The organism is Commensalibacter sp. B14384M2, assembly GCF_016101865.1.
GTDB classification, from domain to species: Bacteria; Pseudomonadota; Alphaproteobacteria; order Acetobacterales; family Acetobacteraceae; genus Commensalibacter; species Commensalibacter melissae.
The window spans coordinates 288,358-346,028 of record NZ_JACFPS010000001.1 but is presented as its reverse complement, the minus strand read 5'-3'; the positions used below and the strand labels follow the sequence as shown (position 1 = coordinate 346,028).

The 57,671-nt window shown below is 37.6% G+C and carries 53 protein-coding genes and 1 pseudogene; 29 read left to right on the top strand and 25 right to left on the bottom strand.

Annotated elements, in window-relative coordinates:
- Positions 1-176: 176 nt before the first annotated feature.
- Positions 177-1,082, bottom strand: a complete 906-nt coding sequence (locus H3R33_RS01580; RefSeq protein ID WP_198184606.1) for an N-acetylmuramoyl-L-alanine amidase — start codon at positions 1,080-1,082, stop codon at positions 177-179.
- A 507-nt stretch (positions 1,083-1,589) separates the two neighbouring features.
- Here H3R33_RS01580 and H3R33_RS01575 point away from each other — a divergent pair.
- From H3R33_RS01575 to H3R33_RS01535, 9 genes are all read left to right on the top strand, one after another.
- Positions 1,590-4,100, top strand: coding sequence for a ribonuclease E/G (locus H3R33_RS01575; protein WP_198184605.1), 2,511 nt, complete (start codon positions 1,590-1,592; stop codon positions 4,098-4,100).
- Positions 4,101-4,236: 136 nt separating this feature from the next.
- Complete coding sequence (locus H3R33_RS01570) at positions 4,237-4,665, top strand: Rrf2 family transcriptional regulator (protein ID WP_110438610.1); 429 nt, start codon at positions 4,237-4,239, stop codon at positions 4,663-4,665.
- Between the two features lie 151 nt (positions 4,666-4,816).
- The gene (gene aspS / locus H3R33_RS01565) at positions 4,817-6,634 is read left to right on the top strand and encodes an aspartate--tRNA ligase (protein WP_198184604.1); all 1,818 of its coding nucleotides are present in this window, start codon (positions 4,817-4,819) and stop codon (positions 6,632-6,634) included.
- A gap of 331 nt (positions 6,635-6,965) precedes the next feature.
- Entirely contained in the window at positions 6,966-8,387 is a 1,422-nt protein-coding gene (locus H3R33_RS01560; RefSeq protein ID WP_198184603.1) for an amino acid permease, read from the top strand.
- 67 nt (positions 8,388-8,454) lie between these two features.
- A complete protein-coding gene (locus tag H3R33_RS01555) occupies positions 8,455-8,700 on the top strand; it encodes a sulfurtransferase TusA family protein (protein ID WP_198184602.1) in 246 nt (81 codons plus the stop codon).
- 79 nt (positions 8,701-8,779) lie between these two features.
- Positions 8,780-9,010: an exodeoxyribonuclease VII small subunit gene (locus tag H3R33_RS01550; protein WP_110438302.1), complete on the top strand. Its 231-nt coding sequence runs from the start codon at positions 8,780-8,782 to the stop codon at positions 9,008-9,010.
- Positions 9,011-9,027: 17 nt separating this feature from the next.
- Positions 9,028-9,936 carry a polyprenyl synthetase family protein gene (locus tag H3R33_RS01545; RefSeq protein ID WP_198184601.1) on the top strand — a complete coding sequence of 303 codons (909 nt, stop codon included), beginning with the start codon at positions 9,028-9,030 and terminating at the stop codon, positions 9,934-9,936.
- A gap of 28 nt (positions 9,937-9,964) precedes the next feature.
- Entirely contained in the window at positions 9,965-10,714 is a 750-nt protein-coding gene (locus H3R33_RS01540; RefSeq protein WP_198184600.1) for a TlyA family RNA methyltransferase, read from the top strand.
- Between the two features lie 63 nt (positions 10,715-10,777).
- On the top strand, positions 10,778-11,785 hold the full coding sequence (locus H3R33_RS01535) for a bifunctional GNAT family N-acetyltransferase/(deoxy)nucleoside triphosphate pyrophosphohydrolase (protein ID WP_198184599.1): 1,008 nt from the start codon (positions 10,778-10,780) through the stop codon (positions 11,783-11,785).
- On the opposite strand, the gene H3R33_RS01530 is transcribed toward H3R33_RS01535, so the two are convergent.
- A complete protein-coding gene (locus tag H3R33_RS01530) occupies positions 11,774-12,685 on the bottom strand; it encodes an SMP-30/gluconolactonase/LRE family protein (protein WP_198184598.1) in 912 nt (303 codons plus the stop codon). The two genes, H3R33_RS01535 and H3R33_RS01530, sit on opposite strands and share 12 nt — an antisense overlap.
- Before the next feature lie 202 nt (positions 12,686-12,887).
- Here H3R33_RS01530 and H3R33_RS01525 point away from each other — a divergent pair, with 202 nt between their 5' ends.
- Positions 12,888-13,646 (top strand): molybdopterin-binding protein, encoded by a 759-nt coding sequence (locus H3R33_RS01525; RefSeq protein ID WP_155565711.1) that lies wholly within the window; start codon positions 12,888-12,890, stop codon positions 13,644-13,646.
- A gap of 13 nt (positions 13,647-13,659) precedes the next feature.
- On the opposite strand, the gene H3R33_RS01520 is transcribed toward H3R33_RS01525, so the two are convergent.
- The 3 genes from H3R33_RS01520 to H3R33_RS01510 all read right to left on the bottom strand — a co-directional run bounded on the left by H3R33_RS01520 (position 13,660) and on the right by H3R33_RS01510 (position 15,939).
- Positions 13,660-14,616, bottom strand: a complete 957-nt coding sequence (locus tag H3R33_RS01520) for an acetyl-CoA carboxylase carboxyltransferase subunit alpha (protein WP_198184597.1) — start codon at positions 14,614-14,616, stop codon at positions 13,660-13,662.
- 106 nt (positions 14,617-14,722) lie between these two features.
- Complete coding sequence (locus H3R33_RS01515; RefSeq protein WP_110438309.1) at positions 14,723-15,616, bottom strand: tyrosine recombinase; 894 nt, start codon at positions 15,614-15,616, stop codon at positions 14,723-14,725.
- 14 nt (positions 15,617-15,630) lie between these two features.
- Positions 15,631-15,939, bottom strand: a complete 309-nt coding sequence (locus H3R33_RS01510) for a hypothetical protein (protein ID WP_198184596.1) — start codon at positions 15,937-15,939, stop codon at positions 15,631-15,633.
- Between the two features lie 163 nt (positions 15,940-16,102).
- Between H3R33_RS01510 and aroB the strand changes: the two genes are divergently transcribed.
- The 3 genes from aroB (at position 16,103) to H3R33_RS01495 (ending at position 19,739) form a co-directional block, all read left to right on the top strand.
- Positions 16,103-17,755, top strand: coding sequence for a 3-dehydroquinate synthase (gene aroB / locus H3R33_RS01505; protein WP_198184595.1), 1,653 nt, complete (start codon positions 16,103-16,105; stop codon positions 17,753-17,755).
- Between the two features lie 301 nt (positions 17,756-18,056).
- A complete protein-coding gene (locus tag H3R33_RS01500) occupies positions 18,057-19,214 on the top strand; it encodes an OmpA family protein (RefSeq protein WP_110438312.1) in 1,158 nt (385 codons plus the stop codon).
- A gap of 102 nt (positions 19,215-19,316) precedes the next feature.
- Positions 19,317-19,739 (top strand): GtrA family protein, encoded by a 423-nt coding sequence (locus H3R33_RS01495; protein ID WP_198184594.1) that lies wholly within the window; start codon positions 19,317-19,319, stop codon positions 19,737-19,739.
- Between the two features lies 1 nt (position 19,740).
- Here H3R33_RS01495 and tenA read toward each other — a convergent pair whose 3' ends face one another.
- Positions 19,741-20,436, bottom strand: coding sequence for a thiaminase II (gene tenA, locus H3R33_RS01490; RefSeq protein WP_198184593.1), 696 nt, complete (start codon positions 20,434-20,436; stop codon positions 19,741-19,743).
- 162 nt (positions 20,437-20,598) lie between these two features.
- Here tenA and alaS point away from each other — a divergent pair, with 162 nt between their 5' ends.
- The 3 genes from alaS (at position 20,599) to H3R33_RS01475 (ending at position 24,949) form a co-directional block, all read left to right on the top strand.
- Entirely contained in the window at positions 20,599-23,250 is a 2,652-nt protein-coding gene (alaS, locus tag H3R33_RS01485) for an alanine--tRNA ligase (RefSeq protein WP_198184707.1), read from the top strand.
- Between the two features lie 147 nt (positions 23,251-23,397).
- The gene (locus H3R33_RS01480) at positions 23,398-24,087 is read left to right on the top strand and encodes a carbonic anhydrase (protein ID WP_122123839.1); all 690 of its coding nucleotides are present in this window, start codon (positions 23,398-23,400) and stop codon (positions 24,085-24,087) included.
- The gene (locus H3R33_RS01475) at positions 24,035-24,949 is read left to right on the top strand and encodes an endonuclease/exonuclease/phosphatase family protein (RefSeq protein ID WP_198184592.1); all 915 of its coding nucleotides are present in this window, start codon (positions 24,035-24,037) and stop codon (positions 24,947-24,949) included. The genes H3R33_RS01480 and H3R33_RS01475 overlap by 53 nt, the downstream gene beginning before the upstream one ends.
- Before the next feature lie 143 nt (positions 24,950-25,092).
- On the opposite strand, the gene H3R33_RS01470 is transcribed toward H3R33_RS01475, so the two are convergent.
- Positions 25,093-26,001, bottom strand: coding sequence for a DUF2076 domain-containing protein (locus tag H3R33_RS01470; RefSeq protein ID WP_198184591.1), 909 nt, complete (start codon positions 25,999-26,001; stop codon positions 25,093-25,095).
- 201 nt (positions 26,002-26,202) lie between these two features.
- On the opposite strand from H3R33_RS01470, the gene H3R33_RS01465 reads away from it, so the two are divergent.
- Together H3R33_RS01465 and glyS are read left to right on the top strand one after the other, a co-directional pair.
- The gene (locus tag H3R33_RS01465) at positions 26,203-27,093 is read left to right on the top strand and encodes a glycine--tRNA ligase subunit alpha (protein ID WP_110438318.1); all 891 of its coding nucleotides are present in this window, start codon (positions 26,203-26,205) and stop codon (positions 27,091-27,093) included.
- A 1-nt stretch (position 27,094) separates the two neighbouring features.
- A complete protein-coding gene (gene glyS / locus H3R33_RS01460; protein WP_198184590.1) occupies positions 27,095-29,155 on the top strand; it encodes a glycine--tRNA ligase subunit beta in 2,061 nt (686 codons plus the stop codon).
- 5 nt (positions 29,156-29,160) lie between these two features.
- Here glyS and H3R33_RS01455 read toward each other — a convergent pair whose 3' ends face one another.
- The 6 genes from H3R33_RS01455 to H3R33_RS01430 form a co-directional block, all read right to left on the bottom strand.
- Positions 29,161-31,677, bottom strand: coding sequence for a glycosyltransferase family 2 protein (locus H3R33_RS01455; protein ID WP_198184589.1), 2,517 nt, complete (start codon positions 31,675-31,677; stop codon positions 29,161-29,163).
- 137 nt (positions 31,678-31,814) lie between these two features.
- Positions 31,815-32,336 (bottom strand): translation initiation factor IF-3, encoded by a 522-nt coding sequence (infC, locus tag H3R33_RS01450; RefSeq protein ID WP_110438321.1) that lies wholly within the window; start codon positions 32,334-32,336, stop codon positions 31,815-31,817.
- A gap of 174 nt (positions 32,337-32,510) precedes the next feature.
- Positions 32,511-34,478, bottom strand: a complete 1,968-nt coding sequence (gene thrS, locus H3R33_RS01445) for a threonine--tRNA ligase (protein ID WP_198184588.1) — start codon at positions 34,476-34,478, stop codon at positions 32,511-32,513.
- Positions 34,479-34,520: 42 nt separating this feature from the next.
- Positions 34,521-35,435, bottom strand: coding sequence for a glycosyltransferase family 9 protein (locus H3R33_RS01440; RefSeq protein WP_232342102.1), 915 nt, complete (start codon positions 35,433-35,435; stop codon positions 34,521-34,523).
- Positions 35,425-36,597 carry a glycosyltransferase family 4 protein gene (locus H3R33_RS01435; protein WP_198184586.1) on the bottom strand — a complete coding sequence of 391 codons (1,173 nt, stop codon included), beginning with the start codon at positions 36,595-36,597 and terminating at the stop codon, positions 35,425-35,427. Before H3R33_RS01435 ends, H3R33_RS01440 begins: the two co-directional genes overlap by 11 nt.
- A gap of 16 nt (positions 36,598-36,613) precedes the next feature.
- A complete protein-coding gene (locus H3R33_RS01430; RefSeq protein WP_110438325.1) occupies positions 36,614-37,282 on the bottom strand; it encodes a glutathione S-transferase family protein in 669 nt (222 codons plus the stop codon).
- A 263-nt stretch (positions 37,283-37,545) separates the two neighbouring features.
- Here H3R33_RS01430 and minC point away from each other — a divergent pair, with 263 nt between their 5' ends.
- The 3 genes from minC to minE all read left to right on the top strand — a co-directional run bounded on the left by minC (position 37,546) and on the right by minE (position 39,432).
- Positions 37,546-38,253, top strand: coding sequence for a septum site-determining protein MinC (gene minC, locus H3R33_RS01425; protein WP_198184585.1), 708 nt, complete (start codon positions 37,546-37,548; stop codon positions 38,251-38,253).
- A 91-nt stretch (positions 38,254-38,344) separates the two neighbouring features.
- Entirely contained in the window at positions 38,345-39,157 is an 813-nt protein-coding gene (gene minD, locus H3R33_RS01420) for a septum site-determining protein MinD (RefSeq protein WP_198184584.1), read from the top strand.
- The gene (minE, locus tag H3R33_RS01415; protein WP_122124292.1) at positions 39,157-39,432 is read left to right on the top strand and encodes a cell division topological specificity factor MinE; all 276 of its coding nucleotides are present in this window, start codon (positions 39,157-39,159) and stop codon (positions 39,430-39,432) included. Before minD ends, minE begins: the two co-directional genes overlap by 1 nt.
- An 84-nt stretch (positions 39,433-39,516) precedes the next feature.
- Here minE and H3R33_RS01410 read toward each other — a convergent pair whose 3' ends face one another.
- The 6 genes from H3R33_RS01410 to H3R33_RS01385 all read right to left on the bottom strand — a co-directional run bounded on the left by H3R33_RS01410 (position 39,517) and on the right by H3R33_RS01385 (position 45,985).
- Positions 39,517-41,214: an alpha-keto acid decarboxylase family protein gene (locus H3R33_RS01410; RefSeq protein ID WP_122123847.1), complete on the bottom strand. Its 1,698-nt coding sequence runs from the start codon at positions 41,212-41,214 to the stop codon at positions 39,517-39,519.
- A gap of 115 nt (positions 41,215-41,329) precedes the next feature.
- Positions 41,330-41,764, bottom strand: a complete 435-nt coding sequence (locus tag H3R33_RS01405) for a SufE family protein (protein WP_110438614.1) — start codon at positions 41,762-41,764, stop codon at positions 41,330-41,332.
- Between the two features lie 39 nt (positions 41,765-41,803).
- Positions 41,804-43,126: an ATP-dependent protease ATPase subunit HslU gene (gene hslU, locus H3R33_RS01400; RefSeq protein WP_122123848.1), complete on the bottom strand. Its 1,323-nt coding sequence runs from the start codon at positions 43,124-43,126 to the stop codon at positions 41,804-41,806.
- A 3-nt stretch (positions 43,127-43,129) separates the two neighbouring features.
- On the bottom strand, positions 43,130-43,711 hold the full coding sequence (hslV, locus tag H3R33_RS01395; RefSeq protein ID WP_122123849.1) for an ATP-dependent protease subunit HslV: 582 nt from the start codon (positions 43,709-43,711) through the stop codon (positions 43,130-43,132).
- Between the two features lie 51 nt (positions 43,712-43,762).
- Positions 43,763-44,158: a response regulator gene (locus tag H3R33_RS01390; RefSeq protein ID WP_122123850.1), complete on the bottom strand. Its 396-nt coding sequence runs from the start codon at positions 44,156-44,158 to the stop codon at positions 43,763-43,765.
- Between the two features lie 255 nt (positions 44,159-44,413).
- A complete protein-coding gene (locus H3R33_RS01385) occupies positions 44,414-45,985 on the bottom strand; it encodes an ATP-binding protein (protein WP_122123851.1) in 1,572 nt (523 codons plus the stop codon).
- A 259-nt stretch (positions 45,986-46,244) separates the two neighbouring features.
- On the opposite strand from H3R33_RS01385, the gene H3R33_RS01380 reads away from it, so the two are divergent.
- The 5 genes from H3R33_RS01380 to H3R33_RS01360 are packed head-to-tail and all read left to right on the top strand — an operon-like array spanning position 46,245 to position 49,636.
- Positions 46,245-46,670: a hypothetical protein gene (locus tag H3R33_RS01380; protein ID WP_122123852.1), complete on the top strand. Its 426-nt coding sequence runs from the start codon at positions 46,245-46,247 to the stop codon at positions 46,668-46,670.
- 34 nt (positions 46,671-46,704) lie between these two features.
- Positions 46,705-47,376: a cell division ATP-binding protein FtsE gene (locus H3R33_RS01375; protein WP_122123853.1), complete on the top strand. Its 672-nt coding sequence runs from the start codon at positions 46,705-46,707 to the stop codon at positions 47,374-47,376.
- Complete coding sequence (locus H3R33_RS01370) at positions 47,357-48,307, top strand: ABC transporter permease (protein WP_162988602.1); 951 nt, start codon at positions 47,357-47,359, stop codon at positions 48,305-48,307. The genes H3R33_RS01375 and H3R33_RS01370 overlap by 20 nt, the downstream gene beginning before the upstream one ends.
- Position 48,308: 1 nt before the next feature.
- On the top strand, positions 48,309-48,923 hold the full coding sequence (locus tag H3R33_RS01365; RefSeq protein ID WP_198184583.1) for a YdcF family protein: 615 nt from the start codon (positions 48,309-48,311) through the stop codon (positions 48,921-48,923).
- An 8-nt stretch (positions 48,924-48,931) separates the two neighbouring features.
- Entirely contained in the window at positions 48,932-49,636 is a 705-nt protein-coding gene (locus H3R33_RS01360; protein WP_232351037.1) for a 1-acyl-sn-glycerol-3-phosphate acyltransferase, read from the top strand.
- A gap of 275 nt (positions 49,637-49,911) precedes the next feature.
- Here H3R33_RS01360 and gloB read toward each other — a convergent pair whose 3' ends face one another.
- Positions 49,912-50,637 carry a hydroxyacylglutathione hydrolase gene (gloB, locus tag H3R33_RS01355; RefSeq protein WP_198184582.1) on the bottom strand — a complete coding sequence of 242 codons (726 nt, stop codon included), beginning with the start codon at positions 50,635-50,637 and terminating at the stop codon, positions 49,912-49,914.
- 62 nt (positions 50,638-50,699) lie between these two features.
- On the opposite strand from gloB, the gene H3R33_RS01350 reads away from it, so the two are divergent.
- The 3 genes from H3R33_RS01350 to pssA are packed head-to-tail and all read left to right on the top strand — an operon-like array spanning position 50,700 to position 53,015.
- Complete coding sequence (locus H3R33_RS01350) at positions 50,700-51,449, top strand: hypothetical protein (RefSeq protein ID WP_198184581.1); 750 nt, start codon at positions 50,700-50,702, stop codon at positions 51,447-51,449.
- Positions 51,450-51,481: 32 nt separating this feature from the next.
- Positions 51,482-52,162 (top strand): phosphatidylserine decarboxylase, encoded by a 681-nt coding sequence (locus tag H3R33_RS01345; RefSeq protein WP_255518774.1) that lies wholly within the window; start codon positions 51,482-51,484, stop codon positions 52,160-52,162.
- Between the two features lie 28 nt (positions 52,163-52,190).
- On the top strand, positions 52,191-53,015 hold the full coding sequence (gene pssA / locus H3R33_RS01340) for a CDP-diacylglycerol--serine O-phosphatidyltransferase (RefSeq protein WP_198184705.1): 825 nt from the start codon (positions 52,191-52,193) through the stop codon (positions 53,013-53,015).
- A 28-nt stretch (positions 53,016-53,043) separates the two neighbouring features.
- Here the strand turns inward: pssA and H3R33_RS09115 are convergent.
- The 5 genes and pseudogenes from H3R33_RS09115 to H3R33_RS01315 form a co-directional block, all read right to left on the bottom strand.
- Positions 53,044-53,481: pseudogene (locus H3R33_RS09115) on the bottom strand (NADH-quinone oxidoreductase subunit B); the annotation flags it as partial.
- Between the two features lie 11 nt (positions 53,482-53,492).
- On the bottom strand, positions 53,493-55,025 hold the full coding sequence (locus tag H3R33_RS01330; RefSeq protein WP_198184579.1) for a hypothetical protein: 1,533 nt from the start codon (positions 55,023-55,025) through the stop codon (positions 53,493-53,495).
- A gap of 13 nt (positions 55,026-55,038) precedes the next feature.
- Positions 55,039-56,337 carry a hypothetical protein gene (locus H3R33_RS01325; protein ID WP_198184578.1) on the bottom strand — a complete coding sequence of 433 codons (1,299 nt, stop codon included), beginning with the start codon at positions 56,335-56,337 and terminating at the stop codon, positions 55,039-55,041.
- Positions 56,321-56,854, bottom strand: a complete 534-nt coding sequence (locus H3R33_RS01320; RefSeq protein ID WP_146206649.1) for a hypothetical protein — start codon at positions 56,852-56,854, stop codon at positions 56,321-56,323. The genes H3R33_RS01325 and H3R33_RS01320 overlap by 17 nt, the downstream gene beginning before the upstream one ends.
- 19 nt (positions 56,855-56,873) lie before the next feature.
- Positions 56,874-57,410, bottom strand: a complete 537-nt coding sequence (locus tag H3R33_RS01315; RefSeq protein ID WP_198184577.1) for a hypothetical protein — start codon at positions 57,408-57,410, stop codon at positions 56,874-56,876.
- Positions 57,411-57,671: the final 261 nt, after the last annotated feature.

Genomic DNA, 57,671 nt, shown 5'->3' with positions numbered 1-57,671 from the left:
TAACCTATTTTACAAGGTTATCTTACCTAGGGGCTGCTAAGTTGAAAGATCAAACAAAACACAGATATCCGTTCTCTATTTTTAAAATAGAAAAATTTTTTTTCCATAAGAGAGAATACCATAAATTTCATGCTGATATGACATCACTTTTCCCCAAAAAAAGCAAGTCCTATTTTTTAGCCCGTTAAATGTGTTACACTTCCGCCAATTGTAAAATACCGATCAACAGCATTTTTCATGGACATGGCTATTAACTGTCTATATGAAGACTGACGTAAAGCGGCCTCATCTTTACGATTAGACATAAACCCCATTTCAACAAGAATTGATGGAATGTTTACCGATTTCAAAACCACAAAAGCGGCATGTCTTTTGGGATTAGGCAATAAACCAACACGGGAATTAAACGATAAGACAACATTTTGCGCCATTGCTACAGATTCTTTTTTTGTTTCCATTTTAACCAGACTGGCCAATATCTTTTCCACCGCTGGAGAAGTTACATGAATATTGGGGCCACCATAACGATCAGCTTGATTTTCAACTGAAGCCAATGCAGCAGATTGTGCATCAGATGCATGATTGGATAAAGTATAGACACTTGCACCTCGCACAGATGAATTCCGCAAGGCATCCGCATGCATCGATATAAAAAGGTTCGCCCCTTTTTTCTGGGCAAACTCTACACGTCCATTCAAGGGAATAAAATGATCTGAGCTTCTTGTCAGATAAACTTGATATCGTCCGGAGCGTCTCAACTGATTGGCAAGTTCCACAGCCGTAGCGTATGCAACATGTTTTTCATAGGTTCCAGAATATCCTATGGCTCCAGGATCCTTTCCACCATGACCAGGATCCAGCACAATTAATGGTAAAGCAGGTCTGGCTTTGCCAATGATAGCTGGCGTCTTGGTTTTACCTTTGAATGTCCTCATCTTGGAAGTGGATTTAACTTGATTACAACCTTTTCCAATTGTTCCAATTCTTTTTTGCCTTTTTTGTTTCATGGCAAATGAAAAGGAAGGAAACAAAACTCCTATTGACATTAATAACGTATTTCGTCTGGAAAAATTTAAAGCCATTTCAATCTATATTACCTTATCAAAATGTATATTAATAATGTTAATTCATGTCTAAAAATCTGTATACCCGAAATAGGATTCAGTGTATAATTCGACATTATTGCAATAATTCTACATTTTTTTTGATCAAAAGCCATAAATCACGTTTTTAGCAACAAAAAACCTTTGCTTTCATAACGCGTTTTGAGATATTAAAATAATTGTAGGTCTTTATTTTTAATAACAAATCAATAACCTATAAAGTCCTATAAATTATTGTTTATTTTTGATAGCGAAAATATGTCCATTTAATATTTACAAAAATTTAATGAAAGCAATCTAGAATTTAAAATTATTTTAAATCTTATAACAATTCAGAAATAAACAAAAAATGATCGAAATTCCTAATTAAAAATGCTTCATGGTTACATTTCCCTTAAGACAATAATTAAAAACATGTTTCCAACAAAAAGCATTTCTTCAAAAAACTATGGATTGTGACTACAATCACCGGAGTATTAGTAAAACATGAATAAAAAAATGCTGATTGATGCCAGCTATAAAGAAGAAACACGCGTCGTGATCCTTGATGGCAATTACATCGAGGGATATGATATTGAAAATTCCGCAAAGAAACAAATAAAAGGTAATATCTACCTAGCCAAAGTAATCAGAATTGAACCCAGTCTACAGGCTGCTTTTGTTGATTATGGTGGAAATCGCCATGGTTTTTTAGCTTTTAATGAAATTCACCCTGATTATTATCAAATTCCCGTTGCAGACCGAAAAAAACTGCTGGAAATCCAAGAATTAAATAAAATGGAGGAAGAACCAAATCCGGATCAAGAATTGGATCCAGATCAGCCTTCCTATTATGAAGACATGGTTCATTCCCATAATAGCATAATCAAGAACTATAAAATTCAGGAAGTTATTCATAAAAGACAAATTATCCTCGTTCAAGTGGTAAAAGAAGAACGTGGAAATAAAGGCGCGGCATTAACAACCTATCTATCTTTGGCAGGACGCTATTGTGTTTTAATGCCAAATTCCTTACGGAATGGCGGAATTTCTAGAAAAATCACTTCACCATCTGAAAGAAAACGGTTGAAGGATATTATCACTGAACTGAATATCCCATCACATATGGGAATGATTATCCGTACTGCAGGAGCCCAATGCCCAAAAGCGGATACCCTAAAAGATGGGGAATATCTGCTTCACTTATGGGATGAAATACGCAATCTAACCATGAAGTCGATTGCGCCAGCTCTTATTTATGAAGATTCCAACTTATTGAAATTGACATTACGTGATAATTATACACAAGATATTAATGAGATTTTGATAGATGGCGAGGATGCTTGGTCCCAAGCGAGAGATTATATGCGTGCATTGATGCCGCAAAATGTACATAAGCTTCATCTGTGGAGAGATCAAAAACAATCTCTTTTTTCTTATTACAAGGTTGAAAATTTGATTGATCAAATGCTTTCCCCGATTGTCCAACTAAAATCAGGGGGATATTTAGTCATTAATCAAACAGAGGCTTTAGTGGCTATTGATGTAAATTCAGGCCGTTCAATCAAGGAAAAAGATCTTGAAGAAACTGCATTGAGAACCAATCAGGAAGCCGCCAATGAAATTGCACGCCAGTTAAGGTTGAGAGATCTGGCTGGATTAATCGTTATCGATTTCATTGATATGGAAAACAAGAAGCATAATCATATTGTTGAACGTCGTTTGAAATCTCTACTTCACAAAGACCGTGCACGAATTCAGATCGGTTCCATCTCCTCCTTTGGCTTACTGGAAATGACCCGTCAAAGATTACGTCCCTCTATTGCTGAATTTGCCTTCACTCCATGTTCCGCTTGTAATGGAACAGGTATTATTCGAAGTGACGCCAATATTTCTTTACAAATCATCAGACAGATTGATGAAGAAGCTCGTAAAATCAAACCAGGAATTTTAACCGTTTCCATTTCATCCGGTGAAATTGCCTTGAATATTCTCAACCAAAAACGCAGATGGCTGGCGGATATTGAAAAGAAATATAAAATCAAGATTGAATTTACAATTGATTCAACCCTGTCCTCTCATAATGTCCGTTTTTCAAGCAAAACTGATTCCTCACTTGATATAGAACCTGATGATGAAATACTTCAATCTACACCAAATGTAGTTCAGGAGAATCTTTTTGTCAGGGAAATACCAATCCAATCCTATCTTGAATATCAGACAAATTCAAAAACAGATTATAGACAAGATGAGATAGAGAATAAAGTTATTGATCTAAAACCTGAATCAAAAGTATTACGTCAAAATTCTGTCTCCATAGAGCATAAACAAGACGATACAAATCTCGATTCTTATTCGGAACAATATAAGGAAAACAAAAAAACATACAGTAACTCCAGGGATAAAAAACAACCCCATCATTCCCGTCGTAACCGTTATAAAAGAGGACAAGGTAAGGCTCAAAAAAATAATGACTTTACTCCCATTCTTGAGGCTGAACCTATACCAGAACCTGTCATCAATGAAAAACCTGAAGAAATAACTGTGACTCCAACCTTTGTTTCAATTGAAATTGATGCCGATAAAAGCCAGAATCAGCATGAAGAAACTGAATCTTTGATAAATCAAGTTATTGATAATTCTGACGCTGTAAATAAAGAGGATGAAACTTCAGATAATCTGGAAATAAAAGAGGAAAAACCTGCTCCAAAACGTCGACGGGCTACTAAAACCACCAAATCCACAGGCACCACCAAAACGACACGTAAAAGAGCATCAAGCAAAAAAGAGTCAAAAGAAAACGAAACCGAGGAAAAATCGGATAATAAAGAGGAAAAGGAAACGAAGATCAAAAAAACTACCAGAGCACGTAAAACAACTACAGCCAAAAAAACAACGCTTCGAAAACCCAAAAAAACCAAGGAAGCTGATGAAAATAACGAACAACCCTTAATTCAGCCCATTGTCATAGATGATACACCGACCAAAACGCCACGTTCCGGCTGGTGGAAACGGTAATTTTCGTTTTTTTATAAAGGCTTAAAAGAATTACTTTTAAGCCTTTATTATTATGCCAAAACAAAAAATCATTCAAACTTTTTATAAATGTATATATAATATACATATTCGAAACAATAAAAGTTATCAACATATTATGCAACTTTCCCGATATACAGATTATGCGTTAAGAACCCTGATCTATTTACATGTTCATCATGATCGGCTTTGTTCTATCCATGAAATTGCGACTTGTTATTCGATTTCACAAAACCATCTAATGAAAATTGTCCATAGATTGGGTAAACAAGGGTTTATCAAAACATTACGTGGAAGAAATGGAGGATTAACTTTAAACAAAGATGCTGGCAGTATCAAACTTGGAGACATTATTCGCAACACAGAGGAAGATGAAACCTATGTCAAATGCGATCAATGCCTTATTCAATGCACTTGCAACCTACCTGCATTTTTAATCGAGGCAATGAATAATTTTTATAAAACACTCAATCAATATTCTTTAAACGATCTTTTTAAAAATCCAAAACAGCTTGAAGCAATTTTGAAATATATTGAACTAGTCTGAAAACCTAAAGCTAAAATACTCACTTTTTTTATCATATTAATCAACAGAATTATATGATGTCCTTTTATAATTTTTTAAAAACGTGTAAAGCAATTGATTAATCGCTTTATAATCAAAAAATTAATTATTTTAATTTAAACAGGATATATCAATGCATCGCTACCGCACTCATAATTGTGCCGCTCTAAGATCCCAGGATGTTGGATCAACTGTCAAGCTTTCTGGATGGATTCATAGTAAAAGAGATCATGGGGGTTTACTTTTTATCGATTTGCGCGACCATTTTGGTATTACCCAGATTGTTATTCCCGCCAATTCACCTTTGATGAACACTGCGGAAAGATTGAGAGTGGAAAGCGTTATTTGCATTACAGGTAAGGTTGTCGCTCGTGAAGGAGAAACCGTTAATCCAAAACTGCCAACAGGACAAATTGAAATTCAGGCTGAAAATCTTGAAATTATTTCCGAAGCTGACGTATTGCCTTTTCAAGTGACTGGCAACGAAAACTATCCGGAAGATTTACGTTTAAAATATCGTTATATCGATCTGCGTCGAGAACGGGTTCATCGCAATCTGATGTTAAGGTCAAACATTATTGCAAGCCTTCGCCATAGAATGATTGAACAGGGTTTCACTGAATTACAAACTCCTATCCTGACAGCTTCTTCACCTGAAGGTGCCAGGGATTTTCTGGTTCCTGCCCGTCTACATCCTGGAAAATTTTATGCATTGCCACAGGCACCGCAACAATTCAAACAGCTTGCAATGGTGGCTGGTTTTGACCGCTATTTCCAAATAGCCCCCTGTTTCCGTGACGAGGCTGCACGTGCGGATCGTTCTCCAGGAGAATTTTATCAACTTGATTTTGAAATGTCTTTTGTCACTCAAGAAGATGTTTTTGGAACGCTGGAACCTGTTATGGAGGGCATTTTCAAGGAATTTGCACCTACACATACTGTAAGTTCAGCACCCTTTGAACGTATTCCCTATAAACAAGCCATGAAAGAATATGGCAGTGATAAACCAGATTTAAGAAACCCCTTAAAACTTGTTGATGTTTCCGAAGCGTTCAAAAATTCTAGTTTTGGTCTCTTTGCAAAAATTGTTGAGGCAGGAGGAGAAGTTCGTGCTGTTCCCGCTCCTGGTGCAGGATCATTTCCCCGCTCTTTTTTCGATAAGTTGAATAAATGGGCCAGAGAAGAAAAAGCGGGTGGTTTGGGATACATCATCTTTGAAGACAATGGGGCAAAAGGACCAATTGCCAAAAATTTGGATGAAGAACGTTGTGAAATGATCCGCCAGGCCTGTCATTTAAAAAGTGGCGATGCTGTTTTCTTTGTAGCTGGACAGGGCCCTGATATGGTTAAATTTTCCGGTTCTGTTCGAACAAAAATTGCAACAGAACTTGATCTAATTGAGAAAAACGCCTTCCGTTTCTGTTGGATTGTTGATTTCCCTATGTATGAAATCAATGAAGAAACCGGATTGATTGATTTCTCTCACAATCCCTTCTCCATGCCTCAGGGTGGACTTGAAGCACTGATAAACAAGAATCCTTTGGAAATTAATGCATATCAATATGATATCGTCTGCAATGGTATTGAACTTTCTTCAGGTGCAATTCGAAATCATCGACCTGACATCATGATCAAAGCCTTTGAAATTGCCGGATATCCAGAGGAAGAAGTCGAAAAGCGTTTTGGTGGTATGCTAAACGCATTCCGTTATGGAGCTCCGCCTCATGGAGGTGCCGCACCTGGTATTGATCGCATGGTCATGCTTCTGATGGATGAACCCAATATTCGTGAGGTTATTCTATTCCCATTAAATCAACAAGGTGAGGATTTAATGATGAAAGCGCCTGCCCCGATTTCTGCAGAACGATTAAAAGAATTGTCCTTGGCAATCAGTGTACCAAAAGTGGCAGTAAAAAAATCTAATGAAACTGTTGAAACAGATAAAAAATAAATGATAATTTCAGCCACTCCAATATATTTTATAGAGTGGCTAGAAACAATTAAATTGTTGAAAATCTCGAAATGATACTTTATTGAAAAATTTTAGGCATTCTAAATTTTGGTATCAATAATGAAATTTATCTATAACAAAATTACATAAATAACATTATCGTGATTAATTCTTTACAATACTCAACCTTTAAAAACTCAAATTGCGAAATATAATAACAATTATCTATCTTTAAAGATAATTAAAATTCCTTTATACCTCCTATTTCAGGATTAAATATTACATACATTTTATTATTACAAAATCAATCTACAAATTTTAATATGGGAAAATGGCATTGCAAGAAAAAAAACATCAAGAAAAAACAGCCCTTTCATATTCCGATGGGCAATTAGCACACACCCTCCAACGCCGCCATATTATCATGATCTCTATCGGTGGTATTATTGGGGCCGGTCTTTTTGTAGGTGCCTCTGCCTCAATTAAGCAAACGGGACCTGCTGTTCTTTTGTCCTATGTCATTACTGGATTTCTCATTTTTTTTGTTATGCGAATGCTTGGCGAATTGGTTATTGAAAAACCAGAGGCAGGTTCCTTTCTCAATCATATCCGCCGTGGACTTGGCGATCATGTTACCTTTATATTAGGATGGGGGTACTGGCTTTTCTGGATTTCTGCCATTGCTGCCGAGGCCATAGCCGGTGGTATTATTTTACTACATTACATGCATATTCCCGAACAATACACATTTCTGGCAACCATGGTTCTGGGACCTTTATTGGTTATTATCATGATGATAACCAATCTATTTTCTGTCAAGGGATATGGTGAATTTGAATTCTGGTTTGCCCTGCTTAAAATCCTAGCTATTACGGCCTTTATTATTCTTGGCGGTATAGCAATAAGCCATTTGGGTGGATATTACACAACAAAAATTAATAATATATGGCATTTCCAAAGCTTTTTTCCAAAAGGCATTCTTGCCGTTTTCACAATCATTCCAACCATTCTATTTACAGTTACTGGATCCGAAGTGGCTACCATAGCGGCAGCTGAATCCGATAAACCTGCGGAGAATGTCGCTTATGCCAGTAAAACAATTATTTTCCGAGTTATCACCTTTTACGTTATTTCAATTGGAATTATTGTCTCTATCCTGCCCTGGAATTATGTAATCCCGGGGATATCACCTTTTCTAATGGTTTTGCAAAAGCTTGAAATTCCATATGCCTCGGATATTATGGCAATGACCATCCTGATTGCTATTCTCTCTTGCTTAAACTCATCTATTTACGCAACCTCCCGTACACTCTTTGAACTGGCAGAATTTAATGATGCACCCAGATGGCTAATTCATACCAATAAAAATGGAGTTCCCAAAAGAGCAATTATTACCGCCTCCATCATCGGTATAATAATTTCGATTTTCTCGGTAATTTCGCCAAAAGTTTTTTTCACTTATATTTTAAGCTGCGCTGGATCCATTATCCTGTTTGTCTATATTGCAATCGGTTTATCTGAAATCGTAATTCGCTCAAAATTGGAACGAACCAAACAAAAACTAACATTTAAGATGTGGTTTTTCCCTTATCTATCGTGGTTTACAATCATGTCGTTTGCCATGGTGATTTTTGCCATGTTTTTTAATCATGACAGTCGAAATCAAATTACACTTAGCTGCCTTACCTTAATTTTGATAAGTATCTGTCGAATCATTATGTGTCGATACAATAAAATTAAATCTGTGGTTTAAAATTCATCAATTTGCTCATATTTATAATTCTGATAATATTTTTTAATTTATAGTTACAGGGTTTGATATGGGTGAAATTATTTTAGATCTCAAAGAGTTGCGATGCCCCTTACCTATTTTGAAGGCTAATCGGGTTTTACAAACTCTTGAACCTGGGGATTGTTTACGTGTCTTGACGACAGATCGTCATACAATCAAGGATTTTCATGAATTCTGTCGTAAAACGGGTCATTCACTGATTGCTTTTTCAGAACAGGGAAATAATTTATCTTTTCTGATAAAAAAAAGTAAAATTGCACAAAACAATTTTTAAATCTATAAATTGGTTTCTTTTTTCAAAAGAGGTATAAAGAATAATATTTATCAGATATTAAACTTGTTGGAAGTTCAACATGACAGATGATCTCTCTTCCCTTTCATTTGAGGATGCATTGAATGAATTGGAAAAAATCGTTCATAATTTGGAAACTGGACAACAAAAACTTGAAGAAGCCATCGTATCTTATGAACGCGGTGCCTTACTTCGACGTTATTGTGAAAAAAAATTGAATGAAGCCGAGGCTCGGGTAAAAATGATTGTCGAAAAAGATAACCAAAGCCTTGATACTGAAACTATTGAATAAATTTAGGGTTAATTACCATGACTTCTGTTGAAGCACAAAATCAGTCTCTTAATCAATCGCTTTCATCACGTGCCCAAAGCCTTGAAACAACACTTGATAAATTCCTTCCCAGAATGAAGGGGGGCGAGGCAAATCTGATTGAGGCAATGCGCTACGCTGTACTTGGGGGGGGGAAAAGATTAAGGGGTTATCTTGTTACAGAAGTCGCTTCTCTCTTCAATATCCCAATGAAAAGCGCGCTTTATGTGGGCGCTTCTGTTGAAATGCTTCATGCCTATTCATTAATTCATGATGATTTACCGGCAATGGATGATGATGATCTGCGTCGGGGAAAACCCTCCACCCATATTAAATTCGGTGAGGCGATTGCCATTCTTGCCGGTGATGCTTTACAAACCAAAGCCTTCGAAATTTTAACGTGGGAAGATGTCAGCGAAAACCCGGATATTCGTATTGAACTGGTTAAGTCCCTTGCTGAAGCAAGTGGAGCCAATGGGATGGTCGGTGGACAAGTTATTGATATGGAAGGTGAAAATCGTCATCTGACCCTTCCTGAGGTAATCAACTTGCATGCCATGAAAACAGGCCGCCTAATTTGTTATTCCGCTGAAGCTGGAGCCATTTTAGGCCAAGCAAATGCCGACTTGCGCAATCATATCATCAGCTATGGTCGAGATTTGGGAACAGCTTTCCAGATCGCTGATGACATTCTTGATGCCACGGCAAGTGCAGAGGAACTTGGTAAAACAGCCGGTAAGGATAATGCCTCTGGAAAATCAACATTCGTTTCTTTGCTTGGAATTGAAGATGCAAAAAAGGAAGCAAACAGACTTATCAGTAAAGCTATCCGTCATTTAGAACCTTTCGGATCCGCCGCCGATAATTTACGCGCTTTGGCAAATTATGTTATTACCAGAAGAAATTGATTTACAATAAACAAATACCCATTCAATAATGGCTAACACTAAAAAACGCGTCGATATACTTCTCTTTGAAAGAGGCATGGTTGAAAGTCGTACAAAAGCGCAGGCCTTGATTATGGCGGGGCTGGTTTTTACGAAAGATCGTCGAATTCATAAGGCAGGGGATATCGTATCTGAAACCATTGAACTTACTATTAAAAATCAAGAACATCCTTGGGTATCGCGTGGTGGTTTAAAACTGGATCATGGATTGAAATCTTTCAATTTATCCCCCAAGGGGTTAAATTGCCTTGATATCGGGGCCTCCACAGGAGGGTTTACCGATGTTTTATTAACGAATGAAGCGAATAAGGTATACGCAGTCGATGTTGGGCATGGACAATTGGCATGGAAAATACGTCAGAATACACGCGTGATCGTGAAAGAAAAATGTAATGCCCGCTATCTTACATCAGAAATAATTCCGGATCCCATTCAAGTCATCGTCTGTGATGCAAGCTTTATTAGTCTAAAAACAATTTTACCTGCCGCCTTATCCCTATGTCAAACTGGCGGATGGGCAATGGCGTTGATCAAACCCCAATTTGAAGCTGGACGCGAACATATTGGATCAAAAGGAGTTGTCCGCGATCCTGAGATTCATACAAAAATTTGCCAAGACATTAATAATTGGTGGCAAAATCTGCCCAACTGGCAAGTATTGGGAATTGAGACTAGTCCCATTACCGGCCCTGAAGGCAATAAAGAATTTCTAATAGCCGCACGTAAAGAATCCCCGTAAATCATAAAACAACTTTTCCCTTATATTATTTAAAGTTAATTTTTTGAATCAAGGTGTTTATAAATGGTTATACATCCGCATTTATCCATTCCAACCTTACAAATTGATCAATATCTTTTACGATTGATCCAAAAAAAGGATATCAAAAGCATACATAATCATATTAATGATTGGAATATTGCAAAAATGCTGAGTGACGTGCCATTTCCTTACTCACAAGAATTATTGGAAAAATGGTTTGAAGCCACCCTTCAGCAAATCAGGGCGGGACAATCCTATCACTTTTCAATTATCGATACACAAACCAATCCGGACACAGTTGTAGGTTGTATAGGTTTAACCCTGAATATGGCAGAACAATCTGCCAAAATAGGATATTGGGTTGCTCAGAGATACTGGGGCAATAATATCGCTACCCGAGCCTTGAAACGCTTAACAAATTGGGCGTTAGCCAATCTAAATATCAATTACATTCATGCCACTGCCGCTGATGACAATGTTGCCTCTATAGCGGTTTTGAAAAAATGTGATTTTCAACCCTATGGTCAGGGCAAGGAGAAATTTTTAGCTCGTGCTGTTGAACAACCCGTCTCATATTTCCTTTTACAACGGGAAGATATTTGTCCCAACAATTTCACACCCAATCAAAATATTTATACATCAAAAGAAAAAAAAATATTGTTAGTTGTAGCCGCCGCACTTATTGATATTGAAGGTAGGCTTTTACTCGCCCGTCGTCCGGAGGGAAAATCAATGGCAGGAATGTGGGAATTTCCAGGCGGAAAAGTTGAACCTGGGGAAACACCTGAAACAGCATTGATTCGAGAATTGAAAGAAGAAATAAATGTCGATATTTCTAAAAGCTGTCTCGCCCCATTCACATTCGCATCCCATGAATATCAGGATTTTCATTTATTGATGCCATTATATGTATGTCATCGTTGGAAAGGTGACCCCATACCAAGAGAAAAACAGCAACTTGCATGGGTTACCGCCAATGAACTTGACCATTATCTTGTCTTGGAGGCTGACAAACCATTTATTCCACTCTTGAAGGATTTACTCTTCTAATCTTACCTCGTCAGGAATATGAAAAATATTCTGCCTTTTTCCAGCAATATTATTGTCAAAAGTGAATAAGGCACCAGCTTTTGGATATTTTTCAAGATCTTTTTTTGATATTTTGGCACGTGCCGATGTAACAAAAGCCGTTTTTAAATCATTACCACCAAAAGCTATTTTGGTTAAATTCGGACAAGGAAAATCTATTGATTTCAATTTTTGTCCATCAGAGGAATAGACATTTATTTTATATCCTTGATAAAGACAAACCCACAGATTGTTCTCGCAATCAAGCGCCATGCCATCAGGATATCCTTCCATTTCTTTTAAAAAAAGTCGTTTGTTTGCAAGTTTTTGCCCATCTTCAATATCAAACGAAAAAATTTCATGTGCATTGGAATGACTGCAATATAGGATCTGTTTGTCTTCATCAATTACAGGCCCATTAAGTACCGCATATTCCCTATCCTGCCTTATTACATAAGGTTTAGCCTGATCCCATTTTAACAAATAGAGGGATCCTGTTAATTTTTTTTCTTTTTCATCCATTGATCCAAACCAAAGTTGACCTTTGGCATCAATATATCCATCATTAATTCGATTATTTGGAAATTTTTCCTCTAAGGGATAAAATAACGTCACACTGCCATTAAATAGGCTAAACCAATATAAACCGTCTTCCATACCGCATAAATAAACAGGTCGATTGGTTGGAAAAAAAAATGTAGGTTTCTTGTGAGTATTCCAGCTTTTCTTCTGATTGTCATTTAAGCGGTATTGATGAATTTTTTTGCCCTCAATATCAATAAAATAAACCGCTTTTTCAGAGGCATTCCACATAACCCCCTCCCCCAATTCTGATTGGGTTTCCCAAATGGCGGATGGACATGACGAATTAATTGTAATCATTATAAACCCCTTTTTGAAAGGCTTTTTAAATTAAACAAAATGAAATTCAATATTTGCAATAATAATTGTTTTAACATAAAACTGTTTATACTAAACATTTACTTAGGAATTTTCTTAAACAATTCTTAATTTTAAATATAATTCTCTGTAATTTTTCAATACTTAAATATTGTAACTGTTTTAACAATTGGACTTTTGTAAAATGACTCTAAATCCAACTGCTTCAATTATGGTTATCGGAAATGAAATTCTTTCAGGCCGTACCCAAGACGTGAATATAAATTATATTGCGAAAGGATTAACCTGTTCCGGAATTAAACTCATAGAAACCCGTATCATTCCTGATGATCAAAAAATAATCATCAAAACAGTTAATGAATTACGTGCTGCATATGATTATGTGTTTTCTACAGGGGGAATCGGTCCTACCCATGATGATATAACTTCCGAGGCTATAGCAGAGGCGTTTGGTGTACCCAATCCAATTCATCCAGAAATATCCCGATTATTGGAAGAACATATTGGCAAGGAAAAATATAATGACGCCCATAGAAAAATGGCTCGTTTCCCACTAGGGGCTACGCCCATTCCCAATCCTGTATCCGTAGCGCCGGGATATGTAATCAACAATGTATATGTTATGGCTGGCGTTCCCCAAATCATGCGTGCAATGTTTGATCAAATATTGCCCACCTTACACCATGGCAAGCCAATTGTTTCAAAAAGCTGGTACGCTTTTCATGCCTCTGAAGGCAAAATTGCGCATGATCTAGCACATATACAGGATCAGTTTCATAACCTTGATATTGGATCCTATCCATTTTACAAAAATGAAGATCAAAATGGAATAGCATTGGTTGTCAAAGGTCAGGACCAAGATGCCGTTCAGCGTGCCGCTCAACAAATCCATCAGTTGTTTATCCGGATGGGATACGACCCGCACGAAGGTGAGCCCATTTGAACCCTGGTTTTAACTAGTTTATTTCCTCACGCCCCATGGCGAGGAACTTATTTCTACGTTTAGCCTGAAGAACCTGTTCTGGAACTAAGGCGAGTTCGCCAAATGCAGCTTCAATCGCCTTTTGAACATTACTGATCGCAGTCTCTGGATCTCGTTGCGCTCCACCAACCGGTTCCTCGATAATTTGATCAATTAATTTGAATTTCAACAAATCCTGAGCCGTCAAACGTAATGCGCCTGCCGCCTGAGCCGCTTGTGATGCATCCCGCCATAATATGGAGGAACAAGCCTCAGGAGAAATAACTGAATAAATCGCATGTTCAAGCATCAGAATTTTGTCAGCCGTTGCCAGAGCGATTGCCCCTCCCGATCCACCTTCACCAATGATAACGGAAACAATGGGAGTTGTTGCCCTAAGGCATGTCTCAATTGATTTTGCAATGGCTTCAGCCTGACCATGTTGTTCCGCATCAATTCCAGGCCATGCTCCTGGCGTGTCAATCAACATGATAATCGGTAAATTAAATTGTCCTGCCAGTTTAATTAAACGTTGAGCTTTTCTATATCCTTCAGGCCTGGCCATCCCAAAATTATGCTTTAGTCTTGTATCAAGATCGGAACCTCGCTCTATCCCGATCACAACAACAGATTGCCCTTTGAATCTTCCCAATCCACCGGTAATGGCATGATCTTCTGCATAAAGACGATCCCCTGCCAATGGCATGAAGTTTTCAATCATACCTTTGATATAATCCAAAGCATGCGGACGTTGCGCGTGTCGTGACACCTGAACTTTTTGCCAGGGTGTTAGTTTATTATATATAACTCGCAGCTGTTTTTCAGCCTTTTCCGTAAGCGTTTGCAATTCTTCGGCAATATTAATTTCTGTGGCGGTTTCAACACGTTGCAATTCATAAATTTTATTTTCGAGTTCTGCAACGGATTTTTCAAAGTCCAAAAATTGACGCATGATTATAAAAGATTACCAATTAAACGTTAATAACAGATCAGTGTAATGTATATTATCAATCAAATAAATTTTTAATTGTATAAATTACAATATTTTTTTAATAAAATTATTTTTTCATACTCAGGGGATGAAAATCCTGCACTATTTTTTTTAGGTGTTCAGTCTGTAAATGGGTATAAATTTGTGTCGTCGAAATATCAGCATGCCCCAACATCATCTGCAATGAACGCAAATCTGCCCCATGTGCCAACATATGACTGGCAAATGAATGACGTAAAACATGGGGAGACAGCCTGCAAGGATCAAGATTGGCCTTTAATGCGACTTCGAACAATATTTTATCAAATCCCTGCCGCGTTAAATGATTTTGCGGGTTTCGTCCAGGAAACAGAAAGACACTCTTTAAACTCGCATCATTTTTTTTAAGCACCAATGCCGCTTTTACCGCTGCATCTGAAACAGGTATTAACCTTTCACGTCTGCCTTTTCCGTATATTCGCAAAATTTTTGTTGCTTGCTGAATCTGGTCCTTGCGCAGAGATAACAACTCAGATATGCGTAATCCCGAACTATACAGAATTTCCAAAGCTGCCTTGGCAACAAGTGACCGTCTGTAATCGTCAAGGAATTCACTTGCTGATAACAGGTTAAAAACTTCCTGTTCGCTCAGATATTTGGGTAATGATTGTGGCAAAGAGGGGGATTGCATTAAATAAGTGGGATCATCGGAGCGAATATTCTCCTGAACCAAAAAACCATAAAACTGACGCAGACATGATAACCTTCTTATTGCTGTTCGCGCTGTTTTTCCCTCTCGACCCAAAAATTCAAAATATTGATGAATATCACGTTTAGAAACCCTGTCTATTTCTAGATCTCTGGCTTGCAAATAATCCATAAAATCTTTTAAATCAGTTTGATACGCCTGATATGTATTTGCGGTAACCCCTCTCTCTGCCACCAGCATTTCCAAAAAGAAATCAATCAGATCCCTGTTCATGATTTATTCAAAATCTATTGATTGGGCATTGTATTCAACGCATTTCCAGGAACTTTTCCAGGCTGGGGAATTGTTGGAGTGTTCATAGGAGCAGGCGCTGAAGCATTATGAGCGTTTGCATTGTTGTAGGGAACGATAATGGGGGGAGCGCCAGGGACAACAGGTACGGATGGCAAAGTTGTATATTGCTGGGCTTTGGGAATGGAAATAACCTTGTGAACTTCTCTGATCGGCGTTTCGGGTGTTTGCAAGCCAAAAAACACTACCCCTGCCACAAGCAATATAACTATTAATCCAAAGAGAATAACAAATAATCGACGCATTATGGCTTCCTGATGTAAAATTACTCGTTGATGTTTTAATAATAACAGCTTGATTTCATACCATACTACAATTAATTTTTAATAGTCTGGATTTTATAAATTCTTTCAAAAATTAAATAAAATCTCAATTTATCAATTTTTATTCCTGTATTTGATCGACCACATGACTGATATACCTAGCAAATTACTAAATCGACCACTTGTTTTAATCGGTCTGATGGGGGCTGGAAAAACAACGATTGGTAAAAAAATCGCAGACTTGCTTTCCATACCCTTCATCGATTCGGATAAAGAAATAGAAACTACGGCTGGATGCAGTATCGCCGATATTTTCGAACAATATGGAGAAGAGGAATTCCGTCGTGTGGAAAACCAGGTTATCCAACGTTTATTGGATCAAGCCCCCTTGATTCTCGCAACAGGTGGTGGGGCCTACATGCATCCGGAGACAAGAAAAACCTTAAAGGAAAAAGCAACCACCCTTTGGCTACATTGTGATCTGGAAACACTTTTCAAGCGCGTTTCCAAAAATACCAACCGCCCCTTATTGAATGTCGATAATAAAAAAGAGATACTTTCCTCCCTTATGGAAAAACGTTACCCTGTCTATGCCGAGGCAGATATTGTCGTTGAATGTAAGGATAAAGACATTGATACAACAATTAATCTTGTTATCTCAGCTCTAGAAAATTCAAGTAAAATGCATATTTTACCCATAACCCTGTCAAAAAATCATTACGACGTAATCATTGGTTCTGATATATTACAGCAATGTGGAACACTGATTTTACCTTTATTAAAGCAAAAGAAAGTTTTTATTCTGGCGGATCAGACAGTTGCCGACCTTCATCTGGACAAACTTATCCATAGTCTTGATTTAGTACACGTAAATTATGAAGTTATCCTGCTTCCTCCTGGGGAAAAAACAAAATCCTTTCAATATTATGAAAAAGTCACGCAAACATTGTTAGAAAAAGGGGTTGAGCGAAATTCAACGATTTTGGCATTCGGTGGTGGTGTTACAGGAGATTTGGCAGGATTTTCAGCTGCCACCGTGTTACGTGGAGTGCCATTCATTCAAATCCCTACCACCCTGCTTTCTCAAGTCGATTCTTCCGTAGGCGGAAAAACCGGTATCAATACATCGGTGGGTAAGAATCTGCTTGGGGCCTTTTACCAACCAAAAGCCGTTCTCGCAGATACAAAGATTTTGGACACACTCCCTCAAAGAGAATTACAGGCCGGTTATGCAGAGATTGTTAAAGCCGGTTTGATCAATGATCCAGAATTATTCAAATGGTGTGAAAAAAACGGTAAAAAAGTCATAAATAAAGAACATACCTGTCTGGCCAAGGCCATCGAAATGGCTTGTCAATTTAAAGCAAGGGTTATTCAAAATGATGAATATGAACAGCAATCGACAGGCAGAAACCTCCTGAATCTCGGTCACAGCTTGGGACATACCCTGGAAGCGGAACTGGGTTATGATGGTCGTTTACTGCACGGAGAAGCCGTTGCACTGGGTTGCTGCCTGATCTTCAAATTATGCACCCAAATGGGCATATGTCCGGAGAAAGACACACAACGTGTCATTCATCATTTCGAATCTGTAAACCTACCTGTTACAATAAAAAGGCTTCCTCAATCCATACGGGCCTCAAATCTTCTTAATCATTTGAAACATGATAAAAAAAGCCAAAACAATAAAATAACGTTTATACTTGTCGATGGGATAGGAAAAGCTTTCACATCACAAGATGTTAGTGAAAAACAGCTGTATAGTCTCCTAATCGAGGACGGTTGTATACAGGACTAAAATTGTTGCATATAAAACACATGAATTAATTCTAATCAATAAAGTATATATGAATGATTGTCATTCAATAAAATCTTTTATAAATTGCCGAATATCTGAAAATCTTTATAGAAATTAGAAGGTAAAGCCCTTTTCTGTGTTTTTTTAGTTACATTACATTAATAACTATAATCACCGCATTAAAATCCTTCTAATTTTTCAAAGATATAGATTATAGTAAATTATAGAGTATAAATTTAAAGAGCTTCCGCCTTAATTGGCGGTCTATCGCTCGAAACTTATAAAAGAAGGATGTGTCAAGATGCGTCTTCGCACTGCATTGCTTGCAACGACTTTCGCGGTTGCTACTCCCGCCGCAGCGATGGCTAGCACAATTACTGGCCCTTATGTTAGCTTAGGTGGCGGTTATAACCTTGTTCAAACACAACATGCCCATTTCAAAAATGGTACCAATGCCGGTGGCAGGCTTGATAACGGTAAGGGAACCTCATCAAAACTGCGCCATAATACCGGTTTCACAACCATGGGTTCTTTTGGTTGGGGATTTGGTAACGGTCTCCGCGTGGAAGTTGAAGGTGTCTATAACTACTCCAACATCAGCGGACGTCATGGAACCCCTGTTTCCGCATACAAAACCAAAGGACATGACCAAGGTTATGGCGGATTGATCAATGTTCTTTATGATATTGACTTGCGTCAATTCGGCATTGACGTCCCTGTCACCCCATTCGTGGGTATTGGTGCCGGTTATCTCTGGCAAAATATGGCTCCATTAGATACAGTTTACCGTAATGGCAATAAAAACCGTATCGGTGGAACAGGTGGAAGCTTTGCCTATCAAGGTATCGTCGGTGCCGCCTATGATATCCCAGGCGTTCCAGGATTGGCAGTTACAACTGAATACCGTATGATGGGTCAATTGGATGATCATCGTTCATACAATTCAAGTGCATGGGTTGGCGGAAATCATTATAACAGCCACAGAGGCGTTAAAATGGATCACCGCTTCAATCATCAATTTATTCTGGGTCTGCGTTATGCATTTGACACCGCACCACCAGCACCCCCTCCAGCTCCACCAACTGTAGTTGCTCCACCACAACCATCTGTAGCTCGCACCTACCTAGTATTCTTCGATTTCGACAAATCAGCATTGACACCTCGTGCACGTGAAATCGTAAGAGAAGCTGCTCAGGCTTCAACACGTGTTCAAACAACACGTATCGAGGTTAACGGATATACAGATAACTCTTCTGCACATCCAGGTCCTCGTGGTCAACGCTATAACATGGGTCTTTCAATCAGACGTGCCAAAAGCGTGAAAGCTGAATTAATCCGTGACGGTGTTCCAGCAACAGCAATTGATATTCACGGTTATGGTGAATCTCATCCATTGGTTCCAACAGGACCAAATACACGTGAACCACAAAACCGTCGCGTAGAAATTATTCTTAAATAATTTTCAAGAAATTATCTGAATAATGTAAAAGAGATACTTAGAATTAAGTATCTCTTTTTATTTTGAAAAACAATCAGGCCAATTTATTTTTGAAGGTTCTTTTTGATATCAATCGGTCATAAACAACAATTTTTTCAATTTATCAAATTTGGTATTGTTGGATCATCCGGTCTGGGAATTGATATTCTAGCTGTATACTTGTTACGACCCTTAACTGGATTAACCATGGCAACCCTTGCCGCTTATTTTATAGCCGCAAGTTCTAACTGGTTCATAAACAGACTCTGGACATTTGGAAATATTAATCATCGTCATTCTATCTTTGCACAATGGATACGATTTATTATGACCAACATTCTTGGTTTTTGTTGCAATAGAGGAGTTGTTTTCTTTTTATTTTTCCTAAATTCGTTTTTTAGGTACTATGCTTTTATACCTTTAATTATTGGTGCAATGACTGGAATGCTAGCGAATTTCCATTTATCGCGCAAATTGGTTTATAATGATTCCATATCAAAAAGGTAAATTATTTTTTTCCAACGTTCCAAAAGGCAGTTTCCAATTGAACAACATCCTTAAACTTACGTAGAATCATTGGATAACGTTGTTCCGCTCCATACTGAAAAGCAATTTGATCCAGAAACATAATACTTTTCTTTATAAGACTGTAATAGCTATCACTTCCGTACGTTTCCAACCAAGATAAATACGGATGGTCCCTTTTATCAAATTCTTGATCATTTAATAAATTCAAACCGATTTCACCGTACCCTATCAAACATGGTAATATTAGAATTACAATATCTAACAAATCACCCTGCATACTTTTTGTAAGCAAATATTGACTGTATGCAACAAGTTCGATTGATTTCCTTTCATTTTCAATAAAGTCAATTTCTATTCCCCATTGCTTGCAATATGATAAATGCAATGGAAGCTCTATTTCGATAAGCCCTTTCAATAATGATAAAAAATATTGCATTTCCCATAATGAATTACTTTTATAAATCGCTAGGGCCTCAACACGACTGTAATCAAGAAGATATAAATAATCCTGAACTAGATATTTTCTAAATTCCTCTACCGGCAAACTTCCTTTACCCAGTGCCTTGACAAAGGGATGATGGATAAATTGTTGCCATTCCTTCTGGCAATCCTGTCGTAACCGACCAAATAATCCTTCAGAAAATAAAGAATACGTATTTTTATCATTATCAAACATTAAATCTTGACTTTCATGACAAAAGCTTAAATAGCTGTACTGTAAAAAACATTTTGAATAATAATATATACGGTTAGATTAATTTCCATATTACTCTTATCCAGTTCGTTTAAAATATTATTTTAACATATCAGGATTGTTCATTCTACCATGTCCACCACAATGCCAAGCACAAATGAAATACGGTCGCACTTTTTGAATTATTTTTCTAAAAATGATCATCAAATTGTACCATCCTCATCTTTGGTTCCCCAGAATGACCCTACTCTGCTTTTTACAAATGCAGGAATGGTACAGTTCAAAAATGTGTTTACCGGACAGGAACAGCGTCCCTATTCACGTGCCACAACTGCACAAAAGGTTGTTCGGGCTGGTGGCAAGCACAATGATCTTGATAATGTTGGATATACCGCTCGTCATCATACTTTTTTTGAAATGCTCGGAAATTTCTCTTTCGGAGATTATTTTAAGGAAAAAGCAATCTATCTGGCATGGAACCTAATCACTGGCGAATTTGGATTACCTAGGGAAAAACTTCTTGTCACTGTTTATTCGGACGATAATGAAGCAGCTGATTTATGGAAAAAAATAGCTGGCTTTTCCGATGACCGTATTATCCGTATTAACAGTTCAGATAACTTCTGGCGTATGGGAGATACAGGCCCATGTGGACCATGTTCAGAAATTTTCTATGACCATGGCGAAGATGTATTTGGAGGCCCCCCAGGATCTAAGGACGAAGATGGAGACCGTTTCGTAGAAATATGGAATTTGGTTTTCATGCAGTATTTTGAAAATCCACCAGGTACACGAAATCCCTTACCCCGTCCATCAATTGATACAGGAATGGGATTGGAACGATTTGCCGCAATTATGCAAGGGAAAAGAGACAATTTTGATATTGATACTTTTCAGGTCTTAATCAGGGCATCTGCTGAAGTTACTAATACAGATCCATTTGGTCCCCATAAAGTCAGTCATCGTGTCGTTGCAGATCATCTTCGCTCTTCGGCTTTCCTTATTGCTGACGGTGTCTTACCGTCCAAAGACGGACGTGGTTATGTATTACGTCGTATTATGCGCAGAGCCATGCGTCATTTACACATGATCGGCACTCAACAACCGGTATTTTACAAGCTTTTACCTGCATTAATCGAGGAAATGGGAAGCGCCTATCCTGAACTGATACATTATGAAACTTTGATTTCTGAAACCTTATACAATGAAGAACAACGTTTCAAATCAATGCTGGATCGAGGTCTTTCCCTTTTGAATGAGGAAAGCGGCAAGTTACCGTCACATGGTAAATTGCCTGGTGATATTGCTTTCAAACTGTATGATACTTATGGTTTCCCTCTGGATTTAACAGCTGACGCGCTTCGTGAAAAAGGATTGACCGTTGATCACGAAGGCTTTGATAAAGCCATGGCCGAACAACGTAACCGAGCCAGAGCCGCATGGGTTGGTTCCGGTGATAATGAAACTGAAACAATATGGTTTGAACTCAAGGATAAATTTGGACCATCTGAATTTCTTGGATACAAGAATAATAGGGCTGATGCTGAAATTCAGGCAATTATCATTGATGGTCAATTGGTAAACCAAGCAGAAGAAGGTACAGAAATCAGTATCTTGTTAAACCAGACCCCCTTTTATGGTGAAAGTGGTGGTCAGGCTGGGGATCAGGGAATCATTTTCAATAAAAACAGTATTATCGAGATTAAAGATACGCAGAAGAAACTTGGCGAACTGATCCTCCATCATGGAATTGTAAAAAAAGGCCAGATTAAGATCAATGATACGGTAACGGCTGAAATTGATACTGCTTACAGACAGACAATTCAGGCACATCATTCTGCCACCCATCTGTTACATCGTGCATTGAGAGAACAATTCGGGACACATGTCACCCAAAAAGGAAGTCTGAATACAGCAGAACGCTTAAGATTTGATTTCAGTCTCTCCAAACCGATTACACGCAATGAACTGGATATTGTCGAAGCAAAGGTTAATGCACAAATCCGGAAAAATTTACCGGTCAGAACGCAAATCATGACGCCGGAACAAGCTAATAGACTTGGTGCAATGGCATTGTTCAATGAAAAATATGGTGAGGAAGTCCGTGTGGTTTCAATGGGAAATGGAGATGATATTGCCAATCCACAAACGGCATGGTCCATTGAACTTTGCGGTGGAACCCATGTCAATCGCACCGGAGATATAGGTTTATTTCATATAATTTCTGAAAGCGGGGTGGCTGCCGGAATAAGACGCATTGAAGCCGTTGCCGGTTTGGCCGCGGAAAATTATTTCAAACAGAATTTAAATATATTAAATGAAATAGCCTCTCTTCTTAATACTGCCTCTGTACAACTTACCGATAGAGTGCAGTTGTTATTAAACGAAAGAAAAGAGCTAAAACAGCAAATATCCAAATTGCAGCACCAATTGACAATCGGCAAAGACATGCAAAATGACATTGAGACAATCAATGGCATTGAACTTATTTTCCGTGATGTTGGTGAAATCCCGCCAAAAGAATTAAAACCTTTGGCTGAAAGTCTTGTTAAACAGCTTCAAAATGGAATAGCTGTCGTATTGTCATCCTTTGGTCAAAAAGCATCCATCGTTGTTGCCGTAACTGCTGAATTAAGCAAAACTGTAAATGCAATTGATTTGGTTAGAATGGCGAGTTCGATTGCGGGCGGTAAAGGTGGTGGTGGAAGACCAGATATGGCGCAAGCTGGAGGACCTGATATTAATAAGGCAAATGATATTTTTGAAAAAATAAAAAGCCATATCAATTCTTTATGATACTGAATTCAAGGCAGGCTCATCATGACCTGCTTTTTCATTATAACTATTGGTTATTTATCCTGCATGATCATACTTTCGCCGTAAAATTGTACATAATATCATACAGTTAGCTGTTCAATTCATTCCGAAATGAAAGATCACAATATGTCGGAAAACAACCCTCAACTAACCCTCCTTGATATTTTAAAAGGTGTAAAGAAATTTCGAACGGATATTTATCCGGAACGTAAAGAATTATATTGTCAACTTGCCAATGGACAATCCCCTAAAACACTTTTCATAACTTGTGCAGACAGTCGAATAAGTCCTGAATCCCTGACCCAGCAACCTCCCGGAAATTTATTTGTCTTGCGTAATATTGGCAATATTGTACCTGCTTATGGTAACAGCTTCGGAGGAGTAACATCCGCAGTTGAATATGCAGTTTCCGCCCTAAAGGTTTCTACAATTATTATTTGTGGACATTCTGATTGTGGCGCGATGAGTGCCCTTATACATCCTGAAAAATTGAATTCAATGCCAGCCGTAAGAAAATGGTTGCAATATGCCGAAACAGCCCATGCCATTACGGACGCACTTTCTGCCACTGATGTCGGCCCCGAAAGCATCCAAAGTTTAACGGAACACAATGTCCTGCTTCAACTCGCACATTTAAGAACTCATCCTTCAGTTGCTGGTGCCTTGGCAAAAAAAGAAATTATTCTTCAAGGATGGTATTATGATATCCCAAAAGGTAAGATTTATGTGTTAGATGAAGAAACAAGAAATGATATGACCGTCGATGAAGCTATTTCCATGCTGCAGAATCGTATCAACCAAAATACCAAAGCTTAAGAAAACTATTGCTGTATTGAGCTGCTGGTTTGCTTTTTTTGCATCTTTTACGCTGCATGCCAGAACAATCAAGATAACCACCTGGAACACAGAGTGGTTATTATCAAAATCAGATCTTGATAAATATGAAATACCAAATGATATTCAAGCAAGATACTCCAAGAATTTCACAAGATTGTCTTTATATGCAAGAAAATTGAACAGCGATATAATTGCCTTACAGGAAGTGGGATCAGTCGAAACCGCAAGACGAATCCTTCCTGAAGACCAATATGATTTTTATATAACTCAGGATAATATCGCCCAACATCCTGTCCTGGCCATTCGAAAAAAACTTTCTTACAATATTATAAAAAACCCTGATCTTACCGCTTTGAGTAAGAATGACAAAACCCATATTTTACGAAGTGGTCTTGATCTTACCCTATACGATCATCGCATAAATATTCGAATTCTGGTTGTACATTTAAAGGCTCATTGCCCTGAAAGATCTCTTTATTCCCAACAAAAAGCATGTAATATCTTGAATCAACAGAAAATAATTATCCAAAAATGGATTGCAGACAGAATAAAAGACAAACAGGCTTTCATTATTTTAGGAGATTTTAACCGTATAGTGTCATTTAATGATGAATTTTTTCAATCCTTGTCAACAGAATCTAGTTTATCAATCCCAACATCTCAACTTGCTTCACCATGCTGGGGAGGCAATTATTTTCTCGATGGATTTATTTTGGATCCCATCTTAAGTGAATCCATTATTCCTAATACGTTAAAAGTATTGGTATACAAAGAAAAACAATATATGATGCACGCCGATCTGTCAGATCATTGTCCTGTCTCTTTAAATTTGTCTTTATAACAAAAAATGATTTGTTCTTTTTTCACCTAAGATTTTTTAAATTTCCTCAATAATAAAAGCCTTTTATCACCTAATTTTTAAAAGGATCAATCTCGCAAGAAAGGTTAACCCTTTTATGATTTAGACAATGAAATCAGTTAATATTAGAAACTATCGTCTCCCCAGCCTCCATCATCACCACCCCAGTCACCACCATCATCAGAGCCCCAATCAGCAGAATCTCCAGAATTACCCCAATCTGTATCATTTCCGCTATTACTGAAACCATCATCAGCATAATTATCAAATCCGGCACCAGAATTGTTACCAGCATCAAAATTCGGATCAACTGCGGTACCCTCACCCGTAAAGGGATCACTGCCAGCTGCTGTTCCTGCAAACGGATCATTCGGATCTGCAGCAGGCATTGGTGCAGCACCATTAACTGCATGATGGCCACCAAACAATCCACTCAACGCATTATAAGCCATCATACCCCCGGCAACACCAGCTGCCGTCGACAATGCACTGCCTAAAAATCCATTTCCACCCCGATTAAACATTCCTCGTTGATAACCTGGGGGATAATTTACAGCCGGAGGTTGTTGCTGTCCATAAGGTGTATTCATAGACTGATTTGGCTGTGGTTGTGGCCGATTAGGATTTCCTCCCCACCCTGGCGGCATTTGTTGGGATTGAGGCGACATTTGAGTTTGCGACCGGTTTCCGCCACCAAAAAGCCCTCCCAGAAATCCTCCTGAACGAGGTTGGCTTGATTGGGCCTGAGCCTGTTTCAGCTGTTGAATCTGTTGTTGCATCTGCTGTAATTGCCATTCCAGCTGACGAATACGATTCTGAGATTCAACCAAGGCGGCTTCCTGAACAATGGCCATTTGTGTCATACGATAACCCGCTTCAGGATATTTCTGCAAATTACTGTTAATCAGTTGATTGGCTTCAGAATCAATAGGGGGTAACGGACTGGCTGTTCCAACCGTATTTGGAGAAGCTGTTTTTTTCCCACTGACACGTTCAAAAAATTGATTGATCAATTGCTGTTCGTCATTATTCATCTTTGATTAACCTTTAAAATTATCTTTGGATTTCTCTTTGTATTTTAATTATAAGACAAATTTTTGAAGATGATTCACTTTTCTTGTCATATCATCAAGATCGTATTATTTATTTAATCTTATTCGTAACCATCGATAGACTAAAAAATAATTAACACTTATTATTCGTTATTTTTGCATTCTTTTGGAATTATATAATTCATGCCATCGCATACACCCTTTCAACCAGCTTCAACAAAAAAAACGTTATCATTCCAGGGACTGATCTTAAAGTTACATGAATTCTGGAATTCTCAAGGTTGTGCATTATTACAACCTTATGATCTTGAAATCGGCGCGGGAACATTATCACCACACACGACATTACGAGCGTTGGGCGACAAACCTTGGAAAGCGGCCTATGTTCAACCCTGTCGGCGTCCAACAGATGGACGATATGGTGAAAACCCCAACCGTTTACAACATTATTATCAATATCAGGTTCTACTGAAGCCATCCCCTGAGAATAGTCAGGAGCTATTGCTTGAAAGTTATAAAGCCATCGGTATCAATCCAAAAGAGCACGATATTCGTTTTGTTGAAGATGACTGGGAAAATCCCACAATTGGCGCGTGGGGACTTGGATGGGAGGTTTGGTGTGACGGTATGGAGGTCACTCAATTCACCTATTTCCAGCAGGTTGGCGGGATAACAACCTCTATTCCTTCAACTGAACTTACATACGGCCTTGAACGATTAGCCATGTATATTCAGGGCGTTGAGAATGTCTATGATTTGGCCTTCAATGATCACGGGCTGACCTATGGAGAGGTTTTTCTCAGGGCTGAAAAAGATTATTCCCGTTACAATTTTGAATGTGCAGACACGACTCTTTTATTCAATCATTTCAAGGATGCAGAAAAAGAATCCAATGCGTTGGTCCAACAGAAACTTGCTCAGCCAGCCTACGATCAGTGTTTGAAAGCAAGCCACTTATTCAACCTGCTTGATGCCCGTGGTGTCATCAGCGTGAATGAACGCGCTTCCTATATTGGTCGCATTCGTAATTTGGCAAAACAATGTTGTGAAACTTGGCTGGCAGAGGAAAAATAATATGTCGGAATTGTTTATTGAACTGTTATCGGAAGAAATTCCCGCACGCATGCAAAAGCAAGCCATGGAAAATCTTAACCGTTTACTGAATAATGCGCTGATCAATCTTAATCCCAGTGATGCTAAAACATTCTCCACACCAAGACGTATCGCTGTTTCTATGCAGATTGACGCTACCATCCCGGCACAAGAGCTGGAGGAAAGAGGACCACGAATTACAGCCCCTGAAAAAGCGTTAGAGGGTTTTTTACGCAAACATGCGGCTCAAAAAAAAGATTTGATTGAAGAGAACGGTTTTTGGGTTTTGAAAAAAATTAAGCCTGAGCAATCGGCTAGCCAATTTATTCAGGAAAAAATTCCGCAACTTTTATGGCAATTCCCCTGGCCTAAATCACAGCGTTGGGGAAATGGCAGCCAATTTACATGGGTTCGCCCATTGCATCGCATCACCTGTATTCTAAATGGTGAGGTTGTTCCTTTTACCTTGGCAAAAGAAAATGATGATGCGCATGGATTATCCAGCGATCAAATCACTGAAGGCCATCGTTTTCTTTCTCCTTCCCCCTTTACCATCCGCAATACAAAACAATGGCAGGAAACACTGTTTTCCCATTATGTTATTGCCGACTCTGAACAGCGTCGTGTAAAAATTCTTGCAGACATATCCAAGCTTGCAGAAAATAATAAACTTCAACTCGTTTCTGATGAAGGACTTTTGAACGAAGTTACGGGACTTGTTGAATGGCCCGTCGCGTATATGGGTAAAATTGATTCCATTTTCATGGATTTGCCACAAGAAGTAATGCAAGTTTCAATGCGAGTGAATCAACGTTATTTCACACTGAAAAATCAAGATGGCTCACCAGCAGCACGTTTTATTTTTATAGCGAATATTAGACCAGACGATGATGGTTCCTTAATCATTGCCGGAAATGAGCGTGTTTTGAGGGCACGTTTTGCCGATGCCCGTTATTTTTGGGAACAGGACCGTAAAACACAACTTGTATCATATAACAACTCATTAAATGATGTTATTTTTCATGCCAGACTCGGCAGCCAATACGAACGTGTGCAACGTATTGTCAAAGTTGCAGGCTTTCTTGCAAACGAACTTTGCGCCGATGTGGTTCATGCACAACGTGCTGCTTTACTTTGCAAGGCTGATCTTGCAACAGGAATGGTTGGTGAATTCCCGGAACTCCAAGGTATTATGGGGGGATATTATGCTCAACATGATAACGAAAATCCTGCCGTAGCGCTTGCAATCAAGGAACATTACAAACCTTGTGGTCCAAAAGACCAGACCCCCACTGAACCATGCTCTGTTATCGTTGCACTCGCGGATAAAATCGATTTGCTAACCGCATTTTTTGCCATAGGTGAAAAACCCAAAGGATCTGGTGATCCTTTTGCATTAAGACGGGCTGCCTTGGGGATTATCAGAATCATCCGTGAAAACAATCTCTCTCTTGATTTAGAAAAAGTATTTGAATTCTCCATTTCAACACTTCCGAAAGATTTACAACAAGCTTCAGATCTGAAATTTTTGGCAAATTTCATGAATGAACGACTTATTATTCAGTTACGAAGTGAGGGTTTACGATATGATATTTTATCAGCAGTTTCACAAAAAAATCATTTAACTGATATTTCCGAACTTCTTAAAAAAGTTAATGCCATAAATCAAATTCTTGAATCATCCGAAGGAAAAGATCTTCTGGCCGCTGTCAAAAGAGCAAGCAACATTCTCAGAATTGAAAACAAGAAAGACGGCCCTCATCACGGTGAACCCGATCCGTCTCTTTTCCATACTGATGAAGAAACAAATCTGTACAGTCATTTAAAGCAAGCTACACAAATGATTGAATCAGCACTTGATCATAAGAAGTTTGAATTTGCAATGAATACTATAGCTTCCTTACGCTCTGAACTGGACATCTTTTTTGATAAAACTATTATTAATGATCCAAATGAAACCATTCGTCATAATCGACTTAAACTTCTCAATCAAATTGATAATGTGGCTAACCTTATTGCTGATTTTAGCCAAATTGAAAAATAGTTATATTAGATTTTAACTGGGTCTGTTAATTCATAAAACAGCTGGGGCTTGACTTTAAAATGAGGTGAATAGGCTGAATCATTTTTATAAACCGCCTTTTCACCCCATTTTTTTTCCATAAATTCTATTTCATATGTGAAACGTTCTTGGTGTTCAGGTCTATCATCACTACCTCTTGAATAGCTTTCATGATGAATGGCAATCACATCCATGCACATAATAATTCGATAACCTGCCTCTCTTACTTTCAAACATAGATCGACATCGTTATATGCAATTTTTAAATTAATTTCATCAAATCCATCTACCTCATGAAAAACTGATGCCTTTACCAACATCATGGCCGCTGTTACTGCAGTCAATTCCTGTGATAATACAGAACGTCCGATATAACCAAAATCATTCTTGATCATCCCCCTATTCATATGTTGGGCAATTTCCCCAGGACCAACAATAATGCCTCCATGTTGTATTCTTCCATTCGGATATAACAGTTTGGCTCCCACAATTGCAATATCATCAGCAAATTCCGCCTCATTCAACATGATTTCCAGCCAATCTTCATTTTCGATAAATACATCATTATTTAAGAATAAATAAAAATCGGATTTTATTTTTTGAGCAGCCAGGTTATTCAAACGTGAAAAATTAAATTCTTCTTGTACTGTTAAAAAATTCACAGTCTTTTTTCGTGAATAGTTTTTTATAAACTCCAGAGTTTCTGGTTTTTTTGACCCATTATCAACCAATAATATATTATAGTGGCTATAATTGGTTCGGTCCAAAATACGGTCAACGCATTTTTTGGTAATTTCAATCTGATCTTTGAAAGGGATAATAATTGTAACAGTTGATTGCGGTATCTTATTCCATGCAACCTTATACATCGTAGCATTCTCTATTGAGCTTACCATAGTTTCTTGACCCGTACGTTTCAAATGATCACTTACACAGGCTATACCTGCCTTTACCGCATATTGTTTATTGGCGGTTGTTTCCGCTGTTGAATTCGGAGTAATACGCCAGTGATACAAAATCTCCTGAACATGATGAATTTGCGATGATTTTAAATATTCTGTCAATCGCAAAATAAAATCATGATCCTGTGCACCATTATATTGCGATGACAGAAAACCAACTTTTCTAACATAATCAACATGAATCATGACAAAATGACAAATATAATTACACCCTAACAAATAACGGTAATTAAAATCAGGTTTTAAATTAGGTTCGGTAAATTCACCATTGTTATCAAGCTTATCCTCATCTGAATAAACAAAATAGGCATTATGACACTGCGCTTCCATTATCATCATTTCCAATGCTTCAGGAACCAGCAGGTCATCATGATCAAAAAAAGCAATCCATTGACCTTTTACCTGTTTCAATCCTTCGTTAGTCGCTTCGGAAATACCCCTATTACATGTCAGTGTAATTGCCTTGATCCTGTTATCAAGCAAAACATATTTTTTAATTTCTCTCTGAATTGATGCTGATTCTCCTCCATCATAAATCAAAATCAATTCCCAATTTTTATAAGTTTGACATAAAACAGAATCAACAGCCTCCCTAAAATGAGATAAATCAGGTTTGTAAACAGGACATATAATTGAAATTTTGGAAGATTTAAGTTTTATCTTTAAATCTTTCAAATTTTGTCTTTTTTTATCAAGTAATTTTGGTAAACTCGAGAAATATTTTTGTGCCCATAGATGATATTCATCAATTACATATTCCGGATAAGCGATTAAATTTTTAATTTCACTTTTTAGGGAATTAATTTCATTATATATACTATCTATATGCTGATTCATTATTAATAATTTTTGTTCCAACAAATCATCAACAAGGCTTGTTTGATAGGGACTGTTTTTCACTTCTATATAATCAGGCATTACATACACGCGAAATTCCGCCTTAAAACGTTTTCGAAGCACTTTGGGTATAACAACCGCAAAACCACATCTTGGCTCACTATTATAAGCACTTGCCACATCAGGACGATATCTATTGGCCTGAACCGTTTGTAATTCAATCCCATTCATGACAACAAGAATTGAACAGTTTCCTGTATATTCTCCTGTTTTCAAATCCTTTTTCAAAACCCATCCAACAATTGAACCATTCTTCCATCCATCAATAAAAGATTCATATCCTACAGAATCGTTATTTCTTAATAATTGAAAATATACATAGGATACTTGCTTATTATTCTGTTTTGAATCAGAAATTATAAAAGATGTTTCATCAATAAATTGAAATGATAGCTTATGGTTCTTATTATCCCTGTATCTTTCTGGTATGGAAAATTGAAAACCAATATTGCTGCGAAAGAAATTCAACTTTTGCTGGATAGCTTTATTTTCAATATCGCATTTAATTTCAGCAATCTTTACATCATCGATAAAAGCAGAAACAATTGTAGGTTTTTCAGGTTTAACGACATTAATTGCCCATCCCACAAATACCCCCTCTTCAATTCTTTGACAGAAACCCGTACAGCGAGATTGAGCATTCATGAACCCCATCCTTTTAGTTAACTTAAATTTACTATTTCTTGAATAAAATTATAATTTTTCAAAAATAAATATCATTGTAAAAAAAGGTATGTAAATTTTACATACCTTTATTGAACTTCATTTAATATTTTATCACATCAACGGGCTACTAAAACCATAATCATTTGACGATTTTCGATCTTGGAAGTTTGTTCTGGCTTTGCAACATCTTCCATATCAACACGGAATCGATCCAACAGTTGAACACCCAGTTCTTGATGGGCCATTTCACGTCCACGGAAACGTAACGTGATTTTAACCTTGTCACCACCAGCAATAAAACGCTTTGCCGCGTTTAGTTTTACCTGATAGTCATTTTCATCAATATTGGGTCTTACCTTGATTTCCTTAATATCAATGACTTTTTGTTTTTTACGTGCCTCATTCTTTTTTTTCTGCTGTTCATATTTGAATTTGCCGTAATCAACAATTTTCGCTACTGGCGGATCAGCATTTGGACTGACTTCCAATAAATTCAGTCCAACAGCATAAGCCATTTTCAAAGCTTCACGTGTTGGCACAATACCTAACATTTCACCATCAGCACCAACCAGGCGAACCTGTGCAGCACGGATCTCATCATCAACCAAGGGCCCTTCACGATTAGTCGCAGGGGTTATCGATGTTTTTACTATGGTTAAGCTCCTTCTATAAAAAAATCATTGAAAGGGGATTACTTACTTAAAAATTAGAAATTGAACTTATCAAAAAAATCAATCTTGTAAATAACCCATTTCCTAGATTTAATAATAAACAACTTCTTAAAATACTATAATAGATTTTAAAAAAACTATCTAGTCTTCACAATAAAATTTAGCCTTTCGCTGCGCAAAGGGAACACGCCCTTTATCTGGCGGTGATGCCTCTCGAGACAGTTGATCCATGGCTTCATTCAAAGCCATGATCTCTTGTGATTTTCCACCCAATCGACGTACCGCCAAATGACGTTCTTCCGCCTCCTTGCGCCCAATAACCAAAATGACAGGAACATGTTGCAGACTATGTTCACGAATCTTTGCATTGATCTTTTCGTTTCTATCATCCAATTCCACACGAATTCCCTGGGCTTTCAGCAGGGCAACGACTTCTCGGGCATAATTCTCCACATCATTTACAATCGTTGCCACAACTACTTGGACAGGTGCCAGCCACAAAGGGAAATGACCTGCATATTGTTCTATCAAAATACCAATAAACCGTTCAAATGATCCTAAAATTGCCCGATGAAGCATAACTGGGCGATGTCTTGCGCTATCTTCTCCAATATAAGCCGTCTTAAGCCGTTCTGGCAGAACATAGTCAACTTGCAACGTGCCACATTGCCAATCCCTTCCTATCGCATCACGTAAAACAAATTCCAGTTTGGGACCATAAAAAGCGCCTTCCCCTTTATTAAGCTCAAATTCTACACCAACCTGTTTACAGGCTTCCTTCAAGCTATTTTCAGCACGATCCCAAATCGCATCATCTCCCGCTCTTTTTTCTGGACGATCAGAAAATTTGATGCGGAAACTCTCGAAACCAAGATCTTTGTATACTTCTGACAACATTTGGACAAACAAGGCTGTTTCAGAAGTAATTTGATCTTCTGTACAAAAAATATGTGCATCATCCTGAACAAATGACCGAACACGCATAATCCCATGTAGTGCTCCAGAAGGTTCGTAACGGTGACAGGCTCCAAATTCCGCCATCCGAAGGGGAAGCTCACGATAGGAACGCAATGTATGATTGAATATTTGGATATGACATGGACAGTTCATGGGTTTCAAAGCGTATATGCGATCTTCATCCTCAACGGAAGCAATAAACATATTTTCCTTGAATTTGTCCCAATGCCCTGATGCCTCCCATAATGAACGGTCAACAAGTTGGGGGGTTCGCACCTCCTCATATCCATAACGACGTTGGACACGCTGCATATAAGCCTGTAATTCGGTATAAATTTGCCATCCTTTGGGATGCCAGAATACGGAACCTACGGCTTCATCCTGCAGATGGAAAAGATCCATCTCTTTTCCAATCCGTCTGTGATCGCGTTTTGTCGCCTCTTCCAATTGCGTCAGATAGGCATCAAGCTCTTTTTGATCACGCCATGCCGTTCCATATATACGTGACAGCATGGCATTTTTTGAATCCCCACGCCAATATGCACCAGCAACCTTCATCAGTTTAAAAGCTTTACCGACATCCCCGGTCGTTCTTAAATGCGGTCCACGGCAAAGGTCAAGCCATTCCCCCTGTCTATAAACTGTGATCGTTTCTGTTTCTGGCAAATCCCGAATGAGCTGGGCTTTATAATGCTCCCCATTGGTTTCAAAATATTCAATTGCTTTCTGCCGAGGCAGGACCTCTCTGACAAAAGGTTCATTACGCGCAATAATCTCATGCATTTTCTGTTCAATTTTACCAAGATCCTCTGGCTTGAAAGGTTCTTCACGGGCAAAATCATAATAAAAACCGTCCTCAATAGCTGGACCAATAGTAACCTGGGTTCCCGGATATAGTTCCTGTACTGCCTGGGCAAGTACATGTGCAGCATCATGACGGATTAACTCTAACGCCGCCGCATCTTTTTTTGTAATGAATTTTACTGACGAATCTTCATATATTTCAGTTAATAGATCGACTAATTTGCCATTCAGCTCCATTGCTAAAGCTGCACGGGCCAAACCTGCTCCAATAGATTGTGCAATACTTAAACCCGTAACCGATCCTTCATATTCACGAACAGATCCATCAGGCAAGGTAATAGATGGCATACTTAAAACTCCAGAACGCTATAATAAACCTAATAATAAACTTTAATGAACCCAGTTCAATTCTTGTGCAACCTTTTTTACGGAAAGATTTCTTAAATCCGCCTCATACAATATTTTGACATGTTTTCCACGTGGTGCGGTCAGCGCAGGATTACTTGATGATGAGAACAAAACAACAGAACACCCCCCCACCAATGCGGCAATATGCATTGGTCCTGTATCATTTCCGAGCGAAAATTGTGCATTTTTCATTAAGTGCCCCAACTGAAACAAACTTGTTTTACCAATCAAGTTCATTGCCTTCGGACATAATTGCAAAATCTGTCGGGAAATCTCTTTCTCTTCTTTTCCTCCAGCAATTATGGGGACCAGTCCTTTTTCAAGACACATATTCGCAATCTCACCATAATACTGAATAGGCCATCTTTTCTCCATACGTCGTGCCGAGCAACCAGGAACTAATACAACATAGGGTCGATCCATGGAAAAATCAATCATTTCGGATAAAAACCAGGATAAATCAAGCTCGGGATAATCGGTTATACCAACCTTGCTTAGCTGATCTTTCTGGCGATCAAATGTATGCAAGCGATTGCGCTCCTCATTGTCATGTCTATGCGATGCTGTTTTTGCAATCGCCGAGCCTTGTTTCTGCCCTGTAAACCAAAAGTAACGTGTCGATCGACGAGAAGTTTGTAAATCAAAGATATAATCATATCCCCGTAGTTTTTTCACTAGCCTAATCAATCCCGCAATATTGAACCAGGAAGGTTTATCATCAACAATAACACGATCAAACCAAGGTGATCTTTTGGCCAGATCAACAAATGGTGCAGATGTTAACAAGGTGATCTCTGCATTGGGATAATACTGACGAATGGCCGCAAACGGGTAAAAACTTTGGATAAAATCCCCCAAAGCACCCAAACGTATAATCAAGATTCTTTTAACTGACATCATTGATCTTTAATTTGTTTTCAGCAGGTAATATCTCGTTATAAACAGAAAGGGTTTTGCATTGCATCTGTTGTAAAGTATATTTTTTTTGAACTGCTTCCCGGGCAAGCCGACCGATCCAATTTAAATCTGCATCTGTTTTTTCCATCAACTGATCCAAAACAAATACCAAATTATTAACACTGCCGGGTTTAAAAAGGTAACCTGTAACATTTTCTTCAACTGTTTCTGCCGCCCCACCATGATTGGAAACAACCACAGGTTTCTCCATAGCCTGGGCCTCAATTACGACACGTCCAAAAGGTTCAGGTTTAAGGGAAGGTACTACAACGATATTTGCCAGTGCATAGACCGCAGGCATATCCTGGCTATTTCCCACAAAATAAATCGAATTTTTTATTTTTAGATAATCGGCTAAGGCAAGCAACTCTTTTAAAAAATGATCTTTTTCTTTGGCGGGACCGACAAAAATGCAGATCCAGTTCGGATGATTGAATTTTAATTCAGCAAAAGCCTGCAATAATAATTTATGTCCCTTCCACTCCGTAATTCTTCCCGGCAATAACAGGATCTTTTGCTCTTCAGAAATTCCCCAACTCTGTGCCAATGAACTTATTCGGTTACCTAACGGCAAACTCGGATCAAAAATAGTTAGATCAACCCCGCGTGGAATGATACATAGTTTTTGCTGGTTGACATGATATTCTTGTTGTAAATGATTAGCAATATAATGACTGATCGCTATCACCTTTTCCCCTTTGGTCATTACCTGGTTGTACCAACGTTTTCCGAACCATTTGGCCTGAAAAACTCCGTGCCAGGTTGTAACAAAACGGATATGACATTTTTTTGCTGCCAACCATGCGGACCATGCCGGCGCTCTTGAACGTGCATGAACAATATCCACTTTATAATACTGGATAATCTTAATTAACGCATAATGATTTTTCCAGATTATCCACGGATTTTTTGAGCTTAGCGGTAAATGAATGTAAATTGCCCCAATTTTTTCGAGATAATGCTGCCATATTCCATCTTCACTGGCTACAATTGCAATGCCACCCGCCTGTATGATTGCCTTTGCCATATCCACAGTTCCCCGCTCTACCCCACCTGTACCCAATGCTGGTAGAACTTGCAATATGACTGGTTTATTTTCCATTCCGGCTAAAATTTCATTAAAAATCTAAATCGGCATAATATTTGGGAGGGACTACACCACTTACCCGATCATTTAACAAGGCACGAAAACTGGGGCGGGATTTTATCCGAACATACCAATCCTTTACCATTGGATATTTATCCCAGTTAATATCACCAATATAATCCAAGCTGGAAAGATGGGCTGCAGCGGCAAAATCAGCAATTGACAAATTATTTCCTGCCAGCCAAACCCTGTTTTCAGCTAGATAGGCAATATAATCAAGATGAAATTTTATATTCTGGTAGCCTTCTCTCAATGCTTGAGCATTGGGATTGCTATTTCCAAAAAGACGTTTGAACATTTTCTCAAACAGTAAATTTCGAGTGATTTCTCGATTGAATTTGTCATCAAACCAGGCAACCAATCGTCGCACCTCCACTCTTTCCGCTAAAGTGCGACCCATTAATAACGTGTCAGGATAGGCTTCTTCCAAATATTCGCTGATCGCATAGGAATCACAAATAGCCAGACCCGTTTCTTCTACCAGGACAGGAACGGTACCAGCAGGATTCATCGACAGGAATTCATCCCGTTTTTTCCATACAGCTTCGGTCATCAATTCAAAAGATAATCGTTTTTCTGCCATTATCAATCGAATTTTACGACTGAAAGGACAAAGGGGAAGATGATACAATATTCGCATAAAGTCTTGCCATTATTCCACAAAATCTCTTTAGTGTAACATAATATGTTTTTTTACTGAAAATATTTTAAAATCAGTTTATCACTACAGTTTAATCATATAGCTTAACTTTTAATCAATTATAAAGGCTTAAATTCATCTTTTAAAAAATTACAAGATATTTATTTTTTCGTATATTATTATTTTATTTTTCAACTTTATCAAAACGTAATAATTTAGACGTCATTAATTTATTGATCTGTCAAACAGGAAATACACTCGTGGTGCATCATTCTTCGCATTCACTGCCCCCCTTACGGATCCGAGGCCGTTCGTTTTTGGCACTGGTTCTTTCACCAAAAGCCCCTCTTGTAAATTGGTTACAAAGCCTGGACGAACAAATTAAACGTTCTTCACAATTTTTCTATGGCAAACCTGTTATTCTCAATCTTGAACTCTTGACAGGCGATGAAGAAGGATTGGAAAAACTTTATCATGAACTTTTAGGCAGAAATATTCAGATTATCAGTATGGAAGGATTGCCATCCAATCCTTCTGCATTAAAGGACTGGCCTAAAAATTTCATTCTTACAGGAGGAAAGAATATCGACAATTTAAATCCCCCGATCGATTCTCCAGCTAAAAATCAATCCGTTCCTTGCTATATTACTGATAATCCCATTCGATCAGGACAAAGCATTTTTTTTCCGGAAGGGGATATAATTGTTGTTAATTCTGTTGCATCGGGAGCGGAAATTAGCGCCGGTGGATCCATTCATGTTTACGGCGCCCTGCGGGGACGCGCTATTGCCGGTATAAGTGGACAACCCAATGCCAGAATATTCACCAGTCATATGGCAGCAGAACTATTGGCTATTGACGGATATTACATGACAGCGGAAGAAATTCCAGAGGCTTTTAACAATAAATCTGCACAGGTTTTTTTAAAAGAGAATGTTATTACTGTAACTAATCTAACAAAAACAAGGTAAATAAAATTATATTCTGATATTTTTAGTGTTTTATTTGCCGTAAAATGATATTTTTAACATATTGAAAATGGATTATCATAAAGGAACAAGTATGTCGAAGGTAATCGTTATTACCTCAGGTAAAGGCGGGGTTGGTAAAACGACAACAACCGCAGCGATTGGAGCGGCCCTCGCCAAGACAGGACAAAAGGTTGTCGTCATTGATTTTGATGTCGGTTTAAGAAATCTTGACCTTGTAATGGGATCAGAAAGACGTGTGGTGTTTGATTTTATCAATGTAATACAAGGTGAAGCCACGCTTTCTCAAGCATTGATTAAAGATAAACGTATCGAAACCCTTTTCATTCTGGCCGCTTCCCAAACACGGGACAAAGACGCCTTGACTGAAGAGGGTGTCAAAAAGGTTATTGAGGAATTAAAAGAGAAGTTTGACTGGATAATTTGTGACAGTCCGGCCGGAATTGAACGCGGTGCTAAAATGGCCATGCATTTTGCTGATGAGGCCATTGTCATTACCAATCCCGAAGTATCCTCGGTTCGTGACAGTGATCGTATCATAGGCATCCTTGACAGTACAACTGATAAAGCCCAAAAAGGTGAAAAAATTAACAAACACCTGTTAATTACACGTTATGCAACAAACAGGGCAGCCCATGGCGACATGCTTAACACAGATGATATACTTGATATCCTTTCCATTCCCTTGATTGGTATCATTCCTGAAAGTGAGGAAATTCTCAAGGCTTCAAATATAGGTACTCCGATAACACTTTCTGCACCCAACTCTGCTCCTGCCCGTGCCTATGTAGATGCAGTTAAACGCTTGCAAGGAGAAAAAATAGACATTACCATTCCGACTGACAAAAAAGGGTTTTTTGACTGGTTGTTAAAGAGGAATAGATGATGAGTTTTTTATTTTCAAATTTCTTTAATAAAAAAAGTTCAGCGCCCGTTGCCAAGGATCGTTTACAGATCCTGCTGGCTCATGAACGTTCTTCTACCAGCAATCAAAATGATTCAGATTTATTGCAAAAATTACAAAAAGAAATTATGGCGGTTATCCAAAAGCATATCTCCATTGATCAAGAAAAAATTCAGGTCAAAATTGATCAAGGATCTGCCTGTTCTACATTGGCTATTGATATTGAGGTTCCCCAACAACGTCAAAAAAAATTTTGATTCAAACTTGATAATATCGATAGACTTTTTTTATGTATTTGAGGAGCTTGTTATTGATCTATAATAAAACTCCTCAACATTTATTTAGAAATGAACTTTTTTATCAAGCTCTTTCAAACCTCTTTTTCCATAATTGAAGGATGCAATACGGTCTGCTGAATCCTGAACTTTTTTGGGTATGTCAAAAGGATCAATCATAATTTCAACAATACGCGGTACTAAAGTATCATTTTCCAGTTCTTCCAGGCTTGTTTCCAATTCATCCTCAGTTCTGACTTGATAGTATGAATAGGGTTTATTATCACTCAAAGCATCAAATAGTTTATGATAGTTCCATTCAGGAATATCATTAAACGAGGAATATAACCCCATAATGCTGCGTTCGATTGTATAACCTTTATTATTCACCAAAAAAATGATTGGATTAAGATCATGCGCAAAAAAAGCTGATACTTCCTGCGCTGTTAATTGGAATGACCCATCCCCGACAAATAATATTTGGCGCCGTTTAGGTGCTGCCATTAATGAACCAAACAAGGCAGGCAATGAATACCCGATTGATAACCACAAAGGCTGATTAATGATGGTAATTCCGGCAGGAAGAGCCAATCCCCTGACACCTCTCATCGAGGTGCCTGCATCCGTAACAATGACATCATTTTCCTGAATGAAATGATCCATTTTTGTCCAAAAACGATTGAGGATTAATGCCTTGCCCTTTTCAACTGTCCATGAATGTTTTTTATTTTTATGAATGGAAGAGAATAAATTTGACTGTCGGGACAAGTCATTTTTTATCAGGCTTTTCAAAAGGTCTACAGCACAGACATCCTCAAACACTTTTTTACCAACGATAGTGCTGAAGGGCATGATATTGATCATATTTTCTGGAATATTCTGCGTAAAATACCCAGAATTACTGTCTGTAAATTTTACGTTAATTCCTATTAAGCAATCAGAATTTTCAATGATATCTAAAACGGATCTGACAGAAGCCCCGCCATTATATTCACCAACCCATTGCAATAAACCCTGATCCAAAATTGCCTGTGCCGCTGATTGGGTGGCAAATGGAATATTCAATTTTTCAATAAGTTCTTGCGTAAGTTCTCTAAGTCCAAATCGATCTATGGCATTACCCAGCAGCATAGCCGGGCGTTCAGCATGTCGCAGACGTTCTTTAATGCCATGCAAAAGATTTGAAAGTTGTAAGGAATCACTCATTTGTAATGAACAGACCAGTTTGTCATCAGGGACATCAATCTCGAAAAACGTTATATCCGATGGGATTTGAATATAAACAGGTCTTTTTTCCCGTTTGCAAACTTTCAATACACGATCAATTTCCCCCACTGCATTTTGTGGCGTAAGGCGCGCCTGAGCGACAGTATAGGAGCGGTAACAATTCATGACATCTTCATAATTACCCTCCGCTGTGGTATGATGCAAAAAGGATCTTTGATTTATACTGTGTAAAGGTGGCGCTCCAGAAAGACAAACCATTGGCACGTATTCGGCATATGCTCCTGCAACACCATTAAGGGCACTCAGGTCACCAACACCATATGTTGTTAGTATTGCAGAAATTCCATTTAAACGTGCATAACCATCCGCAGTATAGGCCGCGTTCAACTCATTACGATTTCCAACAAATTTTATATCTTTTCTTTTTTCTGCCTGCATCAAAAATTGAAGATTATAATCCCCAGGCACACCAAAAATTGTGTTGATCCCAATTTGAGATAATCTATCCAATAAGAAATCCCCAATTGTTTTTTTCATATATTATCTCCTAATTTTACAATGTATTTCTTAAAATAGTCTTAAATTTAGAGACTGTTATCTCAATTGAAGAATCTCAAACTATACGAAATAAATATTTCAAAAAAAATTAACACTATCGTGAGGCAATATGCTGTATGGCTTTAACCATCGACATAACCCCATTACTTCGATTTGCTGACAACGCCCCTGCAAGTCCCAGATCCTTAACAAATTCAGGATCGATTTTCAAAATTTCCTCTGCTGTTCTTCCAGAATAAATCCTTAGTAACAAAGCGATCAGACCTTTAACTATCACGGCATCAGACGATCCAGCAAAATAATATTTATTTCCTTCCCGGGAGTAATTTAACCAAACCTGACTTTGACAACCAACCACACGAAATTTATCATTTTGCCATTCAACAGGAAAAGCAGGCAAATTATTTCCAAGTTCAATCAAATAACGATATCGCTGCGTCCAATCATCAAAAAGATCAAACTCATCCCTAATGGCATCAATCGCCTCTACCGCGCTTTGTTCTTCGGGTAAAATAAAAGAACCTGAAATTGACATAGATAAATCTCGTACAGCCAGACAAATTACAAATTAAAGAATAAAACGACTTAAATCACTTTTACTCGCCAAGGAAGCAACTTTTTCCGTTACATCCTTTGCCGTTATCTGAATCTCCTCACCTGAACGTTCAGAAGCTGTAAAAGAAACTTCTTCGAGAAGCTTTTCCATAACGGTTGCCAGACGACGCGCACCGATATTCTCAACTCTTTCATTAATATCCGTTGCCAATTGAGCAATTGAATCAATTGCATCATCCGTAAACTGTAACTTGACTTTTTCCGTTTCCATCAAAGCGATATACTGTTTTAAAAGTGACTGTTCGGGTTCTGTTAAAATCCGACGCATATCTTCACAGGTTAAAGCCGATAATTCAACACGAATCGGTAGGCGCCCCTGTAGTTCCGGCAATAAATCAGAAGGTTTAGCCAAATGAAAAGCACCAGAGGCAATAAAAAGTATATGATCGGTTTTAACCAGACCATATTTTGTTGAGACAGTCGTTCCCTCTATTAATGGCAGTAAGTCACGCTGTACCCCTTCACGGGAAATATCGGCACCACCACGCCCACCACTTCCTTCATAAGAACGGGCACAAACCTTGTCAATTTCATCCAAAAAGACAATTCCATGATTTTGTGCACGCTGTATAGCTTCTTGCACAAGCGCATCATTATCCAGAAGCTTATCAGATTCTTCACGAATTAATGCCTCCCGGGCTTTTGCAACCGTCATACGGCGTGATTTTTCAGAACGGTTCATGAACCCTTTCATCATATCGGTAAAATTGATAATCTGGGCCGATGGCATCCCCGGTATATCCATTTGATTAACAGGAGAGGATATATCCGCCACTTTAATATCTATTTCCTTGTCCTCTAAATCTCCATTAACCAGCATCTGCAGGAATTTATTACGTGTTTCTGCTGTCGCTCCATCTCCCACCAACGCCGTTACTATTCTTTGATTTGCGGCATCTTTTGCCTTTTCAACGACATTGCGACGTTTTACATCACGCAACATGACCAAAGATGCTTCAACCAAATCGCGAATAATGCTTTCCACATCACGACCGACATAACCGACTTCGGTAAACTTAGTTGCCTCAACTTTTAAAAATGGAGCTTGTGACAAACGGGCTAATCGACGAGCAATTTCCGTCTTACCACAACCCGTTGGTCCAATCATCAAAATATTCTTAGGAACGATTTCTTCCCGCATCCGGTCAGGTAACTGAGCTCTTCTCCATCGATTGCGCAAAGCGATAGATACAGCCTTTTTTGCTTCATGTTGACCAACAATATAACGATCAAGTTCTGCAACAATTTTTTTCGGAGTATAGGTCGGGATTTGCATATATTATTTACTTTCTGAGTTCAAAGTCTCTACAACAAGGGAGTGATTGGTATAAATACAAATATCCCCAGCAATTTTCATGGCTCGACGTGCGATTTCTTCCGATGTTAGTCCATCAACAGTCAAAAGCGCCCTTGCGGCCGCCAGAGCATAATTACCACCGGAACCAATGGCTACCACCCCGTCTTCTGGTTCCAGTACATCACCATTACCTGTTAACGTGTATGAATGAACATGATCAGCCACAAGCAGCATTGCCTCAAGTCTTCTTAAGTAACGATCCGTTCGCCAATCCTGAGCCAACTCGACACAAGCCCTTTCCAACTGATTGGGATAACGCTCCAATTTCTTTTCCAAACGTTCCAGCAAGGTAAAAGCATCCGCTGTCGCCCCTGCAAAACCAGCCAATATAGAACCGTTTTGTCCTATTCTCCTGACTTTCCTCGCATTACCTTTTACAACTGTATTACCCAGTGTTACCTGGCCATCACCTGCTATTGTCACCTGCTTTCCGTAACGGACACATAAAATAGTCGTACCATGCCACTGAATAGGATCATACGTAGATAAAGTGTTATTTTGCATATCTAGGGTTAACCTTACATAAAATTATATGATAATAATTATCCGAACTGGTTAAGAAATCAATTCTTCTATACGCTTTGTCAATACCCCAAGGGAAAAAGGTTTGGTTAACAATTGTATTTTATTGTCAAGAGTCATGGTATTGATACCATGTGCATAACCAGTAATAAATAATATCGATAAATTCGGCCAGATCTTACGCGCAAATTCAGCAAGTTTGTTTCCATTTACTCCTGGCAACCCGATATCGGTTAATAGTAAATCGACATGCATATGATTACAATCCAAATCTTGTAATAATGCCATTGCCTTTGTGCCATCTTCAGCGGCAATTACCTCAAACTGCATTTCATCCAGCAATTCCACCAATAATGGGCGTAAAATGGAGTCATCCTCAGCAACCAAAATTATTTTTTTTGTTTTTTGTTTTTGTGCTTCAATCAACATTTCCTTATGCCTTTACGTCAAAAGGAAAAATATAGTGTTCAGACTCTATAATCATTTTAAAACTATATATTCACTTCGTTATCTATATTATCATTTAAAAAAAATATTAAAAAGCAATTAAAGAATAAAAATATGCATCTACGTTTTATATAAAAATCATATTAGATTGGTGACATAATATAATATTAATTTTTGATTTCTATTTAATTAATTTATATTAATATTCAAATATGTTGATGGAAATTTATTAAATATCTATCTTTCCATTTCACTATATATGGGTAAATATATACTTATATTTGTTCCTGCTCCCAATTGACTTTGCACATTAACCTGTCCCCCCGACTGTTGTGCAAATCCATAAACCATTGCCATTCCCAGTCCTGTTCCCAACCCCATTTTTTTTGTTGTGAAAAAAGGTTCAAAAATATGAGCAATGGTTTCGGCACTCATTCCCTCGCCTTCATCCTGAATGATGGTGACTGCATAAGAACCCGGATTTAAATGAAGCCGTTTGCCTTCATCCGGACTAATATCTTTCTTATCCAAAATGATAGTTATTACACCTCCATTTTTCATGGCATCTACTGAATTGATACACAAATTCATGACAGCCAATTCAAATTGTGATGGATCTGTCTTAACCGTCAAAATACCCGATATATTATTTTTAAATTCAAGATGAATTCTATTTGATTGGTTGGCTTCAATCTGTTCTTTGAACCTTCTTTCATAACGCATCTGAAGAGTTTGGGACAATAGATCAAAATTTTTATGAATAATCTTGGTGAGATCCACTTCCTGCAAAGATAATTTCTTTCTTCTGCTGAAACTCAAGAGTCGCTCTGTCAATGTGCTACCCTTTTTTGCCGCCTCCAAGGCATTGTTCTGTAACTGCTTAATTGTATCCATGATTTCAGAATTACCCGAAACCTCCAACAGCTCTTCGGATAACTCCAACGAGCCGATCATTGTTGTCAACAGGTTGTTGAAATCATGAGCAATTCCCCCAGCCATTGTACCAAGGGCCTTCAATTTTTCCGACTGCCGCAACTGCATTTCCAATTCTTTTTGTTTAGTGATATCCAGCTCCATCAGTACAGAAGGATGCGTAATTTCACCCTTTGCTCTATCCAGCAATAAACGGGTAATCATAAACCATTGTGACGATTGTTTGGAATTATTCGAGGGAACCTCCAATATCTCCACAAAGCGCTCCTCCTTTTTCAAACGCTGGTTAAATCTTGACAATTCTTGCGACGTAAAGGACGGTTCAGTTTCCTCTTCGGTTTTTCCAAGGCATTGGGCAATGGTCAATCCACGTCGATTGGCCGCCAACTGGTTTATACGAGTGAAACGACCCTCTTCATCTTTGAAAGCAAGGCCATAGGGCAGATTATCCAACAACCCTTTTAACAATAAACGTTCATGCATTAGTTTTCTTTGAAATTCTGATCTTTTAACGGCCCGTTTTACAATTTCCTTTACCATGAAAGGATCCAGCGGTTTTGGAATAAAAAACGATATTCCCCCTTCATTCAACGCCTTGATCAGAATATCCGTTCGGCTTTTTGGTCCCAAAAGAATACGTGTAGCAACAATAAGATTACGAACACGGGCAAAAAAAATATTTCCGAACATGCAGGGCATGAAATTATTATAGATAATGGTGGAAAAATGAGCCCCCTTTTTAATCATATCCAAGGCATGATAGGAAGATTCTGTAAGATATAAAGAGTAATCCTGACCCAGAATTTGTTTGAATTCCTTTAAAATCCTGGAATCATTATCAATGATTAATATCGAAGGCTGCGTATTGTTACCCATACCCAATTCTCTAAAAAGTATTTATTGATATATATGGTTTGCCTAGATCAATAATTAAACAGAATCTACAAAAATACCATTCCACTTATTTTTCTCAGAATATCTGATATGGCAAGTAAATTCACTGAAAATTAATATGTTTCGGTTCATTAATTATTTTAATTCAAAAAATTAAAGATTTATATAAAGAGTTTTATTATAAGATTTATATCAATATGCTACAGTGTATCTTCTTTTTATTCAGTTTAAGGATAGTTTCGTGAATAAATTTTTCTCTAATAATACACGATCAGAAGAACGGCTAGGCCACATCAGCCAAGAATATACCGATTCAAGAAATTCATCCAAAGTATCCAATCCATTTTTAAATATTCTCTGGTTCGCTTGTCATTTCTGCTTTTACTTGATCCAGCAAGTCACCGAAATTTTCGCCCCGTTATTCTTGGTTATTGGTATCATATGGAAATTATTGCCTGCCATCACTTCTTCATTAATAGCAGTTATCTCCTCATCAGATCCTCAAACAGGTGAGCTTGTGAAACATGGAGGCAACCTGATTCCCCATTCAATTATGATTGCAGGACATAGTTTAACTGCAGGAAAATTAATTTTCGATGGCGTTTTACTTATTATGTTAACCGCATTATGTGCAACCGTAACTGTTTATTTGGGACGTAAATTATAATCCATTTCCTTATCTGCCATGAAACCTTTCTGCAATGATTCAACTTGACAAGGTAAGCCTTTATTACAGACAAGACTGTCCAATTTTATCAAATGTCACACTCCATATTCCCCAAGGCAGTTTTTGCTGGTTAACAGGACCATCAGGAATTGGAAAATCAACCTTGCTCCAGATGTTCCATCTTGAAATAATGCCTAATGCTGGGCAATTACAAATTTTGGAAACAAACATACATAAAAACCGTCGTTCAACTATTTGCCACTTAAAACAAAGAATAGGCATCATTTATCAAGATTTTAAACTTATTCCCAATTTAAGCATTTATAATAACATCGCTCTACCCCTTCGACTGCAGAATACGGATGAATCCATAGTAAGTCGTTGGACAAATCGAATTCTTCAATGGATGAATTTGCAAAATAAGGCTGAACTATACCCTCGAACCCTCTCTGGAGGGGAGCAACAACGCGTTGCAATTGCCCGAGCTGTCATTCACAGACCTGATATTTTGTTGGCTGATGAACCCACCAATGCGCTGGATGAGGAACAGGTATTACGTTTAATGGATCTTTTTTTTGATCTTAATGATTTGGGGTGCACAATCATTATCGCCACCCATAATGATAATCTCATCCATCAATTCCCTGCCCCTAGACTAAAATTAAATAATGGACAAATACGAATTGATGATGCTGTTAAAACATAAAACCACTGATGGATTGAAAGTCAATCTGGCTTTACCCGGGCAATTTTTAATTCCCCTTGTTGCTGCAATGACCTTTTTGGCCACCCTGATGATTGCGGGAACCTATGCTGGTCAAAATCTTGCAAATCGTTGGAATACAGGGGCAGCGTCCACAATAATTCTACAAATTCCCCAAAATAACCTCCAGATTTCGTCTCAAAATACAAAACAAGAGAACTCCGACAATAATGCATCAATCCAGCAAATTATCACCCTTCTCTCGACCTCCAGGGAACTTGTCTCTTTTCACAAACTTGATGATAATGAAATAAATGAATTATTAGCTCCTTGGCTGCATGAAGATTTTGACAATCTTGCCCTTGCCATTCCCGCAATCATCGAATTACATTTAAAAAATAATACAAAAATTTCAGGCCAGCTTGAAACTTCCTTACGCAAAATCGAACCCAATATCGTTATTGAACAAAGTAACTTCTGGAGTCAACGCTTAAATGTTCTTGCAAATAGTTTGCAAACCTGTGCATTCCTTGCTTTTCTTACCGTGATTTTTGTCGCAGCCATTGTAATAGCCATCGCCACCCGAACTGGTTTGATACAATGTAAACAAACAATCGAAATACTTCATAATCTAGGCGCGTCAGACCACTATATATCCATACGTTTTGCACGAAGAAATGCATTTCTTTCCCTTATCGGAGGTGGCATCGGCTTAATTTTCTCAATTCCCTTATTGTTTTTTTTAACCTATCTGAGTCTGCCCTTCAGCAGTAATCCAAACTGGGAAACAGTTTATCAGGGGTGGTTTAGCATTTTAACCTTGTTACCATTCAATCTATTGATTTTAATTATCATTTTACCTTTATGCAATTATTTTATAGGCTGGATTTCAACAACACTCATTGTTTATTATTGGTTAAGACATTTGACATAAAATGAAAAAAAAAATCTCTCAGAATTTTTTGATCAAGATTATTGGAATCATCATTTTTTTATGGTTAAGTGGTTTTGTTGTTTTTATATATGATTTGTTAAATTTCTCATCTATCCCCCCTTTAACGGACGGTATCGTCGTATTGACCGGTGGAACCGGAAGAATCCATACAGCCATTAGATTTCTTGAAAAAGATTGTTCTCAATATCTGCTTATATCTGGAGTTGGCGCAACAACAACCCTGCAAGATTTAAAGAATTCAATTACGAATTTTCCTGCAATTTCATGTCAAGACCATATTTTACTGGGACATAATGCAACGTCCACCATGGGTAATGCCATTGAAACAGCGGCATGGGTTCATTATTACCATTTGCAATCCCTGACGGTAATAACTTCAAATTATCATATGCGTCGAGCCATTCTTGAACTTAGAAACCTTCTATACGATATTCCTCTTTATCCCTTCTCGATCAACACCATCAATAAGGACAATGTTTTAAAAATATCTTCTATTCGATTATTATTTATTGAATACAATAAACTACTTATGGCCTATACAGGATTAATTCACACGACAAAACCAAAGCATGATTTAATCAATATTAAACATTAGCGGATTTCATGACCTTTATGACTTTTATTCGATCACTACTTTTCTCAATATATTTTTTTACCCTAACCCTGTTCATGGGTCTTTTTGCTTTTTATATCCGTTATTTTGCAAAAAAACATGCCTTGGCCTATGCACAATTATGGACTGAGCTTTCAATCAAGGGTCTTACAAAAATCTGTAAAATAGAGATTGATATAAAAGGCAATGAATTCTTACCCAATGACTCATCTTTTATAATAGCGTCTCAGCATCAATCCGCCTTTGATACCCTGATATGGATGAATCTTTTACCGCGTCCTGCCTATATAATGAAAAAAGAGTTGATACATCTTCCACTTGTCGGGCCAATGCTTCTCTTATCCGGAATGATTCCCCTTGACCGTCAAGGAGGTGCAAGGGCTTTGAAAAATCTTGTCATAAATTGTAAAAACGCTATAAAAGATCAACGACAAATTATTATCTTTCCTGAGGGAACACGTTCACAATATGGTAAAAAAGTTAAACTGCAAGCCGGTGTTGCAGCTATTGCAAGTCAACTTGACCTTAAAATTGTTCCAGTTAGCACCAATTCAGGGTTACATTGGGGGCGCCACTCTTTCCTAAAAAAACCTGGAACAATTTATATTAATTTGCATCCAGTTATTACAGACCTGTCAAATCGCAAGAAAGTGTTATTTGCCATAGAAAAAAGCTGGGATAATAATATCATGTAACAATTTTTATGAATTGTGGATAAGTTGGTGGATCTATTTATTGAAAATAAAATAACTTTTAAAAAAAGAACACAACGAAAAGATGATAATTTGCGCCTACAAGCCATTCTTTACGATTCCTTTCCGATTTAACACATGCTTTGACAAAATGTGGATAATTTACCGATAATTAATAATTCTCCATAATTATTATCGCAAAATTAAATCTTGCTAAATCATGCTTGCTTACTTAATATCCACACATTAAAAATTGAAATCATTCCTTTTTAAACCTATCAAAATTGATCTTTTGCCTTACGTAAGCGTGCAAACTCCTCAACGGTCAAGGCCATCAAAAAAGGATTGGTTCTCTTTTCAATTGCCAGCATGACAGGCAAGGATGGTTTATTTTCCGAACGCAATTGCTGCACTTGCTTCAAACGATTTAACAAATCTTCATTGTTTGAATCCACTGTCAGGGCAAAACGACCATTATCTTCAGTATATTCATGAGCGGCATAAACCATAATTTCGTCAGGCAGGGATTTTATCCGTTTGAAACTTTGAAACATCTGTTCTGGACTACCTTCGAATAAACGACCACAACCAAGGCTAAATAGAGTATCTCCTGTAAAAATTATACCTAAATCATATGAATAATAACAAACAGATCCCAGAGTATGACCTGGCGTATTTATAACTTCAAAAAAACCGAAACCCAGGTCGATTTGTTCATGATCCTTTACATAATCCGTAGCATCCACAATACTGTTTCTTTCTTTATCAGGCGCATATATCTGACAATTAAATTTGTCTTTCAATTGGCGAATGCCCCCTGTATGATCTGGATGATGATGCGTGACAAGTACCGATTGCAAATTCAGCTTTTTATCTTTTATAGTATTAAAAACGGGAGTAAAATTACCAGGATCGACAATAGCTGCATTTCTGGTTTTTTTATCATATAATAGCCACGCATAATTGGTTTCATAAAAAGGAATAGGCTTAATAAGAACAGACATTCTCTTTCTTTATTTCAATATTTTATTCTTGTATAACAAAACGATTCTTCTGGAAATCAATAATGAATCCTAAGGCTAATTCTAGTATTATACCAAATAATACTCAACCAGGATCAGTAATCTATCTTACTGATAAGTTTCTGCACCTGTGGCCAGATCTACGAGGGCTTTCTTTACTCACCCTTGGTGCCATTCCTCAAGATTTCATTCTGCAATCTTCACCCCATAATCATATTCAGGGTAATCTTGCAGAGAACTTAAATGAATTATCCAATTTAGAAAATTTTCCATCAGTAAAAACATGTTGTTTTACATACAATCGTTTTCCTTTCGCAAAATGCAGTTTTGACCGAATCATTTTTTATCCATTCTTTCCGATCGGCATCTATAACATTCATAAAACTTTAAGGTCTTGTTGGGAAATTTTAAAAGATGATGGCAAAATTTTGCTTTTACTTCCTAATAAATTAAAATGGTGGGGAATATTTAATTTATCTAATTTTTTTGAGTATCAAAAAAAAAGTTTTTACATTTATCAATTAAAAAAAATATTAAAAGACCATATGTTTCAACTTGTTTATTATGAAAAAATTATTTATTTTCCATCTAAAATAATGAATTCCTTTTCCCTATATGGAAATAAGCTGTTAGAATTTTTAGGTCATTTTTTCATTCCCTTTGGAGGAGAATACCATCTGATTGAAATCCGAAAAAATCTCTATGCCCCGATTACAATCTTTTCCGCTTCAAAAAAAAGAATTTTAAAACAAAAATTACCGAAACCCAACTGGAATCGCAAAAGAAAATTGTAAAAATAACAAACGACCATCCCCTAAGGAATTCCCTGATGTCTATTTTACATTCAATCCGAACAAATATTAGTAAACCGCACAAAGCTGGATATCCTTTTCTCTGCATCTCTGCTTTGATAAGTTTTATTGGCTATCGCATTCATGCTCGGATCGGATATTTAATTGGTCTTATAGGAAGCTTATTTTTTGGGTTTTGCTGGTATTTTTTTCGTAATCCCAAGCGAATTATCCCCCATAAAAATGATATTCTTGTTTCCCCAGCAGATGGAACCGTTTCAGCCATAAACTATATTCCCCCTCCTGTTGATTTAGGTTTGGGTGACAAACCGGTCTGGCGCATTTCTATTTTTCTTTCCATTTTCAACGTCCACTTACAACGCATCCCTGTCGCTGGAAAAATTACCGCACGATCATATATCAAGGGAAAATTTTTTAACGCTTCACTGGATAAAGCATCAGAACATAATGAACGCAACGCAATTTGCATAACTTTACCAGATGGAAAAAAGGTGGTGGTTGTTCAGATTGCCGGATTGATTGCCAGAAGAATTGTATGTAATGCCGATATAAATCAACAATTTAATATGGGTGATATTTATGGGTTGATCCGATTTGGCTCCAGAGTGGATCTTTACCTGCCCGATGGGTGTCAACCCTGTGTTGAGGTTGGGCAAACCATGATCGGCGGCGAAACAATTGTTGCAAAATTATAAACGCTCTTTTAACCCAGAACATAAATTAATGTTACGACAAAAAATTCGTCCCCGAGTCAAGGGAATTTCCTTTAATCGGATTATTCCAAACTTATTGACAATTCTTGGATTATGTGCCGGTCTGATAAGTATTCGCAGTGCAATTCATGGAAGATTCAATGAAGCTGTTATCGCCATATTAATTGCTGCCTGTTTTGACGGGTTGGATGGGCGAATTGCCCGTTTATTACGTGGTACAAGTCGATTTGGTGCAGAATTGGACAGCCTTGTCGATTTTTTGTCCTTCGGGGTTGCTCCAAGTCTTGTCTTATATTTATGGTCCCTTAAAAATGGAGGGGATTATTCTTTTATTCCCTGTGCAATATTTACGGTATGCATGGCTTTACGTCTGGCACGGTTTAATGCCGCACTTGATGATAACAAACCTCAATATGCCAGCAATTTTTTTACGGGTGTCCCTGCCCCGGCAGGTGCTGGAATAGTTTTATTTCCTGTTTTTCTTGGCTTGGAAAGCAAGCATTATCAAATTGATTTTCTTAATTCCATCGCCCATTCCGAAATCCTGACAATTACAATTTTAGTCATTACATCTTTTTTGCTGATTTCTACCTTACCGATCTGGTCATTCAAAAATTTTAAAATTCCCACACCTTACGTCATGCCTATATTTTTAAGCACCTGCATCTTCGCAACTATTCTGGTAGCAGATCCTTGGGGAACCTTGGCTTTAAGCGGGATTTTATATCTGAGTCTAATTCCGTTGAGTTATCGCAGTTACCATCGTCTAAAAGCTGATGCCCAGACAATTCTTGTGAAGACGAAAAAGAGGGAGGACTTTTTGAATAAAAATTAGAAGACGTATTCCGTTTCAATTTCATTAAACAATCCATAATTGTGGAAGGTAAAGGCGGACATCCTTCAATTTGCAAAATACATTCATCGTCACCAACATTTTCATCCAAGATCGCATAATTACTTGCAAAAATATGTCGGTTAATTGCACATGATCCAATTGTTACAATCGCTTTTGATTTAGAAATCAATTTCCAGCTTTTTTCAATATAAGGAAGCATAGCACGAGTAATCAGCCCTGATATTAACAACAAGTCTGCATCAGCAGGATGTCCAACAAATTTTATCCCCGCATCTTTTATGTCATATGCGGTCCCGTTTAAGGCCTGCAGTTCAAACGTGCATCCATTGCAGTCTCCACATCCAATATGAAATACATGTATATCCTGTTTTTTTTGACCGGCAAATTTTTGAACAGGTTTTATTTTTCCAGTTAATGAATCGATCAGGGATTTAATAAAAACCACTAGTTTTCCTTTTATAGATCTACGCCTGTTACCAAATGACCAAATGACGCCTTTATCAAGACATGATTATCAAAATGTTCATTTTTTAATACATCTTGCAAGACATAGGCCTGATTAGCACCAGGATCACGTATAAATACGTCTTTTATAACTCCCGCTTCTAGTCTCACATAATACCATAAATCCCCTTGTACCCCTTCACAAACACCAATCCCTTCCCCATTTAATTTTTCGATAATAATTTCTTGAGAGGATTTGAACGCTTCCTCGCTATTTTCTTCCCTTAGAAGTATATCGATTATATTTAACGATGTTTTTATCTCAACAAACCATGACTGCATACGTGCATCAACGTCCCCTTTTGTAAAATTCGGAGGTGGCAGCCATTCCAACCGGTATTCAGACATGTACCGACGCAAATCCACATCCCGTCCGGAAGCCCGCCCAACAATTCCACCTATATTGAAATCAATCGCTTTTTTTAGAGATAAAATTCCCATATTTTGAAGATAGTCACCCAGACCAGGCAAGGTTATAGCCAAATTAAATGCCTGATCAATCAAATATTTAATTTTTTTAGGAAAATGTCTTTTTTTATCATTTTCTTGCCCTAAAAAAACGGCACCAGGAAAAACACAATCCATTAACCAGCGATGCCCAAAATAATGTATATTCCAACGCATAAGAAGTTCACGCGCCAGATCACACCGGCTGGCAACCAACTCTACTTCTAATACGCGAAATAAACGTGTTAAATAAAATAGATAGGCTGCAACTCTGGATAATTCAGAATATAAGATACGTTTTCTCAAAACAGGCAAGGAAGGGACAAAATTTGCAATATCTTCAATCGCATGAGAAAAGGCAATCTGATGCGCAACGGAATCAAGTGCGTTAATACGGCTTATTAAAGGTAATATTTCCAAACTATTTCTATTATACAGATTGGATAGAATTCCTCTATGCGTATATCCGTACACTGATTCAGCCCGGATAATCCGCTCACCCATATTAAGAAAACGCCACAGCACAGGCAATTTTTCTGTCGCATTGGAGGGATCAATAACCGTTATCTCCCCTCCATTATTCAGTAAATGAGAGACAGATGGATTTTCTTGTCTTTCTGGAGGCCATAAGACAGGCCCTGGTTTTTCTGACAATGGCCAGCAATTATTCCATAAACCCCGATCCAACCATGGGCGTAAATCAACAGCATTCATTGCTTCCTTACCCCATAACTCCCAGATCATTCTTTCATATATAATGGCAGCGGGTCTTACAGAAGACAAGGCCAGATAACGGTTCATTGATGCGGAAATACGAACGCCAATGGGCTTGTATCCATTCTCAAGAAATAAAACAAAAATAGTATCCTCCTTACACCACATCGTAAGAAACATAAGCCGATCAGTTTTTAATGCCGCAAGCATCTCCGTCCATTCTTGTTCATCAAGAGAAATGAAAAACCTACTATCTGTTTGATGATTTTTAAGACAATCTATTAATTTTAGGGAACGCTGAACAAATGTTTTTTTATCAACCATTTTTCAGAAACAATCACTTTTGTATAAACTGCATTGCAATTTGAAATAGCCAATATTTGGCAATGATAGGAATAACCAAAGAGGGTAAAAAAATCAGGCTCAATAAACATCCACCCTCTTTTGTAAAAATATTTCGAGAAAATAATTGAATATTATTTTTTTTAAACAGAAAAAACCCTCTTACAAAAAACAATAAAAACAAGCATGATCCCAACCAGGGAAACTGTGCAAACAAACTCGCAATCAAAATTGCACATGCAAAAAATATGCCAAATGGCGGAAATGCAGATATGGCAATGACAAACCAACCTCTAGAATCCACAGCAAAAGGACTTTTTCGAAGAATATACCCTAACGGTGCATAAATAACCAGAACGGTTATAAAAAGGCAAAAACTGTATAAACCTTGAAATTCATTGGAAAAAATACCAGCCAAAGCTGCCAAAATAGTGATCAAAAACGGGGAATACAAAAAAGGATCATCATTCTCCTTTATAATAATGATAATGAAACTGATCAACCCTAATATCATGAGAAATGATTGAGGGTTTTGATAAGATGAGATTTGAAATAATCTTATGAATAAGGAGAGAAAAGCGACTGGGATGATAAAAAAGACAATACTGCCAATTAAAGTGGGCAAATGATTGACAAAACGTAAAAAAGTAATGAATACGGGAAACAACCCGATCATTTGAACAATACTAAACGCCAAGATAAAACTGCCAAAACGGGGTAACAAGGGATAGGTTTGTCCAACAGATAACTCAAGAATGAAAACACCCATTAAAGCCATTATCATAAAAAAAAGCATATAGCGGAAGTATTCCCAGGCCGCCTGTATCTGTTCTCCCCCACCATGAATAAAACAAGCCAAAAAAGACAGGAAAATCATGCTATGCAAACAAATCTGCGCTATAAAAAAATTATTAATAGCTACAGCCATCATGGCGGTACAGATAATTAATTGATAGAGGCCGAGACTATAGGATAATTTTTTTTGCTTTCCAGATGAACTTAATTGGCCAGGAACCATGAATTTCAAAACTATTGATGCAATAATGCTACCTATAGCGATCATAACCCTTAAAAAACTTGTTAACTCGTCATGTTTCCAAATAACGGAAAGATAAAAATCATCATGAATAAATGCCGATGCAACCGTAATAAAAAAAAGGATTATTGTTACAATAAAATGACATCGGATTTTTGCACGCTGATGATGACAGGCATAAATTCCTATGATTCCTGCCACGGGCCAGAGAACACAACTCCAATACAAAATTTTTGCTAAATCACCATTTCCGAACACAGTCAACCTGTCCAAAACGTTGCATGATAAAAATAGAAGCTAGCAAAAACACAACATAAAAAGCAAAAAGAGTAAAAAATGCATAGAATTGACTATTCAATCCAACGACAAGGGTTAAAGCATTCAATACACATAGCATACCAGCAATTTGTCCTCCGATTGCTTGACTGCTCATGCTATAAAATACCCCAACCAGAATTATAGATAAAACTATTCCATATTCCAAGCGGAACAATGAAGGCGGCAATACATGGACAACAAGGGAAACAGCAAGAATGGTCAAGAATAATCCTGTAAATAAGGTTTTCAAAGTATACTGGAAATATTGTCCTTTCAAAATGACCGTAAAAAAAATTGCCACAATGAAAAGCATAAAAAAACTCAATAACGTAATTTTACTGTTAAGTGCATTCTGCCAACCAGATAAAAGACAGCATCCCGTCAGTATAGAATGAATAACTGCCTGTAACGAAGACGAGGAAATGCCGCTTATCGTAATCAGTAATAGCAGACTCATAAAAAAGGCAAATACCATTCTATATTCCGCCCAAACCTGCAAAATAAATGACAACGGCCACAAAATTCAATACTGTTGCGATACCAATTTTGTAATAACCCTTGGACAAAAATAAGAAATTTCTCATTATAGAAATTACAATACATTCTATGACAATTTTACCACTCCATGCCAATAATCCAAAAAAAGCGGTTAACAACCAATATATCAAGGATTTTGTCTGTAAATCAAAGATGGCAATACTCTGGGGCCATATTAAAAACGCAATCAGGGATAACCAGATCAGAAACTGGAGACTGGAAATATAAAACAAGATTGCCTTCTCGTCTCCATCAAACCCATCTTTCTCAATAAAATTCACAAAGTCCGGTATATCTAGAACAAGAAAAAATAGAGAACATGCACATATAAAAAGAGGACATAGAGCCAAATTTATCAAACTTGTGGAATTATGAAAAAAAAGGACAATATGCGAAAGCTCTGTACTTTTTGTATTTAAACGGCAAACCATAGCGATCAGTAAAATTGCAGGAATATACATGAAGGTTTGGAACATAATCCGCTGCGATTTTTTGAAACATAACAGTGAGCAATCTTGAAAAACAAGAAAAAATATCAAAAAAGGTACAAATATTAACAATATCGTAACAAAGATAAAATCGGAATTATTGTTAACCAGGATATTTGTTGAAAATATCGGAATAGATATTGCCACAGTTACTAATAATCCAATAATTATTAAATAAATCAGGGTATTGACAGACAATATTTTTTTAAAAAGAAAATTTAAAATTCGTGAATATATAATTTTGATATT

Coding starts and splice junctions, on each gene's coding strand:
- H3R33_RS01580 (WP_198184606.1), bottom strand. CDS start 1,082: ATGGCTTTAAATTTTTCCAGACGAAATACGTTATTAATGTCAATAGGA.
- H3R33_RS01575 (WP_198184605.1), top strand. CDS start 1,590: ATGAATAAAAAAATGCTGATTGATGCCAGCTATAAAGAAGAAACACGC.
- H3R33_RS01570 (WP_110438610.1), top strand. CDS start 4,237: ATGCAACTTTCCCGATATACAGATTATGCGTTAAGAACCCTGATCTAT.
- aspS (WP_198184604.1), top strand. CDS start 4,817: ATGCATCGCTACCGCACTCATAATTGTGCCGCTCTAAGATCCCAGGAT.
- H3R33_RS01560 (WP_198184603.1), top strand. CDS start 6,966: ATGGCATTGCAAGAAAAAAAACATCAAGAAAAAACAGCCCTTTCATAT.
- H3R33_RS01555 (WP_198184602.1), top strand. CDS start 8,455: ATGGGTGAAATTATTTTAGATCTCAAAGAGTTGCGATGCCCCTTACCT.
- H3R33_RS01550 (WP_110438302.1), top strand. CDS start 8,780: ATGACAGATGATCTCTCTTCCCTTTCATTTGAGGATGCATTGAATGAA.
- H3R33_RS01545 (WP_198184601.1), top strand. CDS start 9,028: ATGACTTCTGTTGAAGCACAAAATCAGTCTCTTAATCAATCGCTTTCA.
- H3R33_RS01540 (WP_198184600.1), top strand. CDS start 9,965: ATGGCTAACACTAAAAAACGCGTCGATATACTTCTCTTTGAAAGAGGC.
- H3R33_RS01535 (WP_198184599.1), top strand. CDS start 10,778: ATGGTTATACATCCGCATTTATCCATTCCAACCTTACAAATTGATCAA.
- H3R33_RS01530 (WP_198184598.1), bottom strand. CDS start 12,685: ATGATTACAATTAATTCGTCATGTCCATCCGCCATTTGGGAAACCCAA.
- H3R33_RS01525 (WP_155565711.1), top strand. CDS start 12,888: ATGACTCTAAATCCAACTGCTTCAATTATGGTTATCGGAAATGAAATT.
- H3R33_RS01520 (WP_198184597.1), bottom strand. CDS start 14,616: ATGCGTCAATTTTTGGACTTTGAAAAATCCGTTGCAGAACTCGAAAAT.
- H3R33_RS01515 (WP_110438309.1), bottom strand. CDS start 15,616: ATGAACAGGGATCTGATTGATTTCTTTTTGGAAATGCTGGTGGCAGAG.
- H3R33_RS01510 (WP_198184596.1), bottom strand. CDS start 15,939: ATGCGTCGATTATTTGTTATTCTCTTTGGATTAATAGTTATATTGCTT.
- aroB (WP_198184595.1), top strand. CDS start 16,103: ATGACTGATATACCTAGCAAATTACTAAATCGACCACTTGTTTTAATC.
- H3R33_RS01500 (WP_110438312.1), top strand. CDS start 18,057: ATGCGTCTTCGCACTGCATTGCTTGCAACGACTTTCGCGGTTGCTACT.
- tenA (WP_198184593.1), bottom strand. CDS start 20,436: ATGTTTGATAATGATAAAAATACGTATTCTTTATTTTCTGAAGGATTA.
- alaS (WP_198184707.1), top strand. CDS start 20,599: ATGCCAAGCACAAATGAAATACGGTCGCACTTTTTGAATTATTTTTCT.
- H3R33_RS01480 (WP_122123839.1), top strand. CDS start 23,398: ATGTCGGAAAACAACCCTCAACTAACCCTCCTTGATATTTTAAAAGGT.
- H3R33_RS01475 (WP_198184592.1), top strand. CDS start 24,035: ATGAAGCTATTTCCATGCTGCAGAATCGTATCAACCAAAATACCAAAG.
- H3R33_RS01470 (WP_198184591.1), bottom strand. CDS start 26,001: ATGAATAATGACGAACAGCAATTGATCAATCAATTTTTTGAACGTGTC.
- H3R33_RS01465 (WP_110438318.1), top strand. CDS start 26,203: ATGCCATCGCATACACCCTTTCAACCAGCTTCAACAAAAAAAACGTTA.
- glyS (WP_198184590.1), top strand. CDS start 27,095: ATGTCGGAATTGTTTATTGAACTGTTATCGGAAGAAATTCCCGCACGC.
- H3R33_RS01455 (WP_198184589.1), bottom strand. CDS start 31,677: ATGAATGCTCAATCTCGCTGTACGGGTTTCTGTCAAAGAATTGAAGAG.
- thrS (WP_198184588.1), bottom strand. CDS start 34,478: ATGCCATCTATTACCTTGCCTGATGGATCTGTTCGTGAATATGAAGGA.
- H3R33_RS01440 (WP_232342102.1), bottom strand. CDS start 35,435: ATGTCAGTTAAAAGAATCTTGATTATACGTTTGGGTGCTTTGGGGGAT.
- H3R33_RS01435 (WP_198184586.1), bottom strand. CDS start 36,597: ATGGAAAATAAACCAGTCATATTGCAAGTTCTACCAGCATTGGGTACA.
- H3R33_RS01430 (WP_110438325.1), bottom strand. CDS start 37,282: ATGCGAATATTGTATCATCTTCCCCTTTGTCCTTTCAGTCGTAAAATT.
- minD (WP_198184584.1), top strand. CDS start 38,345: ATGTCGAAGGTAATCGTTATTACCTCAGGTAAAGGCGGGGTTGGTAAA.
- minE (WP_122124292.1), top strand. CDS start 39,157: ATGAGTTTTTTATTTTCAAATTTCTTTAATAAAAAAAGTTCAGCGCCC.
- H3R33_RS01410 (WP_122123847.1), bottom strand. CDS start 41,214: ATGAAAAAAACAATTGGGGATTTCTTATTGGATAGATTATCTCAAATT.
- hslU (WP_122123848.1), bottom strand. CDS start 43,126: ATGCAAATCCCGACCTATACTCCGAAAAAAATTGTTGCAGAACTTGAT.
- hslV (WP_122123849.1), bottom strand. CDS start 43,711: ATGCAAAATAACACTTTATCTACGTATGATCCTATTCAGTGGCATGGT.
- H3R33_RS01390 (WP_122123850.1), bottom strand. CDS start 44,158: ATGTTGATTGAAGCACAAAAACAAAAAACAAAAAAAATAATTTTGGTT.
- H3R33_RS01385 (WP_122123851.1), bottom strand. CDS start 45,985: ATGGGTAACAATACGCAGCCTTCGATATTAATCATTGATAATGATTCC.
- H3R33_RS01375 (WP_122123853.1), top strand. CDS start 46,705: ATGATTCAACTTGACAAGGTAAGCCTTTATTACAGACAAGACTGTCCA.
- H3R33_RS01370 (WP_162988602.1), top strand. CDS start 47,357: ATGATGCTGTTAAAACATAAAACCACTGATGGATTGAAAGTCAATCTG.
- H3R33_RS01365 (WP_198184583.1), top strand. CDS start 48,309: ATGAAAAAAAAAATCTCTCAGAATTTTTTGATCAAGATTATTGGAATC.
- H3R33_RS01360 (WP_232351037.1), top strand. CDS start 48,932: ATGACCTTTATGACTTTTATTCGATCACTACTTTTCTCAATATATTTT.
- gloB (WP_198184582.1), bottom strand. CDS start 50,637: ATGTCTGTTCTTATTAAGCCTATTCCTTTTTATGAAACCAATTATGCG.
- H3R33_RS01350 (WP_198184581.1), top strand. CDS start 50,700: ATGAATCCTAAGGCTAATTCTAGTATTATACCAAATAATACTCAACCA.
- pssA (WP_198184705.1), top strand. CDS start 52,191: ATGTTACGACAAAAAATTCGTCCCCGAGTCAAGGGAATTTCCTTTAAT.
- H3R33_RS01330 (WP_198184579.1), bottom strand. CDS start 55,025: ATGGTTGATAAAAAAACATTTGTTCAGCGTTCCCTAAAATTAATAGAT.
- H3R33_RS01320 (WP_146206649.1), bottom strand. CDS start 56,854: ATGAGTCTGCTATTACTGATTACGATAAGCGGCATTTCCTCGTCTTCG.
- H3R33_RS01315 (WP_198184577.1), bottom strand. CDS start 57,410: ATGTTCCAAACCTTCATGTATATTCCTGCAATTTTACTGATCGCTATG.